The 56,849-nt window shown below is 71.1% G+C and carries 52 protein-coding genes (2 of these 52 running past the window's edge); 32 read left to right on the forward strand and 20 right to left on the reverse strand.

Translation table 11 applies throughout. The features are described 5' to 3' along the window. On the forward strand, window positions 1-321 hold the 3' portion of the coding sequence (locus ACFHW1_RS01365; RefSeq protein WP_416614660.1) for an ABC transporter transmembrane domain-containing protein. It extends 1,425 nt beyond the left edge of the window; 321 of the gene's 1,746 nt are visible here — the last part of the coding sequence; the start codon falls outside the window, past its left edge; it ends in the stop codon at window positions 319-321. After that, window positions 318-2,096 carry an ABC transporter ATP-binding protein gene (locus ACFHW1_RS01370; RefSeq protein ID WP_416551329.1) on the forward strand — a complete coding sequence of 593 codons (1,779 nt, stop codon included), beginning with the start codon at window positions 318-320 and terminating at the stop codon, window positions 2,094-2,096. Before ACFHW1_RS01365 ends, ACFHW1_RS01370 begins: the two co-directional genes overlap by 4 nt. Before the next feature lie 5 nt (window positions 2,097-2,101). Here the strand turns inward: ACFHW1_RS01370 and ACFHW1_RS01375 are convergent, their stop codons facing one another. The 6 genes from ACFHW1_RS01375 to ACFHW1_RS01400 all read right to left on the reverse strand — a co-directional run bounded on the left by ACFHW1_RS01375 (window position 2,102) and on the right by ACFHW1_RS01400 (window position 8,634). Beyond that, window positions 2,102-3,292, reverse strand: a complete 1,191-nt coding sequence (locus ACFHW1_RS01375; RefSeq protein WP_416551330.1) for an ROK family transcriptional regulator — start codon at window positions 3,290-3,292, stop codon at window positions 2,102-2,104. Between the two features lie 19 nt (window positions 3,293-3,311). Beyond that, window positions 3,312-4,568 carry a sugar ABC transporter permease gene (locus tag ACFHW1_RS01380; RefSeq protein WP_416551331.1) on the reverse strand — a complete coding sequence of 419 codons (1,257 nt, stop codon included), beginning with the start codon at window positions 4,566-4,568 and terminating at the stop codon, window positions 3,312-3,314. Further along, window positions 4,565-5,371 carry an ATP-binding cassette domain-containing protein gene (locus tag ACFHW1_RS01385; RefSeq protein WP_416551332.1) on the reverse strand — a complete coding sequence of 269 codons (807 nt, stop codon included), beginning with the start codon at window positions 5,369-5,371 and terminating at the stop codon, window positions 4,565-4,567. Before ACFHW1_RS01385 ends, ACFHW1_RS01380 begins: the two co-directional genes overlap by 4 nt. A gap of 124 nt (window positions 5,372-5,495) precedes the next feature. Then, the gene (locus tag ACFHW1_RS01390; protein ID WP_416551333.1) at window positions 5,496-6,593 is read right to left on the reverse strand and encodes a sugar ABC transporter substrate-binding protein; all 1,098 of its coding nucleotides are present in this window, start codon (window positions 6,591-6,593) and stop codon (window positions 5,496-5,498) included. A 279-nt stretch (window positions 6,594-6,872) separates the two neighbouring features. After that, window positions 6,873-7,352, reverse strand: coding sequence for a Cys-tRNA(Pro) deacylase (gene ybaK, locus ACFHW1_RS01395; RefSeq protein WP_416551334.1), 480 nt, complete (start codon window positions 7,350-7,352; stop codon window positions 6,873-6,875). A 46-nt stretch (window positions 7,353-7,398) separates the two neighbouring features. Further along, the gene (locus tag ACFHW1_RS01400; protein ID WP_416551335.1) at window positions 7,399-8,634 is read right to left on the reverse strand and encodes a THUMP-like domain-containing protein; all 1,236 of its coding nucleotides are present in this window, start codon (window positions 8,632-8,634) and stop codon (window positions 7,399-7,401) included. 210 nt (window positions 8,635-8,844) lie between these two features. On the opposite strand from ACFHW1_RS01400, the gene groES reads away from it, so the two are divergent. The 3 genes from groES to ACFHW1_RS01415 all read left to right on the forward strand — a co-directional run bounded on the left by groES (window position 8,845) and on the right by ACFHW1_RS01415 (window position 12,700). Continuing rightward, window positions 8,845-9,159: a co-chaperone GroES gene (gene groES, locus ACFHW1_RS01405; protein ID WP_123606067.1), complete on the forward strand. Its 315-nt coding sequence runs from the start codon at window positions 8,845-8,847 to the stop codon at window positions 9,157-9,159. 117 nt (window positions 9,160-9,276) lie between these two features. Beyond that, complete coding sequence (groL, locus tag ACFHW1_RS01410) at window positions 9,277-10,914, forward strand: chaperonin GroEL (protein ID WP_416551336.1); 1,638 nt, start codon at window positions 9,277-9,279, stop codon at window positions 10,912-10,914. A gap of 235 nt (window positions 10,915-11,149) precedes the next feature. Further along, a complete protein-coding gene (locus tag ACFHW1_RS01415) occupies window positions 11,150-12,700 on the forward strand; it encodes a molybdopterin-dependent oxidoreductase (protein WP_416551414.1) in 1,551 nt (516 codons plus the stop codon). Between the two features lie 24 nt (window positions 12,701-12,724). Here ACFHW1_RS01415 and ACFHW1_RS01420 read toward each other — a convergent pair whose 3' ends face one another. Continuing rightward, entirely contained in the window at window positions 12,725-13,153 is a 429-nt protein-coding gene (locus tag ACFHW1_RS01420) for a WhiB family transcriptional regulator (protein ID WP_416551337.1), read from the reverse strand. A gap of 280 nt (window positions 13,154-13,433) precedes the next feature. Here ACFHW1_RS01420 and ACFHW1_RS01425 point away from each other — a divergent pair, with 280 nt between their 5' ends. Then, the gene (locus tag ACFHW1_RS01425) at window positions 13,434-14,399 is read left to right on the forward strand and encodes a response regulator transcription factor (protein WP_416567426.1); all 966 of its coding nucleotides are present in this window, start codon (window positions 13,434-13,436) and stop codon (window positions 14,397-14,399) included. 6 nt (window positions 14,400-14,405) lie between these two features. Here ACFHW1_RS01425 and ACFHW1_RS01430 read toward each other — a convergent pair whose 3' ends face one another. Next, a complete protein-coding gene (locus tag ACFHW1_RS01430) occupies window positions 14,406-14,816 on the reverse strand; it encodes a DUF5319 domain-containing protein (protein WP_416551338.1) in 411 nt (136 codons plus the stop codon). 230 nt (window positions 14,817-15,046) lie between these two features. Between ACFHW1_RS01430 and guaB the strand changes: the two genes are divergently transcribed. The 3 genes from guaB to ACFHW1_RS01445 all read left to right on the forward strand — a co-directional run bounded on the left by guaB (window position 15,047) and on the right by ACFHW1_RS01445 (window position 19,275). Next, window positions 15,047-16,636 carry an IMP dehydrogenase gene (guaB, locus tag ACFHW1_RS01435; RefSeq protein ID WP_416551339.1) on the forward strand — a complete coding sequence of 530 codons (1,590 nt, stop codon included), beginning with the start codon at window positions 15,047-15,049 and terminating at the stop codon, window positions 16,634-16,636. A 72-nt stretch (window positions 16,637-16,708) separates the two neighbouring features. Beyond that, window positions 16,709-17,827 (forward strand): GuaB3 family IMP dehydrogenase-related protein, encoded by a 1,119-nt coding sequence (locus tag ACFHW1_RS01440; protein ID WP_416551340.1) that lies wholly within the window; start codon window positions 16,709-16,711, stop codon window positions 17,825-17,827. Further along, window positions 17,824-19,275: a M1 family metallopeptidase gene (locus ACFHW1_RS01445; protein WP_416551341.1), complete on the forward strand. Its 1,452-nt coding sequence runs from the start codon at window positions 17,824-17,826 to the stop codon at window positions 19,273-19,275. Before ACFHW1_RS01440 ends, ACFHW1_RS01445 begins: the two co-directional genes overlap by 4 nt. 521 nt (window positions 19,276-19,796) lie before the next feature. Here the strand turns inward: ACFHW1_RS01445 and ACFHW1_RS01450 are convergent. Next, window positions 19,797-20,714 carry a sulfotransferase domain-containing protein gene (locus ACFHW1_RS01450; protein ID WP_416551416.1) on the reverse strand — a complete coding sequence of 306 codons (918 nt, stop codon included), beginning with the start codon at window positions 20,712-20,714 and terminating at the stop codon, window positions 19,797-19,799. Between the two features lie 338 nt (window positions 20,715-21,052). Between ACFHW1_RS01450 and ACFHW1_RS01455 the strand changes: the two genes are divergently transcribed. Continuing rightward, the gene (locus ACFHW1_RS01455) at window positions 21,053-21,223 is read left to right on the forward strand and encodes a hypothetical protein (protein WP_416551342.1); all 171 of its coding nucleotides are present in this window, start codon (window positions 21,053-21,055) and stop codon (window positions 21,221-21,223) included. A gap of 55 nt (window positions 21,224-21,278) precedes the next feature. Here ACFHW1_RS01455 and ACFHW1_RS01460 read toward each other — a convergent pair whose 3' ends face one another. Beyond that, window positions 21,279-21,596: a type II toxin-antitoxin system PemK/MazF family toxin gene (locus ACFHW1_RS01460; RefSeq protein ID WP_416567429.1), complete on the reverse strand. Its 318-nt coding sequence runs from the start codon at window positions 21,594-21,596 to the stop codon at window positions 21,279-21,281. Then, window positions 21,586-21,825, reverse strand: a complete 240-nt coding sequence (locus ACFHW1_RS01465; protein ID WP_158632395.1) for a hypothetical protein — start codon at window positions 21,823-21,825, stop codon at window positions 21,586-21,588. The genes ACFHW1_RS01460 and ACFHW1_RS01465 overlap by 11 nt, the downstream gene beginning before the upstream one ends. 137 nt (window positions 21,826-21,962) lie before the next feature. Here ACFHW1_RS01465 and ACFHW1_RS01470 point away from each other — a divergent pair, with 137 nt between their 5' ends. Continuing rightward, on the forward strand, window positions 21,963-23,633 hold the full coding sequence (locus ACFHW1_RS01470) for a GMC oxidoreductase (protein ID WP_416551344.1): 1,671 nt from the start codon (window positions 21,963-21,965) through the stop codon (window positions 23,631-23,633). Between the two features lie 57 nt (window positions 23,634-23,690). Next, window positions 23,691-25,244, forward strand: a complete 1,554-nt coding sequence (guaA, locus tag ACFHW1_RS01475) for a glutamine-hydrolyzing GMP synthase (protein WP_416551345.1) — start codon at window positions 23,691-23,693, stop codon at window positions 25,242-25,244. Window positions 25,245-25,253: 9 nt separating this feature from the next. Here guaA and ACFHW1_RS01480 read toward each other — a convergent pair whose 3' ends face one another. Beyond that, the gene (locus ACFHW1_RS01480) at window positions 25,254-25,538 is read right to left on the reverse strand and encodes a PspC domain-containing protein (RefSeq protein WP_416551346.1); all 285 of its coding nucleotides are present in this window, start codon (window positions 25,536-25,538) and stop codon (window positions 25,254-25,256) included. 169 nt (window positions 25,539-25,707) lie between these two features. Between ACFHW1_RS01480 and ACFHW1_RS01485 the strand changes: the two genes are divergently transcribed. Both ACFHW1_RS01485 and ACFHW1_RS01490 read left to right on the forward strand, forming a co-directional pair. After that, a complete protein-coding gene (locus ACFHW1_RS01485) occupies window positions 25,708-26,652 on the forward strand; it encodes an NUDIX hydrolase (RefSeq protein WP_416551347.1) in 945 nt (314 codons plus the stop codon). 249 nt (window positions 26,653-26,901) lie between these two features. Then, the gene (locus ACFHW1_RS01490; RefSeq protein WP_416567430.1) at window positions 26,902-27,960 is read left to right on the forward strand and encodes a CDP-alcohol phosphatidyltransferase family protein; all 1,059 of its coding nucleotides are present in this window, start codon (window positions 26,902-26,904) and stop codon (window positions 27,958-27,960) included. Between the two features lie 7 nt (window positions 27,961-27,967). On the opposite strand, the gene ACFHW1_RS01495 is transcribed toward ACFHW1_RS01490, so the two are convergent. The 3 genes from ACFHW1_RS01495 to ACFHW1_RS01505 all read right to left on the reverse strand — a co-directional run bounded on the left by ACFHW1_RS01495 (window position 27,968) and on the right by ACFHW1_RS01505 (window position 31,243). Beyond that, window positions 27,968-29,221 carry a phosphatidylserine decarboxylase gene (locus ACFHW1_RS01495; protein WP_416551349.1) on the reverse strand — a complete coding sequence of 418 codons (1,254 nt, stop codon included), beginning with the start codon at window positions 29,219-29,221 and terminating at the stop codon, window positions 27,968-27,970. A gap of 76 nt (window positions 29,222-29,297) precedes the next feature. Then, window positions 29,298-29,675 (reverse strand): hypothetical protein, encoded by a 378-nt coding sequence (locus ACFHW1_RS01500; protein ID WP_416614662.1) that lies wholly within the window; start codon window positions 29,673-29,675, stop codon window positions 29,298-29,300. Then, entirely contained in the window at window positions 29,672-31,243 is a 1,572-nt protein-coding gene (locus ACFHW1_RS01505) for a PspC domain-containing protein (RefSeq protein ID WP_416551351.1), read from the reverse strand. Before ACFHW1_RS01505 ends, ACFHW1_RS01500 begins: the two co-directional genes overlap by 4 nt. A 227-nt stretch (window positions 31,244-31,470) precedes the next feature. Between ACFHW1_RS01505 and ACFHW1_RS01510 the strand changes: the two genes are divergently transcribed. The 7 genes from ACFHW1_RS01510 to ACFHW1_RS01540 all read left to right on the forward strand — a co-directional run bounded on the left by ACFHW1_RS01510 (window position 31,471) and on the right by ACFHW1_RS01540 (window position 39,664). Beyond that, the gene (locus ACFHW1_RS01510; RefSeq protein ID WP_416551417.1) at window positions 31,471-32,724 is read left to right on the forward strand and encodes a PspC domain-containing protein; all 1,254 of its coding nucleotides are present in this window, start codon (window positions 31,471-31,473) and stop codon (window positions 32,722-32,724) included. Continuing rightward, complete coding sequence (locus ACFHW1_RS01515) at window positions 32,717-33,424, forward strand: LuxR C-terminal-related transcriptional regulator (protein WP_416551352.1); 708 nt, start codon at window positions 32,717-32,719, stop codon at window positions 33,422-33,424. The genes ACFHW1_RS01510 and ACFHW1_RS01515 overlap by 8 nt, the downstream gene beginning before the upstream one ends. 457 nt (window positions 33,425-33,881) lie before the next feature. Beyond that, on the forward strand, window positions 33,882-35,483 hold the full coding sequence (locus ACFHW1_RS01520; protein WP_416614663.1) for a peptide ABC transporter substrate-binding protein: 1,602 nt from the start codon (window positions 33,882-33,884) through the stop codon (window positions 35,481-35,483). A gap of 105 nt (window positions 35,484-35,588) precedes the next feature. Further along, window positions 35,589-36,599, forward strand: a complete 1,011-nt coding sequence (locus ACFHW1_RS01525) for an ABC transporter permease (protein ID WP_416590374.1) — start codon at window positions 35,589-35,591, stop codon at window positions 36,597-36,599. Between the two features lie 71 nt (window positions 36,600-36,670). Next, a complete protein-coding gene (locus tag ACFHW1_RS01530; RefSeq protein WP_416551355.1) occupies window positions 36,671-37,609 on the forward strand; it encodes an ABC transporter permease in 939 nt (312 codons plus the stop codon). A gap of 8 nt (window positions 37,610-37,617) precedes the next feature. Next, window positions 37,618-38,661, forward strand: a complete 1,044-nt coding sequence (locus tag ACFHW1_RS01535; protein WP_416551356.1) for an ABC transporter ATP-binding protein — start codon at window positions 37,618-37,620, stop codon at window positions 38,659-38,661. Further along, window positions 38,654-39,664: an ABC transporter ATP-binding protein gene (locus ACFHW1_RS01540; protein ID WP_416551357.1), complete on the forward strand. Its 1,011-nt coding sequence runs from the start codon at window positions 38,654-38,656 to the stop codon at window positions 39,662-39,664. The genes ACFHW1_RS01535 and ACFHW1_RS01540 overlap by 8 nt, the downstream gene beginning before the upstream one ends. Before the next feature lie 88 nt (window positions 39,665-39,752). Here the strand turns inward: ACFHW1_RS01540 and ACFHW1_RS01545 are convergent, their stop codons facing one another. Further along, window positions 39,753-40,139, reverse strand: a complete 387-nt coding sequence (locus ACFHW1_RS01545; protein ID WP_278173819.1) for a chorismate mutase — start codon at window positions 40,137-40,139, stop codon at window positions 39,753-39,755. 338 nt (window positions 40,140-40,477) lie between these two features. Here ACFHW1_RS01545 and pcrA point away from each other — a divergent pair, with 338 nt between their 5' ends. Then, entirely contained in the window at window positions 40,478-42,922 is a 2,445-nt protein-coding gene (gene pcrA, locus ACFHW1_RS01550) for a DNA helicase PcrA (protein WP_416551358.1), read from the forward strand. Between the two features lie 20 nt (window positions 42,923-42,942). Here pcrA and ACFHW1_RS01555 read toward each other — a convergent pair whose 3' ends face one another. Both ACFHW1_RS01555 and ACFHW1_RS01560 read right to left on the reverse strand, forming a co-directional pair. Continuing rightward, window positions 42,943-43,875, reverse strand: a complete 933-nt coding sequence (locus ACFHW1_RS01555) for a M23 family metallopeptidase (protein WP_416551359.1) — start codon at window positions 43,873-43,875, stop codon at window positions 42,943-42,945. Between the two features lie 284 nt (window positions 43,876-44,159). Beyond that, complete coding sequence (locus ACFHW1_RS01560; RefSeq protein ID WP_278173823.1) at window positions 44,160-44,924, reverse strand: M23 family metallopeptidase; 765 nt, start codon at window positions 44,922-44,924, stop codon at window positions 44,160-44,162. Between the two features lie 388 nt (window positions 44,925-45,312). Between ACFHW1_RS01560 and ACFHW1_RS01565 the strand changes: the two genes are divergently transcribed. The 3 genes from ACFHW1_RS01565 (at window position 45,313) to sucD (ending at window position 48,201) form a co-directional block, all read left to right on the forward strand. Continuing rightward, window positions 45,313-45,711, forward strand: a complete 399-nt coding sequence (locus tag ACFHW1_RS01565) for a cobalamin B12-binding domain-containing protein (RefSeq protein ID WP_416551360.1) — start codon at window positions 45,313-45,315, stop codon at window positions 45,709-45,711. 400 nt (window positions 45,712-46,111) lie between these two features. Then, entirely contained in the window at window positions 46,112-47,308 is a 1,197-nt protein-coding gene (sucC, locus tag ACFHW1_RS01570; RefSeq protein WP_416551361.1) for an ADP-forming succinate--CoA ligase subunit beta, read from the forward strand. 5 nt (window positions 47,309-47,313) lie between these two features. Next, entirely contained in the window at window positions 47,314-48,201 is an 888-nt protein-coding gene (gene sucD, locus ACFHW1_RS01575) for a succinate--CoA ligase subunit alpha (protein WP_416551362.1), read from the forward strand. An 81-nt stretch (window positions 48,202-48,282) separates the two neighbouring features. Here the strand turns inward: sucD and ACFHW1_RS01580 are convergent, their stop codons facing one another. Next, window positions 48,283-48,531, reverse strand: a complete 249-nt coding sequence (locus tag ACFHW1_RS01580; protein ID WP_416551363.1) for a hypothetical protein — start codon at window positions 48,529-48,531, stop codon at window positions 48,283-48,285. Between the two features lie 164 nt (window positions 48,532-48,695). Here ACFHW1_RS01580 and ACFHW1_RS01585 point away from each other — a divergent pair, with 164 nt between their 5' ends. Next, window positions 48,696-50,090 carry a DUF6350 family protein gene (locus tag ACFHW1_RS01585; protein ID WP_416567433.1) on the forward strand — a complete coding sequence of 465 codons (1,395 nt, stop codon included), beginning with the start codon at window positions 48,696-48,698 and terminating at the stop codon, window positions 50,088-50,090. 24 nt (window positions 50,091-50,114) lie between these two features. On the opposite strand, the gene ACFHW1_RS01590 is transcribed toward ACFHW1_RS01585, so the two are convergent. Next, window positions 50,115-50,675 (reverse strand): DUF4190 domain-containing protein, encoded by a 561-nt coding sequence (locus ACFHW1_RS01590; RefSeq protein WP_416614665.1) that lies wholly within the window; start codon window positions 50,673-50,675, stop codon window positions 50,115-50,117. A 164-nt stretch (window positions 50,676-50,839) separates the two neighbouring features. On the opposite strand from ACFHW1_RS01590, the gene purN reads away from it, so the two are divergent. From purN to ACFHW1_RS01620, 6 genes are all read left to right on the forward strand, one after another. Continuing rightward, window positions 50,840-51,454 (forward strand): phosphoribosylglycinamide formyltransferase, encoded by a 615-nt coding sequence (gene purN, locus ACFHW1_RS01595; RefSeq protein WP_416551366.1) that lies wholly within the window; start codon window positions 50,840-50,842, stop codon window positions 51,452-51,454. Then, complete coding sequence (gene purH, locus ACFHW1_RS01600; protein ID WP_416567435.1) at window positions 51,451-53,031, forward strand: bifunctional phosphoribosylaminoimidazolecarboxamide formyltransferase/IMP cyclohydrolase; 1,581 nt, start codon at window positions 51,451-51,453, stop codon at window positions 53,029-53,031. Before purN ends, purH begins: the two co-directional genes overlap by 4 nt. 16 nt (window positions 53,032-53,047) lie before the next feature. Next, entirely contained in the window at window positions 53,048-53,647 is a 600-nt protein-coding gene (locus ACFHW1_RS01605; protein ID WP_416590377.1) for a pentapeptide repeat-containing protein, read from the forward strand. Window positions 53,648-53,708: 61 nt separating this feature from the next. Then, a complete protein-coding gene (locus ACFHW1_RS01610) occupies window positions 53,709-54,581 on the forward strand; it encodes a bifunctional methylenetetrahydrofolate dehydrogenase/methenyltetrahydrofolate cyclohydrolase (protein ID WP_416551369.1) in 873 nt (290 codons plus the stop codon). Window positions 54,582-54,730: 149 nt separating this feature from the next. Continuing rightward, window positions 54,731-55,681: a malate dehydrogenase gene (mdh, locus tag ACFHW1_RS01615; RefSeq protein ID WP_416551370.1), complete on the forward strand. Its 951-nt coding sequence runs from the start codon at window positions 54,731-54,733 to the stop codon at window positions 55,679-55,681. Between the two features lie 147 nt (window positions 55,682-55,828). After that, window positions 55,829-56,849, forward strand: the 5' portion of a protein-coding gene (locus tag ACFHW1_RS01620; RefSeq protein ID WP_416551371.1) for an NADP-dependent isocitrate dehydrogenase. The gene runs 197 nt beyond the window's last position; only the first 1,021 of its 1,218 coding nucleotides appear in the window; the start codon lies at window positions 55,829-55,831; the stop codon falls past the right edge of the window.

Here is a 56,849-nt window from a genome sequence, read left to right on the forward strand (position 1 = left end):
CGGCTGGCCCGGGCGCTGCTCGCCGACCCGCCGGTCCTGGTGCTGGTCGAGCCGACCAGCGCCGTGGACGCGCACACCGAGGTGCGGATCGCGGCCAGGCTGAGGGCCGCACGGACCGGCCGGACCACCGTCGTCTGCACCACCAGCCCGCTGCTGCTGGAACACGCCGACCGGGTGGTGTTCGTCGACGCCGGCCGGGTGGTGGCCGACGGCAGTCACGCCGAGCTGCTGCGCACCGAACCCGGGTACGCCGCCCTGGTGACCCGCGCCGAGCTGGCGGCATCCACCGAGCCGGCGGCGTTGAGTGAGGTGGCGTCGTGACGGCGTTGCCGGTCGCGGACCGGGCCGAGGTCCGCCGGTACGCCCGTGTCCTGGTCCGCCGGCACCCACGGATGCTGGCCGGTGCCCTCGCGCTGCACGTGGGTGCTGCGGTCGCCGGGCTCGCCGCGCCCCGGCTGCTCGGCGGCCTGGTCGAGACGCTCACCACCGGGACGGCGGCGATCGCCGCCGTCGACCGGACCGCCCTGGCGATCGCCGGGTTCCTGGTCTTACAGGCGGTGCTCGCTCGCTACGCGCACGTGGCGTCCGCCCGGCTCGGCGAGCGGGTGCTGGCCGCGTTGCGCGAAGAGTTCATCGGCCGGGTGCTGTCCATCCCGCTGTCGACGGTGGAGAAGGCCGGCACCGGTGACCTGCTCACCCGGACCTCGCACGACGTCGCCGTGCTGTCCAAGTCGGTGCGGTTCGCGGTGCCCGAGACGCTGATCGCGATCAGCACCGCGACCTTCATCTTCGGGGCGTTGCTGCTGGTCGCCCCGGTGCTGGCGGTGCCCTGCCTGATCGTGGTGCCGCTGCTGTGGGCAGGCACCCGCTGGTATCTGCGCCGGGCACCGGACGGCTACCTGGCCGAGAGCGCCGCGTACTCGCGGATCACCGACGGGCTCAGCGAAACCGTCGACGGTGCCCGGACCGTCGAGGCGCTGCGCCGGCAGGAGCACCGGCGGCGGCGTACCGACACCGACATCGCCCGGCAGTACGCGGCCGAGCGTTACACACTGTGGCTGCGTACCGTCTGGTTCCCGCTGATCGAGATCAGCTACGTGGTGCCGGTCGCGGCGACCCTGGCGGTCGGCGGCTGGTGCTACCTGCGCGGCTGGGTGACGCTCGGCCAGGTCACCGCGGCGGTGCTCTACGTGCAGCTGCTGGCCGCCCCGCTGGACCGGCTGCTGAACTGGCTGGACGAACTGCAGCTCGGTGCCGCGTCGCTGGCCCGGCTGCTCGGCGTCGCCCAGCCGGACCGGCCCGCGACCGCGGTGCCCCGCGCGCCGGCACCCGACGGCGTACGCGCCGCCGACCCGGTCGCGGCGGTCGACGTCCACTTCAACTACGTCGACGGGCGGGAAGTGCTGCGCGGGGTCACCCTGGTGCCCCAGCCGGGGGAGCGGATCGCCATCGTCGGGCCGTCCGGCGCCGGCAAGTCCACCCTGGGCCGGCTGCTGGCCGGGGTGCTGCGGCCGACCGCCGGCTCGGTCACCGCCGGCGGCGTACCGCTGACCGACCTCGCCCCGGACCAGCTACGCGGCCGGGTCGCCCTGGTAACCCAGGAGCATCACGTCTTCATCGGTACGGTGCGCGACAACGTCGCGCTGGTCCGGCCGGACGCCACCGACGCCGAGGTACGCGACGCGTTGGCCGCCGTCGACGCACTGGACTGGGTGTCCGCCCTGCCGGACGGGGCGGCCACGGTGGTCGGTGCCGGCGGCCACCCGGTCGGTCCGGACCAGGCCCAGCAGCTCGCCCTGGCCCGGCTGGTGCTGGCCGATCCGCAGACCCTGGTGCTGGACGAGGCGACGTCGCTGATCGACCCGCGTACCGCCCGGCGCACGGAGCGGTCGCTCGCGGCGGTGCTGCACGGGCGTACGGTGATCGCGATCGCGCACCGGCTGTACTCGGCGCACGACGCCGACCGGATCGCCGTGGTCGAGGACGGGCTGATCACCGAGTTCGGCTCGCACGACGAGCTGGTCGCCGCCGACGGTCCGTACGCCGATCTGTGGCGCACCTGGCAGGGCCTCGGGTCGGCGCAGGCGGTCGGCTGACCGGGTCAGCCGGCCACCGCGTCGAGCGGGTCGGCGAGCAACTGCTCGAAGGCCAGCTCGGCGGCGCCGAGCAACGGGGCGTCGTCGCCGAGTTTCGGGGTACGCAGCCGGACGTGTTCCCGGCAGGCCGGTAGCCCGTTGGAGTTGAGCCGACTGCGCACGTGCGCGGCCGCCGCCAGGTAGACGTCCCGCAGCGTACCGCCGAAGATCACCGTCTCCGGGTTGAAGATGTTGACCAGGTTGGCCACGCCGAAGCCGAGCCAGTTGCCGACCTGGCGGACGGCGGCCTGGGCCTGGCTGTCGCCCCGGTCGGCCGCGTCCACCACGGCGAGCACCGCCTCCCGGCCGACGACTTCCCCGCTGCGGCCGGCTGCCTGGATCAGCGCGTGTTCGCCGATCTCGGTTTCCCAGCAGCCGCGAGATCCGCACAGGCAGGGCCGGCCGCCGGGGTGCACTACCATGTGGCCGACCTCGCCGCCGTACCCGCCGTGTCCGGTGACCCGCCGGCCACCGGCGATGATCCCGGCGCCGACGCCGACGTCGCCGTACAGGTAAATGACGTGTTCGCAGCCGACCGCCGCGCCCCGGGTGTGTTCGGCCAGCGCGCACACGTCGGAGACGTTGCCGACCAGCACGCCCCGGTCGTCGCCGAGCGCCTCGGCCAGGGCCGCGCCGAGCGGCTCGTCGACCCAGCCCATGGTGGGGCCGAGCCGGACCATGCCGTCGTCGCGGCGGACCATGCCGCAGACCGCGACGCCGCTGCCGACGCAGACCGCGCCGGCCGGCACCGCCTGGTGCAGCTCCTTGACGAAGCCGGTGAGTGGGCCGACCGCCTCGGCGGCGAGGGTGCCCCGGGGTCGGTCGCCGGTGCGCGTGTCGAGGATCCGGCCACCAAGTCCGACCCGGGCGGCCCGTAACCGGTCGACCTCGATGCTGAGCGCGTACGCGTACACCCGCTCGGACGCGGGCCGGACGACCAGCGACGGTCGTCCGGCCCGGCCGGTTTCCCGGGCACCGCCCTCGCTGACCAGGCCGGCGGCGGCCAGGTCGGCGGTGAGCGCGCCGATGGTGCTGCGGTTGAGCCCCAGCGTGGTGGTCAGTTCGGCGCGTGAGGTGGCACCGTGCACGTGCACGTGCCGCAGCAACGCGCCGAGGTTGTGCCGGCGGATCTCCTCCTGGCTGGGTCCTGCCCGCATCGGATCGTCGTCTCCGCAGTCATCGTGACCCGGCGGCGGCGCGACGACGGGACAGCGCGTCGACGCTGGCGGCCAGCAGCAGGACCAGACCGGTGAAGACGAACTTCACCCCGGAGCTGACATTCATCAGCCCCATGCCGTTCTCGATGACCGCGACCACGGCGCCGCCGAGGACCGCGTCGAGGACCCGGCCCTTGCCGCCGAACAGGCTGGTGCCGCCGATCACCGCTGCGCCGACGGCGAACAGCAGCACGTTGCTGCCGCCGGTGTTGGCGTCCACCGAGTTGGCCCGGCTGGCGGCCACGATGCCGCCGACGGCGGCCATCGAGGAGCAGATCATGAAGGCGGAGATCCGGATCCGGTCGACGTTGATACCGGCCCGGCGGGCGGCCTCCCGGTTGCCGCCGACGGCGTAGATGTGCCGACCGTACGCGGTGCGCCGCAGCACGAAGGTCCAGAAGATCAGCAGTACCACGATGACCGGTACCACGATCGGCACCCCGCGCAGCGAGGTGATCAGCGGGTTGATGCTGCGCTCCTGGTTGAGGATGTAGACAGCGGCACCGGCGATCGCGATCAGCACGCCGATGCGGGCCAGCACCACCACCATCGGGTCGGTGACCAGGCCCTTGGCGGACCGGGTGCGGTAGCGCAGCAGTTGGATCAGCGCGAACCCGGCCACCCCGACGCCGAAGATGGCCCAACCGACGACCGGCGGGACGTTGCGGTTGACGATCGCGATCAGCACGTCGTCGCGCAGCGAGACGTTCTTGCCGCCTTCGATCAGCAGCAGCACCGTGCCCTGGAAGGCGAGGAACGCGGCCAGGGTGACCACGAACGACGGGATACCGACCTTGGCGACCAGGAATCCGAGGACGGTGCCGATCAGGGTTCCGGTGGCCACCGCTGCCAGCACCGCCACGTACCAGGGCAGTCCCATCTCGGTGGAGACGACCGCCAGGATCGCGGCGCAGACGCCGCTGGCGAAGCCGGCGGACAGGTCGATCTCACCGAGCAGCAGGACGAAGATCAGCCCCATCGCGATCAGGGTGACCGCTCCGCCCTGGATGAACAGGTTGGCGAAGTTGCCGGCGGTGAAGAAGTTGGGCCGCACGATCGAGAAGACCGTGCAGAGCACGATGAGGCCGAGGATCGCGGGCAGTGCGCCGAGGTCGCCGCCGCGCACCCGGGAGAAGTAGTTGCGCAGGTGTTCGCCGACGCCGGGCGAGTCGGCCGAGGCGGCGGGCCGCTGGACTGTTGAGGTGGCGGTGCTCATCGGTCGGCTCCCGGTCCGGTGGTGGCGGCGTACTCGGTGCCGTTGTCGGCCGGCAGGCCGAGGTCACCGCTGCGGCCGGCGGTGATCAGCTCCACGATCTGCGCGTGGGTGATCTCCGTGCTGCGGACCTGGGCGACCATCTGGCCGAGGTACAGCGCGGCGATCCGGTCCGACACCGCGAAGACGTCGTTCATGTTGTGTGAGATCAGTACGACGGCGAGGCCGTTGTCGGCGAGCCGGCGGACCAGTTCGAGCACCTGGGCGGTCTGGGCGACGCCGAGCGCCGCGGTGGGTTCGTCGAGGATGACGACCTTGCTGTTCCACAGCACCGCCTTGGCGATGGCGACGGTCTGGCGCTGGCCGCCGGAGAGGCTGGCGACGAGTTGCCGCAGCGACTTGACGGTCCGGACGGAGAGCCCGGCGAGGGTGTCCGCGGCCATCTGCTCCATGGTGGTCTCGTCCAGGACGATCCCGGTGCGCTTCTCCCGCCCGAGGAACATGTTCTGCACGATGTCGAGGTTGTCGCAGAGCGCGAGGTCCTGGTAGACGACCTCGATGCCGTGCGACGCGGCGTCGCGCGGGTTGTGGATGTGCACCCGGCGGCCGTCGACGACGACCTCGCCGCGGTCGATCGGGTGGATGCCGCTGATGCATTTGACCAAGGTGGACTTGCCGGCACCGTTGTCACCGACGAGCGCGGTCACCTCGCCGGGATAGACGGCGAAGTCGACGTTGCGCAGCACCTGGACGGGGCCGAAGTTCTTGTCGATCCCGCGCAGTTGCAGCAGGGGGGTCGCGGACACGGGTGGTCTCCTTCGTAAGGGTGCCCGGCCGGCGCCGGTTCCGCCGCCGCGGGTGTCACCCGGCGATGGTGCTGCCGGGCGACACCCGCGCGGCGGGGCTACCGGTGGGTCGCCGGTACGCCGGTCAGCTGATGCCGGCCTCGACGCAGAGCTCGGCGAACTCGTCGGTGCAGAGCTCTTCGGCGGTGACGTAGCCGTCGTTGACCACGTCGGCGACGTTCTCCTTGTAGATGGCCTGCGGGGTGAGCAGCACCGACGGCACCTCCCGGTTGGTCTCCGGGTCGGTGACGGTCTGCGCGACCTCCTTGCGCTCACCGTTGGCCAGCGCGACCGCCAGGTCGGCGGCGGCCTGCGCCTCGGCCTTGATTGCCTTGTAGACGGTCATGCACTGATCGCCGGCGAGGATGTTCTGCAGGCCCTGCGGGGTGGCGTCCTGCCCGGTGACCGGCACCTGACCGTTGAGCTCGTTGCGCTTGAGCACCGAGATCGCCGCGTTGCCGAGGCCGTCGTTGGCAGCCAGCACGCCGTCGATCTCGCCGCCGGTCTGGGTCAGCATCTGCTCGAACAGCGTGGCGGCCTGGGTGTTGTCCCAGTCCGGCACCCAGCGGTCCGGGCCCTTGACGTACTCGCCGGACTCGTACAGCGGGTCGAGCACGCCGTCGTAGCCGGCCTTGAACAGGGTGGCGTTGTTGTCGGTCTCGGAGCCGTTTAGGGTGGCGATGGTCGGCTTCTCCACGCCGGCGTCGGTCAGGCACTTGACCAGGCCCTCGCCCTGCAGTTGGCCGACGGCCTCGTTGTCGAAGCTCACGTAGTACTCGGCGGAGCCGCCCAGGGTGAGCCGGTCGTAGTCGATGGTGGCGACGCCCTGCTGCTTCGCCTTGTCCAGCACTGCCTTGCCGGTGCCGGAATCCAGGTTGACGATCATCAGGACGGTGGCCCCGTCGGTGATCATCTGGTCGGCGAGGGTCTGGAACTGGGCCTTGTCGCCCTGGGCGTTCTGGATGGTGGCGTCGACGCCGGCGGCGTCGAACGCCTCCTGCAGGAAGCGCCGGTCGGCGGTCTCCCAGCGGTCGGAGGAGGCGCTGTCCGGCAGGATCACGCCGATCTTCGGAGTCGGCGTGTCGCCGCTGCCGGTGTCGCTGCCGGTGTCGCTGCCACAGGCGGTCAGGCCGCCGGCGAGCAGGACGCCGGCGGCGGCGGTGCTGAGGATCCCTTTGCGCATCGCTCGGGTCCTTTCGAAGGGTGATGTTCCGCGTACAAGGGGTTTGTGCTGGTGCGAGTCGTGCGGTCTCGGGCGTGGGCTCGCGGGGCGCTGGTGGGCTCCGGAGGCCCGGCCGGCGACGGCAACGGCCTGGGGCTGAGCTGGGCCATCGCGGTTTTTGTTGTGTCCGGCAACGTATTAGGACTGTGGTGCCGAGCACAAGACGGTGACGTCACCAGTTTTGTTGCCTGCGATAACAATTCAGCAACGCGGTGGACATCTGCCCGTCGACTGACCGGATCAGTGGGCCGCGATCGGGGCGAACCGGGCGCCAGCCACCGCTGCGAGGTCACCCGGAGTGATACTCAACTGCAACCCGCGACGACCGGCCGATACGTACACCTCGGCGTACCGCTGCGCCGAGGCGTCCAGCACCGTCGGCAGGCGTTTACGCTGCCCGATCGGGCTGATGCCGCCCCGGACGTACCCGGTGGTCCGCTCGGCGAGCACCCGGTCGGCGAGCACCGCGCGCCTGCCGCCGAGCGCCACCGTCAGAGCCTTCAGGTCCAGCTCCCCGGTGACCGGTACGACGCCGACGGCGAGTGCCCCGTCGACCTGCGCCACCAGCGTCTTGAACACCTGCTCGGCGGCGACGCCGAGGGCGGCCGCGACCGCCGCGCCGTAGTCCGGGGTGTCCGGCGAGACCCGGTACGGGTGTAGTTGGAAGGTGATCCGCCGCTTGGTCAGCAGCGTCGTCGCCGGGGTCGCGGTACCTGCCATGCCGCGCGACGTTACCGGCCGGGCGCCCGCCGTCGGCCGCGTGCGGTCACCGGCCGGGTGCCGGCACCGGGTGGGCGAGCAGCGCCGTCGGGGCGCCGGCCACCCGGGTCAGCACCAGACTCGCCGCCACGCCGGCCCCGGAGGCGGTACGCAGCCGCAGATCGCGGCGCAACTGGGCGGGGTCGAGCGGGGAGCCGCGTTTGAGGATCTCCAGCCGGGTGACGCCGCGTTCGCGCAGCAGCGCCCGCAGCCGCTTCAGCGAGAACGGCAGCACGTCGGTGACCTCCAGACATCGGCCGTACGGCGTGTCGGTCGGCGCGTCGGCGTAGACGTAGGCGATCGACTCGTCGGCGAGGGTGCCGTCGACGGTCGCGGCGAACGCGGCGACCAGGTGTGAGCGGACCACCGCCCCGTCCGGGTCGTACAGGAAGCGCCGGACCGGGCCGACGTCGACCGGCTCGTCGCCGTCGCCGACCAGGTCCGTGGCCGGCTGTCCGGTACGCAGCAGGGTGGCCCGGCGCGGGGTGTCGGCCAGCGGGCCGCACCAGAACGCCGCCTCGACCACCTCCCGGTCGACGCTGACCCACTCGGCCTCGGCTCCCGGCGGGATCAGCGCGTGGTCGATGCCCGGTGCCACCTTGAGCACGGTGCAGGGCACCCGGGCGACCAACGACCGGACGAAGTCCCACGGCGGGGAGTAGCTGTCCGGGTCGAAGGTGCGCCGACCGCTGCCGGACCGGCGGGCCGGGTCGCAGAAGACCGCGTCGTAGCCGGAGACGTCGACTCCGGTGGCGTCGGCGCAGACCACGTCGACCAGGTGGGCCAGCCCGGTCGCCGCGACGTTGGCGGCGGCGATCGCGGCGGTGGCCGGGTCGGCCTCCACCGCGTACACCCGGATGCCGGCCCGGGCGGCGGCGAGGGTGTCCGCGCCGAGACCGCAACCCAGGTCGGCGAGGTGGCGCACCCCGGCGGCGCGCAACCGGGCGGCGCGCCGGTCGGCGACCACCGACCGGGTGGCCTGCTCCAGGCCGGCGCGGGTGAAGAACATCCGGGCGGCGGCCGGGCCGAACTTGCCGGCCGCGCGGGCGCGCAGCGCGGCCTGGGTGAGTGCGGCGGTCGCCAGCGGTGCCGGCACCCCGGCGGTACGCAGTGCGGTCGCCGCCGCGAGCGGATCCGCCCCGCCCGGCGCGGCCAGCACCTCGGTCGCGGCAACCAGCGCGGCCGCGCCTTCCGGGGCGCGCAGGGCGGCCAGTTCGTCCGGGTGCACCGCGACATTGTCCATGCTCGGCCATCGGGCTAGCACTCCGCACAGGCGACTGCTAATCTGCGGTTAGCACTCTCGGGTCGAGGGTGCCAGCTCGCCGGCTCCCGCCGGTGAGCGAAACGCCAGGCGGTCCGGCACCCGCGACGACGGATCCGCCCGGTGGACATGAGGCAGATTGACGCCGGTTACCCACGTGGCCGGCACCAAAACCAGATACCCCAGGAGGGTATGCCCGTGACTACCGCGACCAAGGTTGCGATCAAGCCGCTCGAGGACCGGATCCTGGTCCAGGCGAACGAGGCTGAGACCACCACGGCGTCGGGCATCGTGATCCCCGACACCGCCAAGGAGAAGCCGCAGGAGGGCACCGTCCTCGCTGTCGGCCCCGGCCGCGTCGACGACAAGGGCAACCGGATCCCGGTTGACGTCAACGTCGGCGACACGGTCATCTACTCGAAGTACGGCGGCACCGAGGTCAAGTACGCCGGCGAGGAGTACCTGGTGCTCTCCGCCCGCGACGTCCTCGCGGTCATCGAGAAGTGACCTACTGCCAGTGCTGAACGCCCCGAAGCCCCAGCCCGGGGCTTCGGGGCGTCGCCCGTTGGCCGGTGCCCGGCAGCCGCCGGCCGGCCGACGGCTAGTGCCTGTGAAGGGAATGTCATGGCGAAGATCCTGAGTTTCTCGGACGACGCCCGGCACCTCTTGGAGCACGGCGTCAACACGCTCGCGGACACGGTCAAGGTCACCCTCGGCCCGCGCGGGCGCAACGTCGTGCTGGACAAGAAGTTCGGCGCTCCGACGATCACCAACGATGGCGTGACCATCGCCAAGGAGATCGAGCTCACCAACCCGTACGAGAACCTCGGTGCGCAGCTGGTCAAGGAGGTGGCGACGAAGACCAACGACGTCGCCGGCGACGGGACCACCACCGCCACCGTGCTCGCCCAGGCGATGGTCCGTGAAGGTCTGCGCAACGTCGCCGCCGGGGCCAACCCGGCCGGCCTCAAGCGCGGCATCGACGCGGCCGCGCAGAAGGTCTCCGACTCTCTGCTGGCCAAGGCGGCAGAGGTGGCCGACAAGGGCTCGACCGCGCAGGTCGCGACGATCTCGGCCCAGGACGCCACGATCGGCGAGCTGATCGCCGAGGCGATGGAGCGGGTCGGCCGCGACGGCGTCATCACCGTCGAGGAAGGCTCCACCCTGGCCACCGAGCTGGAGGTCACCGAGGGCCTGCAGTTCGACAAGGGCTTCATCTCCCCGCACTTCGTCACCGACGCCGAAGCGCAGGAGGCGGTGCTCGAGGACGCGTACATCCTGATCACCACCCAGAAGATCTCCTCGATCGAGGAGCTGCTGCCGCTGCTGGAGAAGATTGCCCAGGACGGCAAGCCGCTGCTGATCGTCGCCGAGGATGTCGACGGGCAGGCGCTGTCCACCCTGGTGGTCAACGCCGTACGCAAGACCGTGAAGATCTGCGCGGTCAAGGCCCCCGGCTTCGGCGACCGGCGCAAGGCGATGCTGCAGGACATGGCGGTCCTGACCGGCGCCGAGCTGATCGCCCCTGAGCTGGGCTACAAGCTCGACGCGGTCGGGCTGGAGTCGCTGGGCCGGGCCCGGCGGATCGTGGTCGACAAGGACACCACCACGGTGGTCGACGGTGCCGGCAACGACTCCGAGGTCGCCGACCGGGTCACTCAGATCCGCAAGGAGATCGACGCGTCCGACTCGGACTGGGACCGGGAAAAGCTCGCCGAGCGGCTGGCCAAGCTCTCCGGTGGCATCGCGGTGATCAAGGCCGGGGCCGCCACCGAGGTGGAGATGAAGGAGCGCAAGCACCGCATCGAGGACGCCATCGCCGCGACCAAGGCCGCGGTCGAGGAGGGCACCATCCCCGGTGGCGGCGCGGCGCTGAGCCAGATCGCCGCCGTGCTCGACGACGACCTCGGCTTCGACGGCGACGAGAAGGTCGGCGTGTCGGTGGTCCGCAAGGCGCTGCACGAGCCGCTGCGGTGGATCGCCCAGAACGCCGGCTACGACGGGTACGTCGTGGTCGGCAAGGTACTCGAAGGCGACTGGGGCCACGGTCTCAACGCCGCCACCGGTGAGTACGTCGATCTGGCCGGGGCCGGCATCATCGATCCGGTGAAGGTGACCCGCAACGCGGTCAGCAACGCCGCGTCGATCGCCGGGCTGCTGCTCACCACCGAGAGCCTCGTGGTGGAGAAGCCGGAGAAGGCCGAGCCGGCCGCCGGCGGCCACGACCACGGGCACGGCCACCAGCACGGTCCCGGTTTCTGACCGGAAGTTTTACCTGCTCCACCCTGGATCCGCGTGATCAGTACGGCCGAGGGCGCACTCCGCCCGAGGTTTCTGATCACGCGGATTCTGCGTATCGTCGGCGGTACCAATGCGCCGTCGACCCGTACGGTGCCGGACAGATGGGTTGGACGTGATGACGCCGGAGCCGACGGTGCCGGACGCGACAGGGCCGGAGCCGACCGGGCCAGCTGCGCCGACCGAACCGCCGGGCCGCCTGCCCGGGCCGCTCGCGGCGCTCGCCGGGGTGGCCGCCGCCGCGCTCGCCCTGGGCCTGGCCGAGCTGGTCGCCGTCGGCACCGGCGCCCGCTCGGCACCGCTGGTCGCGGTCGGCGGGGTGGTCGTCGACACCGTCCCCGAGCCGCTGAAACAGTTCGCCATCGACGTGTTCGGCGTACACGACAAGACCGCGCTGCTGGTCGGCACCGGCGTACTGCTCGCCGGGTTCGCGGCCGTGATCGGGGTGCTGGCCGCCCGCCGGCTCGCCGTCGGCTTCGCCGGCATCGCGGTCTTCGGCGTGATCGGCGCGGTGGCCGCGCTCACCCGGCCCGGCGCCGGGCCGGCCGCCGTCCTGCCGGCGGTGATCGGCGTGTCCGCCGCCGCGCTGCTGCTCTGGGCGTTGCTCGCCGGCCCGCTGCGGCCGGCCGCAGCCGCGTCGCCCGCCGAACCGGCGTCGGTACCGGTGCGGCCCGGTGCCGGCACCGCCGACCGGCGCCGGTTCCTGTCCAGCGTCGGCGTGTCGGTCGGCGCCGCCCTGATCACCGGTGCCGGCGGTCGCTGGCTGGCGCAACGCCGGGGGGTGGCGACCGCCCGGTCCGCCGTGACGCTGCCCGCCCCGGTCGACGCCGCGCCGCCGCTGCCTTCCGGTGTGGATCCGGCGGCGCCGGGGCTGAGCCGGTACGTCACCACCAACCGTGACTTCTACCGGATCGACACCGCGCTGGCCGTTCCCCAGGTCGACCCGGACGAATGGCAACTGCGGATCCACGGCCGGGTGACCAACCCGATCACCCTGAGCTACGCCGACCTGCTCGGGATGGGCCTGGTGGAGCGGTACGTCACGCTGGCCTGCGTCTCGAACGAGGTGGGCGGGGATCTCATCGGCAACGCCCGTTGGCTCGGCGTACCGGTGCGGGACCTGCTGGTCGAGGCGGGCCCGCTGCCCGGAGCCGACCAGGTCGTCGGCCGGTCCGTCGACGGCTGGACCTGCGGCACCCCGACCGAGGCGCTGCTGGACGGGCGGGACGCGCTGCTCGCGGTCGGGATGAACGGTCAACCGCTGCCGGTCGAGCACGGTTTCCCGGTCCGCATGGTGGTGCCCGGCCTCTACGGCTACGTCTCCGCCTGCAAGTGGGTCACCGAGCTGCAGTTGACCAGCTTCGCCGACTTCGACGCGTACTGGGTGCCGCGTGGCTGGGCGGCGGAGGGTCCGATCAAGACCCAGTCCCGGATCGACACCCCCCGGGTCCGCGCCGAACTGTCCGCCGGCACCGTGCCGGTGGCCGGGGTGGCGTGGGCCCCGCACCGGGGCATCAGCGGCGTCGAGGTACGGGTGGACGACGGCCCCTGGCGGCCGGCCGAGCTGGCCCCGGCGGTCTCCGCGGACACCTGGGTGCAGTGGGTCTGGCAGTGGCCGGCGACCTCGGGTGAGCACCTGCTGCAGGTCCGGGCGACCGACGGGACCGGCGCCACCCAGCCCGAACTACGCCAACCGGTCGCCCCGGACGGGGCGACCGGCTGGCACTCGGTCCGCGTCACAGTCCAGTAGGGATGTTCGAAACCGTGGCCGTGGTCAGGCGGCGGTGGCCGAGTCCGCCGGCTGCGGCCTGACGGCGGTCGATTCCGGCCGGCGCTGAGCCGGTACGGTCGACTTGTGCGGCCGGCCCAGCCGGGCCTCCAGCCGTTGCACGTCGACCCGGCCGCCGCGGCGGTCAGCGAGATCTTCCCAGCCGAGGGCGATCAGCCGGAGCCGTTCCGACTCGCTGAAACCGCCCCACACCCCGTACGGCTCGCGAACCGACAGGGCGTGCGCGGCGCACTCTGCGCGGACCGGGCAGGTCCGGCAGACCGCCTTGGCTCCCGACTCCCGGCGGTTGCGTGACGACCCTCGCTCACCGTCGGGGTGGAAGAACTGGGCGCTGTCCCGGCCACGGCAGGCACCAAGAATCTGCCACTCCCACAGGTCGACGATCGGTCCGGGCAGTCGGCGTACATCCGACATCTGCACCCCTCCTTCCGCGCGGCTCCTGCGGACACTTCGTGGTAGGACCAGGCGGCCGGCCGCGCAAGCGCTCCGGTCCTTCGTGTCACCGGGGTACCCGGGAGTCCCACTGCTCAATCACCCGTGCCGGAACGGGTGGGATCACCCGGGTCGGAACCTGCGCGCGATAGCCGGTCGGCGACGTGGCCACCGGTCCTGAACTTTCATCTTTTTTCGTGGCGAAGCGCATGAGTGAGCGTGCCTCGCGTGATCTGCTGCTGGCGGGAGAGGGGAGTCACAAGTGCGCAAGGTGCTCGTGTGTGTGCGAACAGTAGTTGCAGCTCAGAACATCACCGCCGCTGCCGCCCGGCTCGGTCTCTCCGCCGCAGTACGAACAGCGGTCTCTGAACCGGAGGTGATGCTGCGGCTCGCCGAACGCCCAGCGGAGATCGTACTCGCCGACACCGCCCTGGCCCGTCCGGACAGCGCCAGCTTCACCCGCCGGGTACTGGCCCGCTCGCCGGGCAGCGTGATCGTGCTGTTCGGCGGGGAGGACCCGCAGGTGGCGTCGGCCGCGCTGGCCGCCGGCGCCCGCGGGCTGCTGCGCGGCACCGACGACCTGGTCACCGCCGTGGCGAAGACCCTGCTGCTGCTCGCCGCGCCGGGCCGCCGTACGCCGGCACTGCTGACCGAGCAGTCAGCAGCCGCACCGGCCCCGGCGGTGACCGCCACTGTTGGTGCCGCTGGCGCGGCGACTCATCACCCCGGGGCCGCCGCCGCTGGTACCGACTCCGCCGGACAATCGGTCACCGGCGCCGCCGAGCAGACGGCTGCGGCCGCTGCCGGCGTGGATCCGGCCACCGGCCCGAACGTGGTGCCGAACCAACGCGACGACGCAGCCGCGACGGCACCGGCCGCCGACACCGCCGACGCACCGGCGCCCGTCCCGCACCCCGACGGCGCGTCGACCGACAGCGCACCCAACGGCAGCGCACCCAATGGCGGCGTGGCGCACGGTGCCGGACCGGACGGCGCCCAGCCGTCGGACGGTCGAGTCACCGCACTACGCCGGATCGGGCTCACCGAACGCGAACTCCAGGTGCTACGCGGGATGGCGGAAGGCAAGAGCAACGGCGAGATCGGCCGCGACCTGTTCGTCTCGGAGGACACCGTCAAGACCCACGCGCGACGACTGTTCCGCAAGCTCGGCGCACGGGACCGGGCGCACGCGGTGGCCACCGGATTCCGTACCGGACTGGTCGCCTGACCGACCTTAGCCCGGCCGGCCCTGGACGTCGTCCGCCTCGTCCCGCAGGGTGTCGTGCACGCCGTCGGCGTACCCCCGGGCGTACTCCCAGCTCACGTAGTGGTCCGGGTCGGGGTTGAAGGCCGGCTCGTGCACCCTCGGCCGGCCGGAGTCGAGCAGGTGGCGCAGATTGCCGCGCAGCAGGTCCCAGTCGAAGTAGTGCGGCTCCCGGCAGTCCTCGCAGTCGATCACCAGCCCGCGGATCCCGACCGCGCCGAGCAGCGCCCGGTAGACCTCCAGGTCGGCGAGGTCCTCCAGCACGTCCTGCCGTTCGGCGGGCGTCAACGAATCCGGCTCGCCGGCCTCGGCGGGATCCTCCAGCCCGGCTGCCGGATCGGCGGGGTCGCCGCTGAACGGATCGATCGGCTCTTCGTGCACCCCTCCACCGTAGTCCCACCCGTACCGGCTGCGTGGGCCCCACCCGGTCTGGCTGGCCGCGCAGGTGGCGCGCCCGGCCGGTCCGGCGGTGGGTACGATGAACCATCGCACCGCAAGACGGGGCGAGCCGGTCAACCGCCACCCACGCCGGGCCGCCTGCCGACCCGGCGCCTGGGCATCAGCCGCCGCCGGCCGCAGGCGAACCGTCCGACCAGCTCAGGGGAAAAGTCGTGGAAAACTCGCCCACCCACCAGCCCGTCGTCGACAGCACCGCCAACGGCGGTCACGTGCCCCCGGTCCCCGCCGCGTTCGGCGGCCACGTGCCGGAGATGCCCGCCGGGTCGGCCCGGGCGGTGCCGCTCGGGTTGACCTTCGACGACGTGCTGCTGCAGCCCGCCGAGTCGGACGTCATCCCGAGCCGGGTCAACACAGTGACCTCGATGACCCGCAACGTGCAACTTTCCGTACCGCTGCTGTCCAGCGCAATGGACACGGTGACCGAGGCGCGGATGGCGATCGCGATGGCCCGGCAGGGCGGCATCGGCGTACTGCACCGCAACCTCTCCGCCGACGACCAGGCGATCCAGGTCGACCTGGTGAAGCGCTCCGAGGCCGGCATGATCACCAACCCGGTGACCTGCGGCCCGGACGACACCCTGCGGCACGTCGACACGCTGTGTGGCCGGTACCGCATCTCCGGTGTCCCGGTCGTCGACGAGCAGGGCGCCCTGGTCGGCATCATCACCAACCGCGACATGCGGTTCGAAACCGACCAGAGCCGCCCGGTACGCGACCTGATGACCTCGATGCCGCTGGTCACCGCCCCGGTCGGGGTGGCCAAGGCGGACGCGCTGGCCCTGCTGCGCCAGCACAAGGTGGAGAAGCTGCCCCTGGTCGACGACGCCGGCCGACTGCGCGGGCTGATCACCGTGAAGGACTTCACCAAGAGCGAGCAGTACCCGGACGCGACCAAGGACGACGCCGGCCGGCTGCGGGTGGCCGCTGCGATCGGCGTCGGCGACGACTCGTACAAGCGGGCCCGGACCCTGGTCGACGCGGGCGTCGACGTACTGATCGTGGACACCGCCCACGGCCACCAGCGCGGGGTGCTGGACATGGTGCGGGCCCTGAAGCGGGACACCGAGGTCGACGTGGTCGGCGGCAACGTCGCCACCTACGCCGGTGCCCGCGCGCTGGTCGAGGCCGGCGTGGACGCGGTCAAGGTCGGGGTCGGCCCGGGGGCGATCTGCACCACCCGGGTGGTCGCCGGGGTCGGTGTACCGCAGGTCACCGCGATCATGGAGGCGGTCCGGGCCTGCCACCCGGCCGGCGTTCCGGTGATCGCCGACGGCGGCATCCAGTACTCGGGCGACATCGCCAAGGCGCTGGTCGCGGGTGCGCACACGGTTATGCTGGGCAGCCTGCTCGCCGGCTGCGAGGAGAGCCCCGGCGAGCTGCTGTTCATCAACGGCAAGCAGTTCAAGTCGTACCGGGGTATGGGGTCGCTGGGCGCGATGCAGTCCCGTGGCCAGGCCCGCTCCTACTCCAAGGACCGCTACTTCCAGCACGACGTGCTCAGCGACGAGAAGCTGGTCCCGGAGGGTGTCGAGGGCCAGGTGCCGTACCGTGGACCGCTGGCCACCGTCGTGCACCAGCTGATCGGCGGGGTCCGGCTGGCCATGGGGTACGTCGGCGCCGAAGGCATCGACGACCTGCACCAGCGCGGCCAGCTGATCCGGATCACCGCGGCCGGTCTGAAGGAGAGCCACCCGCACGACATCCAGATGACCGTCGAGGCCCCCAACTACCACACCCGCTGACCTACGCCGTCGACCTGCCCGCGCGGTGGCCGAGCCGCCGGGCGGTCGACCTGTCCATGACGGAGATATGCCATGCGTGACGTGGTCGAGATCGGGCTGGGCAAGACCGCGCAGCGCGGCTACCACCTGGACGACATCGCCATCGTGCCGAGCCGGCGGACCCGGGACGTCGACGACGTCTCCACCGCGTGGCAGCTCGACGCGTACCAGTTCAAGATCCCATGCGTGGCGCACCCGTCGGACGCCACGATGAGCCCGGCCAGCGCCGCCAAGTTGAGCGAGCTCGGCGGGCTCGGTGTACTCAACGTCGAAGGGCTGTGGACCCGCTACGAGGACCCGAGCAAGGTGCTCGGCGAGTTGGCCGCGCTGGACGACGACGACCCGGCGACCCAGCGGCTGCAGGAGGCGTACGCCGAACCGATCCGCCCCGAGCTGATCGCCGAACGGGTCCGGCAGATGCGGGCCGGCGGCGGTACGGTCGCCGCCCGGGTGTCACCGCAGCACACCCTGGCGCTGGCCCCGGTGGTGCTGGACGCCGGCGTGGACATCCTGGTGATTCAGGGCACCCTGGTGTCTGCGGAGCACGTCTCCACCACCGACGAGCCGCTGAACCTCAAGGAGTTCATCGCCGACCTGGACCTGCCGGTGGTGGTCGGCGGCTGCACCGACTACAAGACGGCGCTGCACCTGATGCGTACCGGCGCGGCCGGGGTGATCGTCGGAATCGGCGCGGACGAGTGGTCGACCACCGACTCGGTGCTCGGTATCCGGGTGCCGATGGCCACGGCGATCGCCGACGCGGCCGCCGCCCGCCGCGACTACCTGGACGAGACCGGCGGCCGGTACGTGCACCTGATCGCCGACGGAGACCTGCAGACCTCCGGTGACATCGCCAAGGCGCTGGGCTGCGGTGCCGACGCGGTGATGCTCGGTGAGCCGCTGTCGCTGTGTGCCGAGGCCCCGGCGGCCGGGGCGTGGTGGCATTCGGTGGCCAGCCACCCGAAGCTGCCGCGCGGCGCGCTCGGGGTGGCCGACGAGCCGCTGGGCACCATGGAGCAGTTGCTGTTCGGGCCGGCCGACTCCCCGGACGGCCAGCAGAATCTGTTCGGCGGGCTGCGCCGGGCGATGGCCAAGTGCGGCTACCGCGATCTGAAGGAGTTCCAGCGGGTCGGTCTGGTCCTCGACCGGTGACCAGCCGCCGTCCGTCGTTCGCGCTGCGGCGGCGTACGTCCGGTGTCGCCGCGCTGCTCGCGGTGGCGCTGGCCACCGGTGCTGGCTGCGGCGTACTGCCGGAGCCGGTCGACCGGGGCGACGACAGCTCGACGGGTGGTTTCCAACCCGGCGCGGCCGGCATCGGCGACCCCTACTTCCCGACGTACGGCAACGGTGGCTACGACGTGGCCGGCTACCAGTTGACACTGCGCTACGACCCGGACAGCGAGCGGCTCGACGGCACCGCCACGATCACCGCCACCGCCACCACGGATCTGTCCCGGTTCAACCTTGACCTGGCCGGGCTGGTCGTTGACGCGGTCATCGTCGACGACACCCCGGCCGGGCACAGCCGCGACGGCAACGAGCTGGTCGTCACCCCGGCCACCGGGCTGGCCGACGGTACGCAGTTCACCGTGGTCGTCGACTACGGCGGCCGGCCCGAGCTCCTGACCAGCCCGGACCTGGGCGCGGGCGGCTTTCACGTGACCGACGACGGAGCGATCGCGCTCGGCCAGCCAGAGTCGGCCAGCACCTGGTTTCCGGTCAACGACCACCCGCTGGACAAGGCGACCTTCGACATCGACGTCACCGTTCCGGACGGGCTGGCCGCGCTGAGCATCGGCGTACCGGGGCCGACCAGCAGCGCCGACGGCTGGACCACCTGGACCTGGTCGGAGTCCACCCCGCTGGCCAGCTACCTGACCACCCTGGTGATCGGCGACTACCGGGTGGAGCGTGGCACCCACGCCGGTCGGCCGATGGTGACTGCCGTTTCCGCCGATCTGCCGGAAGGTGGCCCGGCCGAGCAGGCGATGGCCCGCACCGGTGAGATCGCCGACTACCTGGAGTCGGTGTTCGGTCCGTACCCGGTCGACGCGTACGGCGGCGTGGTGGTGAACGACGACCGGATCCGCTACGCCCTGGAGACCCAGTCCCGGCCGGTGTACGGCGATGTGTTCTTCGACTCCGGGCCGGTCACCTGGGTGGTCGCGCACGAGTTGGCCCACCAGTGGTTCGGCAACAGCGTGTCGATCCGGCACTGGCGGGACATGTGGCTGAACGAGGGTTTCGCGACGTACGCGGAGTGGTTGTGGTCCGAGCACGACGGTGCGGCCACCGTCGACGAGATGTTCGACCGCGAGTACGAGCGGATCGACTGGGCCAGCCCGGCCGGTGACCCCGGCCCGGCGGGGATCTTTAGCCAGTCGGTGTACAAGCGGGGCGGGCTGACCGTCCACGCGCTTCGACGGACCATCGGTGACGACGCGTTCTTCCGCCTGCTCCGCACCTGGACGGCCGAGCGCCGCAACGGCAACGCCAGCACCGAGGAGTTCGTTACGGTCGCCGAGCGGGTTTCCGGCCAGCCGCTGCGGGAATTCTTCGATGCCTGGCTGCAGGGCGACACCGCTCCGGCCAAGCCCTGACAGCTGATGGACGGGCGGGCCGGGCGGGCAGCCGGGCTCGCCCGTCATCAGAGTCCTTCCGTGGATACTCCGGCGTTGCGGCCGGGGAGGAAACGGAACCCCCGCGGAGCGGGACAGGGAAAGTCGATCCGCGGCCGAGGCGGATCGGTGTCCACCGCACACCAACCCCACGGTTCACGACCGAATCGCTAGGCTGTCGACTGTGTCCAGGACCGTGAAGCGGGCGTTCAGGTTCCGCTTCTACCCCACCCCGGAGCAGGCGGCCGAGCTCGCCCGGACTGCGGTGTCTCACTGTGCAGCCGCCGGAAGTGGGACGCGAGGCTGTCACGGGCGTCCTGCGGGCGTCGTCCTCGGAAACCGCCGATACCGGGTCGTCCCGATGCTCGATCTTGATCAACAGGTGCTCAGGCACCTGGTTGGCGGCATAGACCATGTGCGCATTGTGATGGCTCGATCGCTGGACCGCAGCCCTGCCCCGCCGGGATCGGCCCGCACGACGGTCGATCCGTCTCGGTGCGGCCCTACTGGCCGTTCGGGTCCAGGCTCTGCTGACCGTTCGGGTCCAGGGCAGCACGCGCCTTGTCGCGGCTGGGGTACCCGCAGAGTTCGACGAGGTTGCCGGTCGTTGCGACGAAGGCCTCGTAGATGTCGTCGTCGAAATGGTTCAGCCAGTCACCGGCCTTGCCCTTGCGGTAGTGCGCCGTCGGCCCGGTCTCCAGGCGATTCTTGCGCATCCGGGAGAACCCGTGCCGGTCGAGCAGCGCCGCCAACTCGGCCGGAGGTAGAGCAATCCCGCAGTGCCGCATCAGCTCCGCCACCTCGTCCGCCTGTCGCTCGCCGGTCAGATTCTCGTATCGGAAGAGACGGAACGTCTCGGCGCTGGGTGCGACCACCCACGACCGCAGCGCGGAGAAGAGGTTTTTCTCCGCGAGGTGGTTGATGACGTACAGCAGGCCTTCCTTGCGGGGCTTCTCTCTGAGAATCTTCCGATGGTGCAGGACGTCACCCATCGGGGTGTGCGAGTTCCGCAGCGAGAAGTAACTGGAGACGACGATGTCGCGCGGGTCCCGCATCACAAAGATGGCCCGGTACCTCTCCGGCTTGGGGATCGCTTCGAAGCGTTTGTAGCCGACGAAGAGCGACGAGGCCACCCGGCCGGGCGGGATGGCGTCAGGGTAACGCCGCCGGTGGACTCGCTGATCGAAGGGCAGCAGACCGGAATACTGATACACGACCGGGTCGCTGAGGATGGCCTTCACCCACTGGCTGCCCGTCTTGCGGACCGTGCAGTGGTAGATGTTGTCGTATTCGCAGCGGGCGACCACCGGGATCGTCAGCCGGCTTCTCACGATCCGCGTCTCGAGCATCGTCCACCGCACCGCCACCCGCACGTTGCTGGGCGTGTGGTGCTTGGCGAAGGTGAAGGTCCGTTTGATCAGTGTCCTAGCCCTGTCTCTGCCCGCAGCCGGTCCCTGCCCGAAGCGGATCCTGCCCGAAGTGGACGACACGCATCAGCGGATGCCGCGCATCTCAGCCTGAGATGATAGTACGCACCCCAGCCTGAGATGATGATGGACGTGGACCGCCCGGTCAACCTCGGAGCTGCCCGTGAATCTCTTCATGCTGAGCGTGTCGACCCGGGAGTGGGCAGCGGAGGCCGATGCCGGACCGGGCACGCGGCGCAGCTCGCTTGTAGCAAGCGGTCACACAAGCGGGCGGCCTGGCCCACCCTGCCTGTACTGCGCACTCGATACGCGAGCTCGAGGTGGCCGGGCTGGTGACCTCCCGGCGTGGCGGCGGCACCCGGGTCGCGGCCGCGCCGCCCGCCAGGCCCGGTCCGGATGAGATGCTGCGTCACCACGCTGCCGCGTTCGTCCACGAGACGCGTCAACCCGGCGGGGACGACAGTCAGATCATCTCGGCGGTCGCCCGAGCGCTGGAGGCTTAGACGCATGACCTCGACGCGCAGGTCCGGTAGTCTGCCGCCCAGGAGTTGGGCCGGCTCAAAGGACGTCGAGAACGGCGCGTAGCAGCCGGTTGACCTCGACCAACTCGGCTGGGCTCAGCCGGCCGACGCGCTCGCCGATCGCCTTCTCGGCGTCAACGGCACGCAGTTGGTCCAGCATGAGTCGGGTTGGCTCGCCGCGCACGGTGACCTCGGGCCGGAACACGTACGGGTGGGCTGAGGTGGAGGTAGGAGCGACGATCGTCGTTGACAGGTTGAGATCGTCGGACTGCACCACCACGGCGTACCGCGCTCCTTTTTGCTCGTGACCGACGGCGTCGCGGGGTGCGCGCAGCCGGTAAACGTCACCACGCACTGAGCTCGTCCATCTCAGCCTGTACCCGGCGAACCTCCGCGAGGTCGTCGATGTTGCCACGAGCGTGCTCCGCGTCGGCCCGCATCTTCGCCCTCAGCGCCTGGTCGGCGTGCTCATCTAGAAGCCGCGTGATGACCTCGTCAATCGGCGCGTCACCGAACTCTTCCGTGCGGGTCCGCATCAGCCGGTCGCGAGTGGCCGTGCTGACCCGGATCGTCGTCGTCGCCATGCAGAGAATTCTACGTATCAGGCTACTTCTCGTCTACACCACAGGTCTACTTCCTCCGGCTGCTTGCCGATCCGCTAGCGGATGGATCGGCGGGTCGGCTGGTGGTGCAGCGGTTACCAGGCGGTAATGATGGCGGGATGCGGTACGACGTAGTCGTGATTGGGTCTGGGTTCGGCGGCAGCGTCGCCGCGCAGCGGCTCGCCGAGAAGGGCTACTCGGTGCTGGTGCTGGAGGCCGGTCAACGCTTCGCCGACCACGAACTGCCGCGCACCTCTTGGCGGGTGCGACGGTTCCTGTGGATGCCGGCGCTCGGCTGCTACGGAATCCAGCGCATCACCCTGCTGCGCCCGGCCGCCCGACGCGGAGCAGCCCGGGTACGCGCAGGAGGAACAGGTACAGGGGAGACACCTACGGAGGAGAGTAGCGGCCGGGCCGGGGTGCTGGTGCTGTCCGGAGCCGGCGTCGGCGGCGGGTCGCTGGTGTACGCCAACACGCTCTACGAGCCGCCGGACGACTTCTACGCCGACCCGCAGTGGTCCGGCATCACCGACTGGCGGGCCGAACTCGCCCCGCACTACGCCCGCGCAAAGCAGATGCTCGGCGTCGTCGACTATCCGCGTACCACCGCCGCCGACGGGGCGATGCGGGCGGTCGCCGACCGGATGGGCGCCGCCGACACGTTCCGGTCCACCCCGGTCGCCGTCTACCTCGGTCGTCCCGGTGAGCGGGTCGCCGACCCGTACTTCGGTGGGGCCGGGCCGGACCGGGTCGGCTGCACCCACTGCGGTTCCTGCTTGACCGGTTGCCGGGTCGGTGCCAAGAACTCGCTGCCGAAGAACTACCTGTGGTTCGCCGAACGGGCCGGAGCGCACATCCGGCCGCTGACCACGGTCGTCGGGCTGCGGCCGGGTCCGGACGGTGCCGGCTACCTGGTCGACGTACGCCGTACCGGTGCCTGGGTCGGCGGCCGGCAGACGATCACCGCCGACCAGGTGGTGCTCGCCGCCGGGGCGCTCGGCACCCAACGGCTGCTGCACGCCGCCCGCGCCACCGGCGCGCTGCCGGCGATCTCCGCCCGGATCGGCACCCTGACCCGGACCAACTCGGAGGCGATCCTCGGCGTGTCTGTCCCCCGCCGGGCCGCCCGCCGCCGCGCCCTCGACTTCACCGACGGGGTGGCGATCACCAGCTCGTTCCACCCGGAGCCGGGCACCCACGTCGAGCCGGTGCGCTACGGCGAAGGGTCCAACCTGATGGGGCTGCTGCAGTCGGCGCTGGTGGCCGGCGGGCCGCGCCGGGTACGCCGCTGGCTGGCCGCGCTGGCCGGCCGGCCCCGGGAGACGGCGCGGCTGCTGTCGGTACGGGACTGGTCGCGGCGGACCATTGTGGCGCTGGTGATGCAGTCGGTGGACAACTCGCTGACCACATACCTCCGACGCGGCCGGCTGGTCGCCGGGCACGGGCACGGCCGACCCAACCCGAGCTGGATCCCGACCGGTCACCGGGCGGTGCGGCTGCTCGCCGACGAGATCGGCGGCATCCCGGGCGGCGCGGTCACCGAGCCCTTCGACGTGCCGATGACCGCCCACATCCTGGGCGGGGCGGTGATCGGGGCCACCCGCGCGGACGGCGTCGTCGACGCGTACCACCGGGTTTTCGGTTGTCCGGGCCTGCATGTGGTCGACGGCGCGGCGGTGCCGGCGAACCTGGGGGTGAACCCGTCGCTGACCATTGTCGCGCTCGCCGAGCGGGCGATGGCCCACTGGCCGGTCAAGGGCGCACCGGACCGCCGCCCGCCGGCGAGCTGAGCCGCGACCCTGAACCATCGTCGGGACGGTTCGGCGACGGTCGGTAGGCTCCGGAGCATGAGCACGCCGCGTCCGGTCCTGGTGGTGGACTTCGGAGCCCAGTACGCCCAGCTGATCGCCCGTCGGGTGCGCGAGGCCAAGGTCTACTCGGAGATCGTCCCGCACGACATGCCGGTGGCCGAGATGATGGCCAAGGAGCCGGCCGCGATCATCCTGTCCGGCGGCCCGGCCAGCGTCTACGCCGACGGTGCCCCGCAGGTCGACCCGAAGCTGTTCGACGGTGGGGTGCCGGTCTTCGGCATCTGCTACGGCTTCCAGGCGATGGCGCTGGCGCTCGGCGGCACGGTCGCGCACACCGGCAACCGGGAGTACGGCGGCACCCCGCTGGCCGCCCGCCCCGAGGCCGCAGTGCTGCTGCGGGAACTGCCGACCGAGATCCCGGTGTGGATGAGTCACGGTGACTGCGTGACCGCCGCGCCGGAAGGGTTCACGGTCACCGCCGGTTCGGCCGGGGCGCCGGTCGCCGCGTTCGAGGATCTCGCCGGCCGGCGGGCCGGCGTGCAGTTCCATCCGGAGGTGGGGCACACCGCGCACGGCCAGCTGATGCTGACCCGCTTCCTGTACGACATCGCCGGCATCGAGCCGACCTGGACGCCGCAGAACATCATCGACGAGCAGGTGGCCCGGATCCGCGAGCAGGTCGGTGCCAAGGAGGTCATCTGCGGGCTGTCCGGCGGGGTCGATTCGGCGGTCGCCGCCGCGTTGGTGCACCGGGCTGTCGGCGACCAGTTGACCTGTGTCTTCGTCGATCACGGGCTGCTGCGGGCGGGGGAGGCCGAGCAGGTCGAGTCGGACTACGTCGCCGCGACCGGGATCAAGTTGAAGGTGGTCGACGCCACCGACCAGTTCCTCGGTGCGTTGGCCGGGGTGACCGACCCGGAGCAGAAGCGTAGGATCATCGGTCGGGAGTTCATCCGGGTCTTCGAGGCGGCGGCCCGCGAGGTGGCCGCCGCCGGTGACGTCGAGTTCCTGGTGCAGGGCACCCTCTACCCGGACGTGGTGGAGTCCGGCGGTGGCACCGGCACCGCCAACATCAAGTCGCACCACAACGTCGGCGGGCTGCCCGACGACCTGCAGTTCGCCCTGGTCGAGCCGCTGCGCACGCTGTTCAAGGACGAGGTGCGGGCGCTCGGCCGGCAACTCGGCCTGCCGGAGGCGATGGTCTGGCGGCACCCGTTCCCCGGCCCGGGTCTGGCGATCCGGATCATCGGCGCGGTCGACCGGCCGCGCCTGGACCTGCTGCGCGCCGCCGATCTGATCGCCCGCGAGGAGCTGACCGCCGCCGGGTTGGACCGTGACGTCTGGCAGTTCCCGGTGGTGCTGCTGGCCGACGTGCGCAGTGTCGGGGTGCAGGGCGACGGGCGCAGCTACGGTCACCCGGTGGTGCTGCGTCCGGTGTCCAGTGAGGATGCGATGACCGCCGACTGGTCCCGGCTGCCGTACGAGGTGATCGGCCGGATCTCCACCCGGATCACCAACGAGGTGCCCGAGGTGAACCGGGTGGTGCTGGACGTGACCAGCAAGCCGCCGGGCACCATCGAGTGGGAGTGAGCTGACTGGTCAGTCGGTGGGACCAGCCCTGTGCGGCCGGGTCGGTTCGGTGCCGGGCCAGGGTGGCGCGGTCGGCGGCTCCTCCGGCATCAGGAACCAGATCACCGGGTAGGTCAGCGCGGCCAAACCGCCGGTCAGTACGGTGGCCACCGCGAAGATCACCCGGACCAGGGTGGGGTCGGTGTCGAAGTAGCGGCCGAGGCCGCTCGCGACACCGGCGATCATGCGGTCCGTGGTGGGTCGCCGAAGCTGCTTGTACGGGGCCTGAGCTGTGGGGTTCTGGGAGGTCGTCATGCTTCAACGGTCCGCGCGGCGGTCCTCGGCGACCTCGGTGACCTCCCGGATCAATACCCTGATCCGTCCCGGAATGCGGCTCTAGGTAGTCAAGCAGTTACCTAGAATACTGTCGCCAATCTGACAGTCGTCCGCGCCGACTGGCCACTTGCGGGCAGAATTCTGACTCGTGACTCCCGCCCTAGAGCCGCTTCGCAGGATCGCGGCATACGCTGTCTGTGCCGATTCGGAGGACCGGGTTCTGCTGGTCCGCGCCTCTCCGCGCTCCGGTACACCCGGGGTGTGGTCGCTGCCGGGAGGAGCAGTGGACCACGGGGAGGATCCCAACCACACCGTCGTCCGGGAGACCGCCGCGGAAACTGGCATTTCGGTCGCGGTCACCGGGTTGCGGGACGTCCTCGCCGACATGCGCTCCCTTCCCCGGCGCGGCATCACCCTGCACACCGACCGGTTGATCTACGACGCGTCGATCCGTGGCGGACAGATCTGCCACCGGATCAACCAGCCCACCGACCTCGCCCGGTGGTGCAGTCTGGACGAGGCGAAACAGTTGCCGCTGCGTCCGTTCACCGCCAGCGCTCTCGGCCTGCCGCCGGAGACGATCGACCTGCGGCCGGACACCGCTCCCGACTTCCCGTCGTTCTACGCCGTACCGGGGCCGGACGGGCTGCACCGGGCGCAACGGTTCGCGGCGTACGCGGTCGCCACCGACCCGGCCCGGCGGGTCCTGCTGACCCGGATCGCGCCCGGCTACCCGGGTGCCGGTCGGTGGCATCTGCCCGGCGGTGGCACCGACTACGGCGAGCAGCCCGGCACGGCGCTGATCCGCGAGCTGGTCGAGGAGACCGGCCAGCGTGGCCGGCTGGTCCGGCTGCTCGGCGTGGCCAGCCACCGGGACGCGGCTTCGCTCGGTCCGGAGGGTTACCCGATCGACTGGCACGGGGTGCGCGCTTTCTACCAGGTTGAGGTGGACCGCCCGTCCCTGCCGATCGTCACTGACATCGGTGGGTCGACCTCGGAGGCCCGCTGGTTCGCCCGGACGGATCTGGCAGCCATCCGACCGGAGCTGACCGAGGTGACCGCCGAGGCGGTCGGAGCCGCCCGGCTGGTCTGACCCTGACCCCGGCGGTGCCTCCGACGCTCGGCGGCGCCGCCGGGAAGGCGTGGTCGTGCTGGCTCCAGCTAGCACTGCTTGCTTGAGCTAGCGTATCGCAGTGAGTAGGTGACCGGTTTGGCCCGGACGAACCGGCATAACTCAGACTGATCTCTCGCCATCCCGCGTCGGCTGTGCAATGGTGTAGGCCGCATAATCGGGCGTCCGGCGCAAGTTGCGCGGGACGACCGACCGATGATGGAGGGATCCGTGGCGAGAGCCCCGTGGCGGCGGCGGCGCACGACTGACAGTCCCCGGCCGGCAGGACGTCGATGGGCGGGCCGGGGATGGACCGGTCCGCTTCGTCGTAGTGGCAGTCTGGCCCGCCAGGTCCTGCTGGTGCGGGTCGGCCGAAGCGGCCGCGACCGGCTCCGGTTCGGCCGGCGGTCGGCGGACTCCGTCGGACGATACCGGGTCGACCCGCTGACGGCGGCCGAGATCGCCACGATCGCTCCGCTCAGCCCGGCGGTCGGTCCGGTCGGTCCGGCACCTGCAACCGGCGTCGAGCACCACCCGATCACCCCCGCCGACCACACCGCCACGGCGGTCAGCCGGCCCAGCGGGCTGCGGCCGGCTCCCGTACCGCTGCTGCCCGGCACCCCGACAGCGGCCCGGCGGGCCGGATTCGTGCTGGTCAACTCGACCACGCTGGCCAGCCTCACGCTCGGCCTCACCGCCATCTTTCTGGCCATGGAAGGCGATGTCCGCACGGCTGCGGCCTGCCTGATCGCCTGCGTGGTCTTCGACGGACTCGACGGGGCGCTGGCCCGCCGGCTTGGGGTGGCGAGCCCGTTCGGCGCGCAGATGGACTCACTCGCCGACATGTGCTCGTTCGGGCTGGCCGCCCCGGTCGTCGTCTACGCCTCGCTGGCCGGCTCGGTGTCCACCACCGCCGCGGCGGTCGCCTGCGCCCTGGTCGCCGGCTGCGCAGCGATCCGGCTGGCCCGGTTCAACGTGTCGCCGTGCGACGGCCGGTTCTTCACCGGCGTACCGACCACACTGGCCGCCGCCGTCCTCGGTCTCGGCGTGCTGATCGACGTCCCGATCCCCGGCGGTGCGCAGTTGGCGGTCGTGGCGCTGCTGGCCTTCGCGATGGTCTCCAGTTTCCCGTACGCGAAGCTGGCCCGGCTGATCAAGCTGCCGCCGTGGCTGTGGGTCGTGCCGGTGGTCGGCGCGTTGATCGACGCGCGGCTGACCTTCGGCCTGACCGTGCTCGCCTACCTGGTGAGCGGGCCGTTGCTCTGGCTGCACCAGCGGCGGGCCACCTGACCCAGGGTCAGCGCCAGCGGGCGATCACCGAGCTGCCACCGGCCACCCGGTCACCCGGCCCGACCAGCGCCTCGGCGGCGTCCGCCGGCAGGTAGACGTCGGTGCGTGAACCGAACCTGATCAGCCCGAACCGCTCACCCTTGGCGAGCAGGCTGCCAACCGGGGCGCGGTGCACGATCCGTCGGGCCACCATCCCAGTACGCTGCGCAACGATCACCCGCCCACGGGGGGTCTCCAGCACCGTGTACGCGGCGACGTTGTGCTCGGCGGCCGGCTGCATCGCGGCGGCGAAACCTCCGTCGGTGACGAAGTGGTCGACCACCCGGCCGGCGACCGGACTGCGGTTGACGTGCACGTCGAGCACCGAGAGGAAGACCGCGATCCGTAGGAACCCGGTGGCACCGAGCCGTTCGTCGTGCACCCGTTCCACCGACAGCACCCGGCCGTCGCTCGCCGCGACCACGGCGGCCGGGTCCTCCGGTACGTCGCGTTGCGGGTCGCGGAAGAACGCGGCGACCGGACCGGCGGCCAACGCCGGCAGCAGCCAGAGCCGGCTCTTCGGCCGGGCCAGCCGGGTCGCGGCGGCCAGCCCGAGGGCGATCCCGGCGGCGGCCACGCCGCTGGAGTCGATGTGCATCCCCCGGGTCAGCGGAACGCTGCTGGTCCGGAACGCCGGCCCCAGCTTGGCGGCCCGGTCGACCGGTGCCGGGGTGAATCGCAGCCGGTGCACCCGCAGCGGCGGGACGTTGCGCAGCACCAGGTCGCTGCCGACGCCGAAGAGCGCCGCCTGCCGATCCAACTCGGCGGCCGCACCGGAGGTGCCGCCCGGCAGCGCCGCGGCGGCCACGGACAGTACGGCGCCTTCGGCGAGGTACTTGCCGTAGCCGTCGATCATCGTGCGGGCCTGTTCACCACTTCCGGTGAGGACGGCTCCGACGATCAGCAGATCGGCCGGGTCGGCGGCCGACACCGTCTCGATCACCCGGACCCGTTCGTCGACCCACGGGCCGTGACCGGCGATCTCCGCCCGCAGTTGTGCCGTCTGGTCGACGCTGCCCGGCACCACGGTCATCGTGTCGCCGGGCAGCAGTGCGTCGATGGCGGCGTCGACCACCCTCGCTCCCGGAACCACCCCGACCAGCAGGACGTGCTTCGCCACGTTGTCCCGGGCGAGTTCGGCGGTCAGCGCCCGGGCGGCGCGCTCGCCGATGTCGAAGCGGGTGCGAAGCACGGAAGCGACTGGTACGGGGGTATCGGACATGGCGGACGGGCTCCTCGCGGCAATGGTGGGACGCGGACCCAGCATAGGTGCACCACCGGTGGGCTGCAGCGGGCCGTCAACCACCCGACCCGCTGGGCCGGGTGGCCGGCTCGGCGGCCGTCGGGGAATCGGACGTCGGCTCGTCGGGCGCGGGCTCGCCGGGCGCGGCGGTGACGGGCGTCCGGGCGTGGGCGTCCGCCGGTCCGGCGCTGTGCTCGTCAACGTCCGCCGGCCCGTTGTCCTGGCCAGCGGTGCCAGCGGGAGGTTCGCGGCGGCCGGACCGCAGAGCACCGACCAACCCGAGTACGCCGATCAGGATCAGCCCGCCGGCGACGATCCAGCCGACTCGAGGCAGCGGTACGTTGACTGACTGGGCGATCAACCACCAGCCGGCGATCAGGAGGAAGATCAGCCCGAAGGTGAGGGAGACGCCGTCGGTGCGATGCCGTTTCATCGGATGACCTCCAAGTCGCCAGCGTTGATTTCGATCCGCAGGGTGAGCCGGCCGCCGCCGGTGCCGTCCGATCCGAGGTCCTCCACGACGCGGCTGCCCTGCTCGAAGCCGTCCCAGCGGTGGCCGAGCACGGACGCGTTGCCGGCGTTCATGTCGGTCTCGGTCCGGACGTCGACCTCGTCCGGCAGGTAGACGCGGAGTTTGCCGAACGACAGCGAGACGGTTAGGTTCTTCTGCCGGTCGGTGAAGTCCACGTTGCGCAGGTCCAGTACGGCGTCGCCGAATGTCGCCGCGTACCGCGAATCCACCTGGCCGTAGGATGCCGGTTTCCACACCACCGGCTCCGACGTGGCCTCCTTGGCCGACTCGACGAGGCTGGAGACACCGACTGCTGCGGCAGCCGTCAGACCCAGCGCGATGAGCCAGCGGGCCCGGCCGATCCAGGCCCCGACCAGCAGCCCGACCGCGATCGTGGCGAGTACCGCCGCGAAGTAGGCCGAGGGTGGCGTAGGCGCCAGGTCGGTCAGGTCGAGCGCGGCGACCAGCCCGAGCACCACGAAGATCATCGAAAAGGTGATGGTGCCCAGCCGGGACCGTTCCTTGCGGGGCCGTGGTGCGGCCGCTGGCGGTGGTGGCACTGGGTACGGCGGAACCGGAGGCGGTGGGGGGAACTGCCCTGGTGGCCCGCTACGACCGGCGTACGGGCCGTAGGGCGCGAACGGGGCCCGGTAGCCCCCGGCCGGTGGTGGCGGACCAACCGGCGGGTACACCGGCAGCGGGCGGGTCGGTGGGTCGTCCGGCCGCGGCTGGGCCAGCTGCCCGGCGGCGACCGGTACGGCTGCTCCAGCTGCTCCCGCTACCGGCGCGGGTGGCGGTGGTGGGCCGTACCCGTGCGGTGGTGGTGGGCCGTATCCCGGCGGTGCCGGCGCCGGGGGTCCGGCCGGTCGCGGGCCGTTCTCCCGGAAGCTGCGGTTGAGCAGCAACGCGCCGCCGATCAGCACCGCCGAGCCGAGCAGGACGGCCCGGAACCCGTCGGTGACGATGAAGCCGAACATGACAGCGGCGAGGATGCCGATCACCAGTACGACGACCGGTGAGGTGCTCGACCGGCCCCGGCCCAGCAGCCCTTCCACCGGCGAGGTGCTGTCCCCCTCACTCGGGGTGGCCAGCCACACCACCAGGTACACCAGGATGCCGATGCCGCCGAAGAAGCCGAGCACCGCCAGCAGCACCCGCCACAGGACCGGGTCGGTGTTCGTGGCCCGGCCGATAGCCCCGCACACCCCGGCCAGGTACCGGCCCTGACGCGGCCTGATCAATCCGTACCGCGAGGCGAGGGCCTCGGCCTGTGGTGGCGGTGGCGGCCAGCTGTACCCGGGGGCGTCCGTCGGCGGGGCCGACGCGGTCCCGTCGGCCGACTCGCCCGCTGTGCCGGGCTGCTGTACCGACTCGTCCGCCGGGCCGGGTTGCTGTGCCGACTCGTCCGCATGGTCGGGCGGCTGAGCCGGTCTGTTCGCTGGGTCGGGGGGCTGAGCCGGTCCACCTGGCTTGGTCGGGTCGTCGGTCATACTTGTGATCCTCCGTGCCCGGCTGTCCGCCCCGCCTCGGGAATCGACCCTGACGCCACCCTGACTTTCCAGACGGTGGTTGTCCGGGACGTCCCCGTGGTCGCGCGGGTCGTCGCCGTGTGACGATCGAATCCACCGGCCGAACTCGCCGGCCGAACTCACCGCCACCGGGCGCCGGCCGGATCGGCCGTCAGATCGTCCACGTCCCATCCGCCGAGGAGGCAGCGATCACTACCGCGATCGAGCCGCCACGTCTGTATCGCAGTCGCGAGCAGCGGGTGGTCGCCGGAGTCGCCGCCGGGATCGCCCACCACCTGCGACTGCCGGTGGTCGGCGTACGGGTGGCGTTCGTCGTACTGATCGGGTTCAGCGGACTCGGCGTGCTGCTCTACGCGGCGTTCTGGGCGGTGGTGCCACCAGCGACCGCCGGACCGCCGAAGCGTCGCGACCTGGGCGAACTACTGCCGTTCGTGGCGATCGGCCTCGGTATCATCCTGATCCAGGTGCTGGTCTTCGAGTCCAGCGGGGTGAGTGCCACCGCCGGCTGGCTGGTGGCGGTCATCGCGGTCGGGACCGGGATTATCTGGCACCAGTCGGCACCGGAACGGCGGCGCGCCTGGCGGGAGACCCTGCCGCAGGTGCCGTGGCTGGGTGCGGTGGTCGACGAGAGTGACCGCCGGGCCTTCCTGCTGCGGTTCATCGGCGGCGGGCTGCTGGTGGCGGTCGGCGTGATCGGGGTGGCCGCGGTGTATTCGCCTCGGGGCGACTTCGCCGCTGTCGTCAACGGCGTCATCTTCGCCCTGGTCGGTCTCGCCGGCGTCGGGGTGGTCACCGCCCCGGTGCTGTGGCGGACGTTCAACCAGTTGCGCGCCGAGCGGGAGGGCCGGGTCCGGGAGCAGGAGCGGGCCGAGCTCGCCGCGATGATCCACGACCAGGTGCTGCACACCCTGGCACTGATCCAGCGCAACGCCGGTGACCCGAAGACCGTGCAGCGGCTGGCCCGGGGCCAGGAGCGGACTCTGCGGAACTGGCTTTACAAGCCGACGGCCTCGCCGACCGAGCGGTTCGCGGCGGCGTTGGAGCAGGTCGCGGCCGAGGTGGAGGACACTTTCGGATTGTCCGTCGAGGCGGTCGTGGTGGGTGACCGGGGCACCGACGAGCGGGTCGGAGCGTTGGTGGCGGCGACCCGGGAGGCGCTGGTCAACGCGGCGCGGCACGCCGGGGTGCAGACCGTGTCGCTGTACGCGGAGGTGGAGCCGGAGCAGCTCAGCGTCTTCGTCCGGGACCGGGGCGCGGGCTTCGACCCGGCCCGGGTGGGGGAGCACCGGCACGGGGTGCGCGGCTCGATCGTCGGCCGGATGCGCCGGCACGGCGGTCGAGCCGAGATCATCAGTACGCCGGGGTCGGGCACCGAGGTCCGGCTGACGCTGCCGGTCGGGCCGGAGAGCCGGCAACCTGGAGAGGATGGCAGACATGAGTGAGCCGACCGGCCAGCCGGCGGCGGGTGGGGCACCGGGGCAGCCGGACGGACGGCGGTTGCGGGTCTTCCTGGTCGACGACCATGCGATGTTTCGCACCGGGGTCCGCGCCGAACTCGGTGCCCACGTGGATGTGGTGGGCGAGGCGAGCACGGTGGCCGAGGCGGTCAGCGGGATCGCCGCGGTCGGCCCGGACGTGGTGCTGCTCGACGTACACATGCCTGATGGTGGGGGACGGGCGGTGCTGGACGCGGTGCTGCGGGGCTCCGGCGTGGCGCGGCCGTCGGTGCGGTTCCTGGCGCTGAGCGTCTCGGATGCGGCGGAGGACGTGATCGGGCTGATCCGGGCGGGCGCCCGTGGGTACGTGACGAAGACGATCTCACCGGACGATCTGGCGGCGGCGATCCAACGGGTGGCCGACGGGGACGCGGTGTTCAGCCCCCGACTGGCCGGGTTCGTGCTGGACGCGTTCGCCTCCCGGTCGGACGCGCCGGTGGTGGATCCGGAGCTGGACCAGCTGACCAACCGGGAGCGGGAGGTGCTGCGGTTGCTCGCCCGGGGCTACGCCTACAAGGAGATCGCCAAGGAGCTGTTCATCTCAATCAAGACGGTCGAGACCCACGTCTCCAACGTGCTGCGCAAGCTGCAGATGTCGAACCGGTACGAACTGTCCAGATGGGCGGCGGACCGGCGGCTCATCTGACCGACCAGCGGACTTGCTCTATCTCCCGGATGGTGGGAACCTGGTTGGCGACCCATTCGGAGTCAATCAAGGCGGGCCTGGTTGTGGCCTCGCGGTGGGTCTGCTGCGGACTGATGGTAATCCTGAGGTTACGAGCCGGCAATTGCCGCCAATCCGGCATCCGGGCACCTCGGACAAGTGGTGGCTAATCGTATTGACTTGACATCCGAACGTGATGGAGGGGTCGCGGGGAAGGTCACACGAGGGCGTTTCTACTCTGCGGTAACAAGGGTTGTACAGTGGTTAGATGCCCAGGTCAGGGCGGTTCCGAGCGACGGTTGAGTGATCTTGACTGGAGTATCGGGGCCGTCCCGTCCGCGTATCACCTTGATAACGGCACCTTCACGCAACGGGCTACCTGGTGTCACAGTGTCAGTCACCTCACACCCCCCCGTGAGCGCCCTGAGGAGGCTCTCCCATGCGTGGGAAAACCCTAAAGATGGCGGTCGCAGCGACCGCCATCGCTCTGTTCGCCACCGCTTGCAGTAGCGACGGCGAAGACACCACGGAGAACAACAACTCCGGCGGTACGCTTCGCATCTATGCCTCGGAGCCGGCGTTCCTGCTGCCGTCCGCTGGTGACGACGAGCCGTCCATCCTGGTCATCCGCCAGCTCTACCGCGGTCTGGTCAAGTACAACGCCGAGACCGGTGAGCCGGAGAACGACCTCGCCGAGTCGATCGAGTCCGAGGACAACAAGACCTGGACCGTCACGCTCAAGGACGGCCACACCTTCGACAACGGTGAGCCGGTCAACGCCGACGCCTTCATCCGGGCGTGGAACTACACGGCGTACGGGCCCAACGCCCAGAACAACGCGTACTTCATGAAGCGCATCGTCGGCATCGACGAGGTCAGCGGCGAGGAGCCGGCGGCCGAGGAGCTCTCCGGCCTGCAGAAGGTCGACGAGCTGACCTTCGCCGTCGAGCTGAAGGAGCCGTTCGCCGGCTTCCCGGCGATCGTCGGCTACTCCGGGTTCTTCCCGATGGCCGAGGCCTGCCTCGCGGACACCGACGCCTGCAACGAGACCCCGATCGGCAACGGTCCGTACCAGATCGAGGGCAGCTGGGAGCACGACCAGCGGATCCAGCTGGCGCGCAGCGAGACCTGGGCCGGTGAGGACAAGGGCGCGGCCGACGTCCTGGACTACAAGATCTACGCCGATGTGGACGCCGGCTACGCCGCCTTCCAGTCCGGTGAGCTGGACGTGATGTACACCATCCCGCCGGCGCGGTACCAGGAGGCCAAGCAGCAGTACGGCGACCGGATGTACGAGGCCCCCGGCGACAGCTTCACCTATGTCGGCTTCCCGACCTACGACGACCGCTTCGCCGACAAGCGGGTCCGGCAGGCCTTCTCGCTCGCCATCGACCGGCAGGGCATCATCGACGCCGTCTTCGACGGCCGGTTCACCCCCGCCGAGGGCGTCGTGGCACCGACCTTCGACGGCTACCGCCCGGGTGTCTGCGAGTACTGCACCCAGGACGTCGACCGGGCCAAGGAGCTGCTGGAAGAGGCCGGCGGATGGGACGGCGAGCCGCTGGTGCTGTGGGCCAACGCCGGTGCCGGTCACGAGCAGTGGCTGCAGGCGGTCGGCGACCAGCTGAAGGCCGCGCTGGGCATCGACTACGAACTGAAGGTCAACCTGCAGTTCCCCGAGTACCTGGCGACCGCCGACGACAAGAAGTTCACCGGCCCGTTCCGGCTCGGCTGGGGCCCGGACTACCCGGTGGTCGAGACCTACCTCTACCCGCTCTACGGCTCCGGTTCGGACAGCAACAGCTCGGGCTACAACAACCCCGACTTCGACGCGCTGATTGCCCAGGGCGACGCCGCGGCGGACCTCGAGGCGGCCATCCCGTTCTACAACCAGGCCGAGGACCTCATCGTCGAGGACATGCCGGTCATCCCGATGTGGTTCAGCAAGATCGCCGCGCTGTACGGCGAGAACGTGGACGAGTTCCACTGGAACAAGATCTCGGACGCTGAGTACGGCAAGATCACTCTGAAGAACTCCTGACCTGCGAGTCTGACTGATCAAGTCGTAACGCGACGTGGCGGCAACGGGAACTCCCACGAGGGGGCCTGTTGCCGCCACGTTTAGCGCCGAGAGGAGACCCCCCAGATGGGGCGCTACGTCATCCGACGGTTGCTCCAGTTCATCCCCACCGTGCTGGGCACCATGTTCCTACTGCACTACGTCACGTCGCTGGGCATCCAGTTCAGCGGCAACCCGGTCCGGGCGATCTTCGGCGACCGCAGGCCGACCGAAGCGCAGCTCGCCGCCATGACCGAGAAGCTCGGCTTCGGCGACCCCTGCCTGGAGCAGCCGGGCAACCCGTGCTTCGGTCTGTTCCTCGACCGCCTGCAGGACATCTTCCTGCGCTTCGACTTCGGCATCAACCTGCAGCAGGAGCCGGTCACCGAACTGGTCTCCCGGGCCCTGCCGCACACCCTCAAGCTGGTGCTCATCGCCATCGTCTTCGAGGCGGTCATCGGCATCTTCGCCGGCGTCCTGGCTGGCCTGCGTAACGGCAGCTTCTGGGACTACCTGGTGAAGATCTCCACAGTCTTCATCATCTCCGTGCCGATCTTCGTCCTCGGCGTCGTGGTCCGCCAGTACGTCGGCGTCGAGTTCGGCAACGTCCTGCGCGGGCAGGACTGGATACCGGAAGTGATCTCCCGTGGCGTCTTCGGCGCCGGGTTCATCGCCGACTACCCGACCGCCAGCCTGGTCATCCCCGGCATGGTGCTCGGCGCGGTCTCCCTGGCCACCACCGCCCGGCTCACCCGGACCAGCATCATGGAGAACATCCGGGCCGACTACGTGCGTACCGCCAAGGCCAAGGGTCTGGCGAACCGGCGGGTCATCGGCGTGCACACGCTGCGCAACTCGCTGATCCCGGTGATCACGTACCTCGGTGTCGACATCGGCTCGCTGATGGGCGGCGCGGTGGTCACCGAGCGGATCTTCAACGTACGCGGTATCGGATCGTTGGTAGCCCAGGCCGCCACCTCCGGTGAAGCCTCGGTGGCGATCGGCGTGGTGACCATGCTGGTCATGGTCTTCCTGCTGGTGAACCTGCTGGTGGACCTGCTTTACGCGGTCCTCGACCCGAGGATCCGCTATGAGTGATCGCAATGGACCGAACATCCGGCCCGGTGCCGTGTTGATCCACGGCGGACCGAGCGTAGCGAGGTGCCACCATGAGTGACCCGACCCATCCCACGGCCCCCGCCGGCGGCACCGAGGTGGCACCACCGCCACCCGACCCAGCTCCGGCTCCGGCCACCACCGAACGCAACGCCAGCCTGTGGGCCGACGCCCGGCGGCAACTGCTGCGTGACCCGGTCTTCATCGCCGCGTCGATCTACGTGCTGCTGGTCGCGTCGATGGCCGCCTTCCCCACCCTGTGGACCCGGCAGGACCCGCGCGCCTGTGACGTCCAGCGGACCCGGATCGCGCCCAGCTGGGAGCACCCGTTCGGGTTCAACAACCTGGGCTGCGACTACTACTCGCACGCCATCCACGGGGCCCGGCCGTCGCTGCAGATCGCGATCTTCGCCACGCTGGGCATCGTCCTTCTCGGCGGCACCGCCGGGCTGCTCGCCGGCTACTTCGGCGGCTGGGTGGACGCGATCATCTCGCGGATCACCGACATCTTCTTCTCGCTGCCGTTCCTGCTCGGTGCGATCGTGTTCCTGACCGTGATCAAGCAGCAGAACGTCTGGACGCTGGCCGCTGTCCTGATCGTGCTCGGCTGGACCACCATCGCCCGGATCATGCGGGGCAGCGTGCTGTCCTCCAAGGGCCTGGACTACGTGCAGGCGGCCAAGGCGATGGGGGCCGGGCACGGCCGGCTGATGTTCCGGCACATCCTGCCGAACGCGATCGCCCCGATGGTCGTCTACGCGACGATCACCCTCGGTGCGTTCGTCTCCGCCGAGGCGACGCTGACCTACCTCGGCGTCGGCCTGCAGCCACCGGAGGAGTCCTGGGGCATCATGATCTCCCAGCACCAGGTCTACTTCCTGGACCACCCGTGGCTGCTGCTCTTCCCGTGCGGGCTGCTGGTCGGCACGGTGCTCTCCTTCATCCTCATGGGCGACGCGCTGCGCGACGCCCTCGACCCGAAGCTGCGGTGAGGTGAGCCATGGCGACAGACAGAGACATCACCGCCACCATCGACGCACTACCCGGGCTCGACGCCAGCGCACCGCCGCTGGAGGTCAACGACCTGCAGGTCGAGTTCCGCACCCGCAACGGCATCGCCCGCGCGGTCAACGGGGTCAGCTTCTCATTGCAGGCCGGCGAGACCCTGGCCATCCTGGGTGAGTCCGGCTGCGGCAAGAGCGTCACCGCTCAGGCGATCATGGGCATCATCGACTCGCCGCCCGGGTTCGTCACCGGCGGCGAGATCAAGTACCGGGGCGTGGACCTGCTCAAGCTGCCCGAGTCGCAGCGGCGCAAGATCCGGGCCAACCGGGTCGCAATGATCTTCCAGGACGCGCTGTCGGCGTTGAACCCGGTGTTCACCGTCGGCTTCCAGCTCTCCGAGCTGTTCCGCAAGCACCGGGGGATGTCCCGGGCCGACGGAAGGGCCCGGGCGGTCGAACTGCTCGACCTGGTGAAGATCCCGGCCGCCAAACAGCGGATCAGCGACTTCCCGCACCAGTTCTCCGGTGGCATGCGCCAGCGGGTGATGATCGCCATGGCGTTGGCTCTCGACCCCGAGGTGCTGATCGCCGACGAGCCCACCACCGCCCTCGACGTCACCGTCCAGGCCCAGGTGATGGCCCTGCTCGCGGAGCTGCAGCGGGAACGCAACATGGGCCTGGTGCTGATCACCCACGACATGGGGGTGGTGGCCGACGTCGCCGACCGGATCTCGGTCATGTACGCCGGTCGGGTCGTCGAGGAGGCGCCGGTGCGGGACATCTACGCCTCGCCGGCCCACCCGTACACCAAGGCGCTGCTGGAATCGATCCCCCGGATCGACCTCAAGGGCCAGGAGCTGAACGTCATCAAGGGCCTGCCGCCCGCGTTGACGAACATCCCGGCCGGCTGCTCGTTCAACCCGCGCTGCCGGTACGCGCAGGATGTCTGCCGGGCCGACCCGGAGCCGCCCCGGTTCGCGCTGGCCCCGAGCCGGACCTCCGCCTGCCACTTCTGGAAGGAGGTCAAGGGCGATGAGTGACGTTGTCCTGGAGACCAAGGACCTGGTCAAGCACTTCCCGCTGACTCAGGGCATCCTGTTCAAGCGGCAGATCGGCGCGGTCCGCGCGGTGGACGGGATCAACCTCCAGCTGCACCGGGGCGAGACGCTCGGCATCGTCGGCGAGTCCGGGTGCGGCAAGTCCACCCTGGCCAAGTTGCTGGTCGGGTTGGAGACCCCGTCGTCCGGCTCGATCATGGTGCACGGTGCGGACATCGCCGGCCGCAGTGGCACCGAGATGCGCCGGGCCCGGCGAAACATCCAGCTGGTGATGCAGGATCCGTACACCTCGCTGAACCCGCGGATGACGGTCGGTGACCTGATCGGTGAGCCGTTCGAGATTCATCCGGACGTGGCGCCGAAGAGCGACCGTAGCCGCCGCGTCCAGGAGCTGTTGGAGCTGGTCGGCCTCAACCCGGACCACATCAACCGCTACCCGCACCAGTTCTCCGGCGGGCAGCGGCAGCGGATCGGCATCGCCCGGGCGCTGGCGCTGCGCCCGGAGATCATCCTCTGCGACGAACCGGTCTCCGCGCTGGACGTGTCGATCCAGGCTCAGGTGATCAACCTGCTGGAGCAGCTGCAGAAGGAGCTGGGGCTGTCGTACATCTTCATCGCCCACGACCTGTCGGTGGTGCGGCACATCGCGCACCGGGTCAGCGTGATGTACCTCGGCAAGATCGCGGAGATCGGCACCGAGGAGGAGATCTACGAGCGGCCGACCCACCCGTACACCCAGGCGTTGCTCTCCGCGGTCCCGCTGCCCGACCCGACGGTACGCGGCCTGCGGGATCAGATCGTGCTGGAAGGCGACGTGCCGTCACCAGCCGACCCGCCGTCGGGCTGCCGGTTCCGGACCCGCTGCTGGAAGGCGCAGGACATCTGCGCCGCCGAGGAACCGACCCTGACGGTACGGGCGACTTCGGCGCACCCCAGTGCCTGCCACTTCGCCGAGGTACGCGACGTCGTGCACGTCACCGAGTAGTCCCGGCGCCGGCCCGCTCGTCGCCTCACGTCACATCGACGCCTGGCAGGAGCGGGCCGGCCGGCCTTCGTGGGTCCCGGCCGGTGTTTCACAGCGGGCCGCGGCCTGCCCGCAGCACCAGCAGCGCCAACTGGGTGCCGTCGGCACCCAGCTCCGACCGGTAGCGGTCGACAATCTCACGTTCCCGGGAGAGCACCAGCCGGGTGCCGCCTGAGGCGATCCGCACCGCGCCCACCTGCTTCGACAGCTCGGCCCGTTCCTGCCAGAGCGCGATCAGAGCGTCGTCGATCTCGTTGATCCTGTTCCGGATGGCCAGGATGCGATCGGCCGCCTCCGGCGCGTCCGTCCCGGTCTGGTGCCGACCGTCGGATCGCCCCGCCGAGCCGGTCGCGCCCGGTTGGCTCGCCTCCTCGGCGGTGCCGGCCGGTGGCGTCGCGCTGCTGTCGGCGGTGTGCGCAACGGCGTTGGTCCCCATGTCCTGCCTCCTGGACTGTCCGGCCCCGGTGGACGCGGAGCCGGAACGCGAAGTGCCCCGGGCTCTCGCGAGAGCCCGGGGCACTTGTAGGTCTGATGATCAGGCGCGACCTACGGCAGCCGGACTCCCGGAACCGTAGCTAACGAAAAATCGTGCCTGGCGGATCACGCTACGAGTATGCCCAGGCCGGTGACGCCAGCGCAAGAATCCGCCATCCTCTGGGAAGACACCCAGCGCGCCGACGGCCTGAGCGTGGCGGGCCTGAGCGTGCGATCCGGGCTGGCGGGCGGCGCGGGCGGCGCAGGGCTGTCGGTCGTGCGGCATAGACTCGCCGTGCGATGCATCCACTCTTCGAAACCCCAGCGGCCCCATCCGCACCTACCCCAGATCGGGACGGTCCGTCGGCCGGACCGCCCCCGGTCGAGCCCGGTGTGGCCGGCCGAGGGCCAGTTGAGCCAAATTTGGCCGGTGCCGCGCTGCTGACCGGGCTCAACGGCCCGCAACGGGAGGCAGTCACCCACGCCGGTGGCCCGCTGCTGATCGTGGCCGGTGCCGGTTCCGGCAAGACCAAGGTGCTCACCCACCGGATCGCCTACCTGCTCGCGGCCCGGCAGACCCACCCCGGTGAGGTCCTGGCGATCACCTTCACCAACAAGGCGGCCGGTGAGCTGAAGGAGCGGGTCGGCAACCTGGTCGGGCCGCGGGCCCGGATGATGTGGGTCTCCACCTTCCACTCCGCCTGCGTGCGGATTCTGCGGGCCGAGCATGGGCACGCCGGGCTGAAGTCGACGTTCTCCATCTACGACGCGGACGACTCGCGGCGGCTGATGCAACTGGTCGCCCGGGAGCTCGACCTCGACCCGAAGCGCTACCCGGCCCGGGGGCTGGCCACCCAGGTGTCGAACCTGAAGAACGAGCTGGTCGACCCGGAGACGTTCACCGACCGGGCGGCCGGCCCCAACGAGCGGGCCCTGGCCGAGGCGTACACGCTCTACCAGCGCCGGCTGCGCGAGGCGCACGCGCTCGACTTCGACGACCTGATCATGACGACGGTGCACCTGCTGCAGGCCCACCCGCACGTGGCCGGCAGCTACCGGCGGCGGTTCCGCCATGTGCTGGTCGACGAGTACCAGGACACGAACCACGCGCAGTATCAGCTGGTCAAGGAGCTGGTGGGGGACGGTTCGGACGACGTACCGCCGGGGGAGCTCTGCGTGGTCGGCGACGCCGACCAGTCCATCTACGCCTTCCGGGGCGCCACCATCCGCAACATCCTGGAGTTCGAGCGGGACTTCGCCCAGGCCCGCACGATCCTGCTGGAGCAGAACTACCGCTCCACCCAGACGATCCTGACCGCCGCCAACGCGGTGATCACCAACAACGCCGGTCGCAAGCCGAAGCGCCTGTGGAGCGACCAGGGCGACGGCGAGCGGATCGTCGGCTACGTCGCCGACACCGAGCACGCCGAGGCGGACTGGGCGGCCCGGCAGATCGACCGGTTGTGCGACGACGGCGCGGCCCGCCCGGGCGACGTGGCGGTCTTCTACCGCACCAACGCCCAGTCCCGGGTCTTCGAGGAGGTGTTCATCCGGGTCGGCCTGCCGTACAAGGTGGTCGGCGGGGTGCGCTTCTACGAGCGCAAGGAGGTCCGCGACGCGCTGGCCTATCTGCGGGCGGTGGTCAACGCCGACGACACGGTGAGTATCCGGCGGGTGCTCAACACGCCGCGTCGGGGCATCGGCGACCGGGCCGAGGCGTGCGTCGAGGCGCTGGCCGCCCGCGAGCGGATCTCGTTCGGTGCCGCGCTGCGGCGGGCGACCGAGGCACCGGGGATCTCGACCCGGGCGGCGAACGCGATCGCCGACTTCGTGGCGCTGCTCGACGGGGTACGGGAGCAACTGGCCACCACCACCCCGGAGGAGGCGTTGGAGTCGGTGCTGCTGCGCTCGGGTTACCTGACCGAGCTGGAGGAGAGCCTGGATCCGCAGGACGCCGGCCGGGTGGAGAACCTGCAGGAGCTGGTCAGCGTGGCCCGCGAGTACACCGAGCGGGTCGAGGCGTCCGACGAGCCGGCGACTGTCGCCGGCTTCCTGGAGCAGGTCGCGCTGGTCGCTGACGCCGACCAGGTGCCCGACGACGACCCGGACCACCAGGGTGTGGTCACCCTGATGACCCTGCACACCGCCAAGGGCCTGGAGTTCCCGGTGGTCTTCCTGACCGGCCTGGAGGACGGCGTCTTCCCGCACCTGCGGGCTCTCGGCGACACCGGGGAGCTGGAGGAGGAGCGGCGGCTGGCGTACGTGGGGATCACCCGGGCCCGGCAGCGCCTGTTCCTGTCCCGGTCGGTGACCCGGGCTGCGTGGGGGCAGCCGGCGTACAACCCGCCGTCGCGGTTCCTCTCCGAGTTGCCGGCCGAGCTGGTCCGCTGGGAGCGGACCGAGGCGGCGTACACCTCCTGGTCGGGCACGGGTGGCGGGGTCGGCGGGCGGTCGGCCGCCGCGGACCGGTCGCCGGTCGCGCGCGGCGGCGGCTTCGCCGGCGGTACGCCGAAGGCCGCCCGCCTCGCTCAGCGACTCGGGGTGGATCCGAGCCGGCTGAGCACCGCCAGCGAGCTGCCCACCGCGCCCAAGGTGACGGTGGGGGAGCGGATCAACCACCAGCGGTACGGGCTGGGCCGGGTGCTGGCGGTGCAGGGGCACGGGCCGGGAGCCAGGGCCCAGGTCGACTTCGGTGACCAGACGATGTGGCTGGTGCTGCGGCACGCGCCGATCGAGAAGATCTGACCCGGCCCGTACCGCAGCGGTCAGCAGCCCAGGTCGACGCCGCGTTCCCGCATCCACGGGGCCGGGTCCACCTGGCTCCACAGCCCGCCGACGTGCACCTCGAAGTGCAGGTGCGGGCCAGTGGAGTCGCCGGTGGAGCCCTCCGCGCCGATAGTGTCCCCGGGGGCCACCTGGTCTCCGACGGCGGCGCTGGTCGCGGAGAGGTGCGCGTAGTGGGTGAGCACACCGCCGCCGTGGTCGATCACCACCGAGATCCCGTACCCGGTGTACGCCCAGCCGGCCACCTGCACCGTTCCGGCGCCAGCGGCGAGCACCGGGGTGCCGGCCGGCAGGGCCAGGTCGATCCCGGCGTGCAGCACGCCCCAGCGCTGGCCGTAGCAGGAAGTGATCTGGGCGCCGGGCATCGGGGTGACCCAGTCGGCCGCGCTGGCCGCTGTACTCGGCTGCGCCGCTGCGGTCGTGGCCGAGTCACTGCCGTCACTGCCGTCGCTGCCGGCGTCGTCGGTCTGCCTCGCGGTCTCGTCATCGGTCCCGGTCGGCGCGGCGCCGTCGGCTGCTTCGGTCGGGTCCGCCGGTTGCTCGGTCTCCTCGGCGCGGCTGGTGCTGCTGTCGGTGGGCGCCGGGCCGAAACCGGTCTCGTCCCCGACGCTTTCCGGGGTGGCCGTCGGCTGACGGGTGCTCCGGTCGGCGCGTCCCGCCGAGTCGGCCCGGTCGGCGAGGATCGAGGTCGTCGCCGGATCGGTCGCGGTGGCGTCGGGGGCGGAGTTGAGTGCGGCGGCCGCGCCGCCGATAGCGAGGGCCACGACGGCCAGCACGGTGAGGGCGGTGGTACGGGTCCGGCGGCCGAACTCCGCCACCTGGGCGTGCTTGCCGGGCGGAACCAGCCGGTGCAGCCCTGGTGACCGACGCTGGGTCGAGGGCTCGCTGCGCTCCGTGGGCTCAGGGTGCGACACGGGGGTGACCTCCGTGGTAAGGGGCACGGACCCGGAAATGGTGGTGTGCCAGGCACAGAGGGTGGGTACCGGGTAGCCGGAGAAGTCGGCGGGGACCGCCCGGAGGCCGGACTTTCGTGACTCTCCGTGGTCGGATGGGCTATTTGCTGGCCCGACCGAAAGTGGTGCGGATCACAAGATCCAGTGTGACGCAGGGCACCTTTTCGCTGATCTGAGTGACCGACTGCACAAAAAACCGCTCAGACCGTACAGTCTGAGCGGTTTTCGTCCAGTCACCTGGAGTGTCAGGGCTCGACGACGCCACCGTAGATCGCCTCGACCTGCAGCTTGAGGTCCACTCCCTTGCCCCGCAGCCAGGTGATCGGGTCCTGCGGCTCCGAGTCCACGTGCACCTCGAGGTGCAGGTGGGCACCGTAGGAGTGGCCGGTGTTGCCGACGTCGCCGAGCAGATCACCGGCTTCCACCCGCTGACCGGCGGTGACCCGCAGCCGGGACGCATGGCCGTAGACGGCCTCGGTCCCGTCGTCGTGCTTGACGATCACGCAGTAGCCGTAGCCGCCGTTCCAGCCGGCGAGGGTGACCGTGCCGGCGTGGATCGAGTGGAACGGGGTGCCCTCGGCGGCGGCCAGGTCGACGCCAGCGTGCAGCTTTCCCCAGCGCATGCCGTACGGGGAGGTGAAGGTGTAGCCGCGCAGTGGCAGCATCCACACGTCCGGAGCGGCCTGGGTCATCGAGGTGGCCGGGGTCCGGTCGGCATCCCGGGAGGCGCGCTCGGCATCCTCGGCCCGCTCGCTGATCTGGCTGTCCAGGTCGAGGGCCTGGTCGTCGATCTCCAGGGCCTGGTCGCTCAGCGCGACGCTGTTCTCCAGGTCGGCCAGGGCCGACGGGCTGAGCGTCTTGGCGTCGGGCATCGCGCTCGCCCCGAGGGCGACGACACCCGCGCCGACGACGGCGGTGGTCATGACCGCCGCGTAGCGGCTACGGGGTGGAGTCGGTACGCGGCGACGACCCCGATATCGATCGGGCTCTGACGACAGGCGCTGGCGCACGCACACCCTCCATTGGCGGGTAGTTCGGCGGCGGTGCGAGCATCCGGGGACCTCACTGCGGAACCTGGGATTAACGCTCGTTGGCCGGGTTGGTTCTGGCCGGAGCCAGAGGACAACCGTGGACACGGTAGCCAACCCCTAGGGTCGCCACAACCCGACTCGCGAAAAATTGTTGACGTCCTGCGACCGTCCGTAGTGTATTGCCCGATTTCGTAACCTTTTATCAGGCCGTTCGTTGGTAACTGCTGGTTACATTGAGCAATGCTTATCGTGCGTTCAGTCAGGGTGGATTCGGGGTTGTGGCTCAGGGTCGGCCGGGCTGCCGGCGATGTGCCGAGGTTGGTTAACCTTCGTTAAGGATCGACCGGTCGGCAGGAGGCGCGCAGCGATGGAGACTCGGATCCGGGTGGTGGTGGCGAAGCCTGGTCTCGACGGCCACGACCGAGGCGTCAAAGTGGTGGCCAGGGCGTTGCGGGACGCCGGCATCGAAGTCATCTACACCGGTCTGCATCAGACACCGGAGCAGATCGTCGAGACCGCCATCCAGGAGGATGCCGACGCCATCGGGCTCTCCGTGCTGTCCGGCGCGCACCTGACGCTGTTCCGCGGAGTGCTCGACCTGCTGCGCGAGCGGGATGCGGAGGACATCGTGGTCTTCGGTGGAGGCATCGTCCCCGACGAGGACATCGCGGCACTCAGTGCGCTCGGCGTGGCCAGGATCTTCACCCCCGGGGCGAGCACCGCCGACATCGTCGACTGGGTCCGCGGCAACGTCCCCGCCCAGTGAAGAGGGTGAGAGGCCGGACGCACCCCTCACACGTCCGGCCTCTCCATGCACGATGCCCCGCCGCCACCCCTCGACCGACAGGGCATCGGCCGCTTCCGTCGGCCCCGCGCTGCGTTTCCGACACCTCACTCAACGACACCTGTCACCGGGGGTTACGTCGCCGGCACACCTTATTTTCGGGGCGTGCCGGTGGTCGCGACCGGGTCGCCGTACGGCTGGGTGGGCGGCACGCCGGATGTGTGCAGTTGCGCACACCGCCCGCCCGCCTACTGGCGTCCCAGGGCCGGGTGGTTAGGCTGCGCCAATGGCCGGTCACCGCTCGTGACCGGGAAATCATTTGATTCTGCACGCTGGCGGCGGCGCGACGGCGCGCCGCGGAGACGGAACGGGACGCGCAAACGTGGACCTGTACGAGTACCAGGGGCGCGAGCTGTTCGAGCGACACGGGTTGCCCGTGCTCGCCGGCGGCGTCGCCACCACCCCGGAAGAGGCCCGCGCGATCGCCGAGCGCCTCGGCGGCCGTGTCGTGGTCAAGGCCCAGGTCAAGGTCGGTGGTCGAGGCAAGGCCGGCGGCGTGAAGCTGGCCGAGGACGCCGACGAGGCGGTCAGCCACGCCACCAACATCCTCGGTATGGACATCAAGGGGCACACCGTCGGCAAGGTGATGCTGACGGTGACCGCCGACATCGCCGACGAGTACTACCTGTCGTACCTGCTGGACCGGGCCAACCGTACCTTCCTCTGCATCGCCAGTGTCGCGGGCGGGATGGACATCGAGCAGGTCGCCGCCGAGACACCGGACCGGGTGGCGAAGATCGCGATCGACGCCAACGTCGGGGTGGACGAGGCCAAGGCCGCCGAGATCGTCACCGCCGCCGGCTTTCCGGCCGAGCTCACCGACCAGATCACCGAGATCGCGGTCCGCCTCTGGCAGGCGTTCATCGCCGAGGACGCCACCCTGGTCGAGGTGAACCCGCTGGCCCGGACCCCCGAGGGTCGGGTGCTCTGCCTCGACGCCAAGGTCACCCTGGATGAGAACGCCGGTTTCCGGCACCCCGACCACGAGGCGATGGTCGACCAGTCCGCGGTCGACCCGCTGGAGCAGCGGGCCAAGGAGAAGGACCTCAACTACGTCAAGCTCGACGGCTCGGTCGGCATCATCGGCAACGGGGCCGGCCTGGTCATGTCCACCCTCGACGTGGTGGCGTACGCCGGCGAGGCGCACGGCGGCGTCAAACCCGCCAATTTCCTCGACATCGGCGGTGGCGCCAGCGCTGCGGTGATGGCCAACGGGCTGGAGATCGTGCTCTCCGACCCGGACGTGCGGACCGTGTTCGTCAACGTCTTCGGCGGGATCACCGCCTGCGACGAGGTGGCCAACGGCGTCGTCCAGGCGCTGGCCCTGCTCGAACAGCGCGGAGAGACGGTGACCAAGCCGCTCGTCGTCCGGCTGGACGGCAACAACGCCGAGGCGGGCCGGGCGATCCTCGACTCGGCCGCCAACCCCCTCGTCGAGCGGGTCGACACCATGGACGGAGCGGCCGAGCGGGCCGCACAGCTCGCCGCAGCGGCGTCCGGCCGCCCGGAAGGACAGTGATCGAGATGGCGATCTGGCTGACCAAGGACTCCAAGGTCATCGTGCAGGGGATGACCGGCTCCGAGGGCTCGAAGCACACCCGGCGGATGCTCGCCGCCGGCACCACCGTCGTCGGCGGGGTCAACCCGCGCAAGGCCGGACAGCAGGTCGAGTTCGGCGACACCCGGCTGCCGGTGTTCGCCAACGTCGGTGAGGCGATGAAGGAGACCGGGGCCGACGTCACGGTCATCTTCGTCCCGCCGGCGTACTGCAAAGCGGCGGTGATCGAGGCGATCGACGCCGAGATCCCGCTAGCCGTGGTGATCACCGAAGGCATCCCGGTGCACGACTCGACCGCCTTCTGGGCACACAACACGGCCAAGGGCGGCAAGACCCGGATCATCGGTCCGAACTGTCCGGGCATCGCCTCCCCAGGGGCCTCGAACGCCGGCATCATTCCGGCGGACATCACCCCGGCCGGCCGGATCGGCCTGGTCAGCAAGAGCGGCACGCTGACCTACCAGCTGATGTACGAGCTGCGTGACATCGGCTTCTCCACCTGCGTCGGTATCGGCGGCGACCCGGTCATCGGCACCACCCACATCGACGCGCTGGCCGCCTTCCAGGACGACCCGGAGACCGACACGATCGTGATGATCGGCGAGATCGGCGGCGACGCCGAGGAGCGGGCCGCTGAGTTCATCAAGGCGAACGTGACCAAACCGGTGGTCGGCTACATCGCCGGATTCACCGCCCCGCCCGGCAAGACGATGGGCCACGCCGGTGCGATCATCTCCGGCTCTGCGGGCACCGCCGACGCCAAGAAGGTCGCGCTGGAGGCGGCCGGAGTCAAGGTCGGCCGTACGCCGAGCGAGACCGCTCGGCTGATGCGTCAGGTGATCACCGGCGGCTGACCGGCCACAGCCGACACTGAGCGATCACAGCCGACACAGGGCCGTCGACCGGGAGACCGGTCGGCGGCCGTCGTCGTCTGGTCAGCCGATCGGGTAGTTCCCGGTCGCCCAGAGACTGGCCCCACCGATGATGTTGAGCACGCTCAGCACGATCGCCACCCAGCCCAGCACCGGGGACTTGCGGAAGCGGTTGGCGTCGCGGATCGACAGTGCGCCGAAGACGATGCCGAGGATGCCGCAGCAGAGCAGGCCGATCACGATACCGAGCACGCCCCACAGGGTGCTGCGGTCGCTGCCGGCCGACGCCGCGGCCGGTGGGTACTGGGTCATCGGCAGGGTCCCCCGTCAACTCGACAACCGCCGTCGTCGACGGCGCGGTCCAGCACCGAGCGTAAGGCCAAATGACCGGAATGTCGGCAGGTTCGGTAGGTGACCGGCCAGGCCACGGCGATATTGCCGCCGGATCAGTGCGCCCACGTGCCAAAGTAGGCACGATGGCAGCCCACCCCCCGGACCCGCCACGACCGCCGGACGGTACCGCGTCGGTCGACGCCGTTCGGCGCTCAGGCCCGGGCCGCGTCCCCGGTGCTGCCCGCCGTGGCCGGGCCCCGCTGGCCGTCGCGGCCTCGGTGACCACCCTGTGGGCCGCGGTCGTGTCCTACCTGCCGGTCGCGGTGGTGATGTGGCTGATCCGGCTCGCCGAAGGCGACTCGTCGATCCTCGGCGCGGCCCGGATCGGTCTGGCCGCCTGGCTGCTCGGACACGGCGTACCGCTGGACACCTCGACCGGCCCGCTCGGGCTGCCGCCGCTGCTGCTCAGCGCGCTCGCCGCCTGGCGGATCTACCGGGCCGGCGTGCACACCACCCGGGCGGTCGGTGCCCGGCAGCGCGGATCCGCCGGCCGGGCGATCGTCGTCGCGTTTGCCGTCGCGACCGCGTACGGCGCGCTCGGTGCCGCCGCCGCGCACGTCGCGAGCAGCGCTACCACGGCGGTCGAACCGCTGCGGGCCGGGGCCACGCTGGCGGCGTTCGGCGTGGTCGGCGCGTTGCTCGGGGCCGGCCAGACCACCGGAACGCTGCGCCGACTGACGGCGCGCTGCCCCGACCTGCTGCGGCACGCGGCGCGGGCCGGGCTGGTCGCCGCGCTGCTGGTGCTCGGCGCCGGCGCCGCCGTGGCCGGGTTGTCCGTGGCGATCAGCGGTGGGGACGCCGCCGACACCATCGGGGTGTACCGGGCCGGGGTGGCCGGGCAGGCCGGGATCACGCTGCTCAGCACCGCCTACGCACCGAACGCCACCATCTGGGCGACCGCCTACCTACTTGGGCCGGGCTTCGCGCTCGGATCCGACACGGCGGTACGGACCACCGAAGTCACCCTCGGCAGCCTGCCAGCGATCCCGTTGTTCGCCGGGCTGCCCAACGGCCCGGCCGGCGGGCTCAGCGCGGCGCTGCTCGCCCTGCCGGTGCTGGCCGGGATGACCACCGGGTGGGTGCTGGCCCGCCGCTGGTCGGCGGGGTCCGACCGGGGTGGTGCCGGGCTGCCCGGCTGGCCGGTGCTGATCGGCGCTGCCCTGCTCAGCGGGCCGGTGGCCGGACTGTTCCTGGGCGGTGCGGCGGCCGCGTCCGGCGGTCCGCTCGGTGCCGGGCGGCTCGCCGACGTCGGGCCGGTCGCCTGGCAGGTGGCGGTGGTGTCGAGCGCGGTACTCGCGGTCGGGGCGGTGGTCGGCGCGGCGGCGGCGCGGGCGGTGGCGGCACCTCCGGCGGACCGGTCCGCGCCCCGCCAGCGGCGGTCCGCCGCTGCTCGGTCCGCTGCCGCCGCCCGGTCCGGTGCCGGGCAGGGACATCTGGGCAACGGCACAGGGCGCCCCGGACGATCCGGGACGCCCTGACCGGGTCGCGTCACAAAGCCTGGCTCAGATGCTGTTGAACCCGCTGCCGACATCCAGCAGAACGCCGAGGATCGAGTTCGCGATGCCGAGCACCACCCCGATCGCGCCGCAGATCAGCCCGGCCATCGCCTGGCTGCGGTTGTCCGCCAGCCCCTGGTCGACCTTGTTCTTGCCGAGGAAGCCGAGCACCGCGCCGGCGATGCCGACCGGGATGCCGAGCAGCGGGCAGCACACGGCCAGCACCAGCGAGGCGATGCCGACGATCATGCCGATCAGGCCCAGGTTGTTGTCCTTCTGCTGGCCCGGCATGCCGTAGCCGCCGGCGGGGTACGGCTGGCCCGGCACCGGCTGCTGCGCGTACGGGTCACCGTAGGGCTGCCCCGGCGGCTGCTGCGGGTACGGCTGCCCCGGTGGTTGCTGGCCGTACGGGTCCGAGTAGGGCTGCCCCGAGGACGGCGGCTGGCTGTAGCCGGGCTGACCGTACGGGTCGGAGGGTGGCGACGAGGTCGGGTCCTGGGGCTGCTGGGGCTGCTGGCCATACGGATCTTGGCCTGGGTAGCCGGGCTGCACAGAGAGCTCCTTCATGGCGACGACGCTCAGGGCGGTCGGAGATCGTGTTCTTGCCCGAGCGTCGGGCAGCGTATCTGGTCAGCGCAAATCCTGCCGCCCGTCGCGCCCGCCCGTTCCGTTGGGCGCGACCTGGGCGGGACCTGGACGGGGCCTCGTCGGCGGCCGGGTAGGGTGCTCGGGTGACCTCGTCTCCGGCCAGACTCGTGGTGCTCGTCTCCGGTTCCGGCACCAATCTGCAGGCGCTGCTCGACGCCACCGAGGACCCCGCGTACGGCGCGGTCGTCGTCGCTGTCGGCGCGGACCGGGACGGGATCGCCGGGCTGGACCGGGCCGAGGCCGCCGGGGTGCCCACCTTCGTGGCCCGGGTCGCCGACCACGCCAGCCGGGCGGACTGGGACGCCACGCTGACCGCCGAGGTCGCCGCGTACCAGCCGGATCTGATCGTCTCCGCCGGCTTCCTGAAGCTGGTCGGCGCCCGGTTCCTGGCTGCCTTCGGGGACCGCTACGTCAACACCCACAACTCGCTGCTGCCCGCGTTCCCCGGCATGAACGGACCGCGTGACGCCCTCGCCTACGGGGTCAAGCTGGCCGGTGCCACGCTCTTCTTTGTCGATGCCGGCGTCGACACCGGACCGATCGTCGCGCAGGTCGCGGTCCCGGTCGAGCCGGACGACGACGAGGCCAGTCTGACCGAGCGGATCAAGGAAGCGGAACGGGCGCAGCTCGTCGAGTACGTCGGCCGGTTGGTCCGGCACGGCTGGACCATCTCGCATCGAAAGGTCACCATCCGATGAACCCGAGCATCGACGGCCGCCGCCCGCTGCACCGGGCGTTGATCAGCGTCTACGACAAGACCGGCCTGGTCGAGCTGGCCACCATGCTGCACGCCGCCGGGGTGGAGATCGTCTCCACCGGGTCGACCGCGACCACCATCGCCGCCGCCGGCGTGCCCGTGGTCCGGGTGGAGGACGTGACCGGCTTCCCGGAGTGCCTTGACGGCCGGGTCAAGACGCTGCACCCGCACGTGCACGCCGGGCTGCTGGCCGACCTGCGCTCTGCCGACCACACCACGCAGCTGGCCGAGCTCGGCGTCGCTCCGTTCGACCTGCTGGTGTCCAACCTGTACCCGTTTCAGCAGACCGTGGCCTCCGGCGCCGACCCGGACGGCTGTGTGGAGCAGATCGACATCGGTGGCCCGGCGATGGTGCGGGCGGCGGCGAAGAACCACGCCAGCGTCGCGGTGGTCACCTCGGTGTCGGCGTACCCGCTGATCGAGCAGGCCCTCGCCGAGGGTGGCTTCACCCTGCGGCAGCGGCGCGCCCTCGCCGCCCGCGCGTTCGCCGACATCGCCGAGTACGACGTCGCGGTCGCCGACTGGTGCGCCCGGACCCTGGTCGGCGCGGACACCGACCAGCCGGTGGACTGGCCGGAGTTCGCCGGTACCGCGCTGCGCCGGGCCGCTGTGCTGCGCTACGGCGAGAACCCGCACCAGCGGGCGGCCCTCTACCTGGACCCGGCGGTACCGGCCGGGCTGGCCCGGGCCGAGCAGTTGCACGGCAAGGAGATGTCGTACAACAACTACGTTGACGCCGATGCCGCCTGGCGGGCGGCGAACGACTTCACCGCCCCGGCCGTGGCGATCATCAAGCACGCCAACCCGTGCGGCATCGCGGTCGGTGTCGACGTCGCCGAGGCACACCGCAAGGCGCACGCCTGCGACCCGGTCTCCGCGTACGGCGGGGTGATCGCGGTCAACCGGCCGGTCACCGTCGAGCTGGCCAACCAGGTCGCGGAGATCTTCACCGAGGTGGTGGTGGCCCCCGGGTTCGACCCGGCCGCGGTCGAGGTGCTGGCCCGGAAGAAGAACCTGCGGCTGCTGCTCGCCCCGGCGTGGCAGCCGGCGGCGGTTGAGTGGCGGCAGGTCACCGGCGGCCGGCTGGCGCAGACCGCCGACCGGATCGACGCCGCCGGCGACGATCCGGCGAGCTGGCGGCTGGCCACCGGTGAGCCGGCCGACGCGGACCTGCTGGCCGACCTGGGCTTTGCCTGGCGGGCGGTACGCGCGGTGAAGAGCAACGCGATCCTGCTGGCCCGCGACGGTGCGACCGTCGGGGTCGGGATGGGCCAGGTCAACCGGGTCGACGCTGCCGAGTTGGCGGTACGCCGGGCCGGTGCCGGCCGGGCCGCCGGTGCGGTGGCCGCCTCCGACGCGTTCTTCCCGTTCCCGGACGGCCTGCAGGTGCTGATCGACGCCGGGGTACGCGCGGTGGTGCAGCCCGGTGGTTCGATCCGGGACGACGAGGCGACCGCGGCGGCGAACGCCGCCGGGGTCGCCATGTACCTGACCGGCACCCGGCACTTCTTCCACTGACCGGCTGGCCGTCGTCGTGTCGCTGCAGCAGCGCGTCGAGGAGCGGATCGTCGGGGCCGACTGGGCGCTCGACGAGTTCGACCGGGTGCACTTCGACCGCTGTGAGCTCGTCGACGTCGACCTGACCGAGGCGGTGCTGACCGGCTGCGTCTTCACCAACTGCGTACTGGCGAACGTGCGGGTCAACGCGGCCCGGCTGACCCACTGCGCGCTGCTGCACTGCGTGATTCGACGGTCGTCGTTCTTCGACGCGACCTTTGCCGACTGCAAGCTGACCGGCACCCAGTTCCTCGACTGCACGCTGCGCCCGCTGCACGTTGACGGCGGGGACTGGGGGTTCGTGCTACTGCGCGGCCAGGACCTGACCGGGACGAAGCTGTCCGGGCTGCGGCTACGGGAGGCCGACCTGACCGAGGCGGACCTGAGCCGGGTGGATCTTTCCGGGGCGGACCTTGGCTATGCCCGGTTGACCAGCGCGAAGCTGCGCGGCACGGATCTGCGTGGGGCGGATCTGGCCGGGGTCGAGCTGCGCGGCCTCGACCTGACCGGGGCGCGGATCGACCTGGCCCAGGCGGTGCAGGTCGCGGCGGCGTACGGCGCCGACGTGCGGCCCTGACCGGCTGGTCCGCGCGAGGTGCCGACCGGGGTGGATCGGGCGACGTGAGACGATCGGTGACGTGACGGCGACAATTCTGGACGGCAAGGCGGCGGCTTCCGCCATCAAGGACAACCTTCGTGCCCGGGTCAAGGCGCTCGCGGAGCAGTCGGTGGTGCCCGGTCTCGGCACCGTGCTGGTCGGTGAGGATCCCGGCTCCCATGCGTACGTCAACGGCAAGCACCGCGACTGCGCCGAGGTCGGGATCGCCTCGATCCGGCGGGACCTGCCCGTCGACGCCAGCCAGGAGCAGGTGGAGGCGGTGGTCGCCGAGTTGAACGCCGACCCGGCCTGCCACGGCTACATAGTCCAGCTGCCGATGCCGAAGCAGATCGACACGCAGCGGGTGCTGGAGCGGGTCGACCCAAACAAGGACGCCGACGGGCTGCACCCGGTCAACCTGGGCCGGCTGGTGCTCGGCTTCGACGCGCCGGTCGCCTGCACTCCCCGGGGCATCGTCGATCTGCTGCGTCGTAACGAGATCCGGCTCCGGGGTGCGGAGGTGGTGGTGATCGGTCGGGGTACCACCGTCGGCCGGCCGCTGGGGCTGCTGCTGACCCGGCGCAGCGAGAACGCCACGGTGACGCTGTGCCACACCGGCACGCTCGATCTGGGCGACCACACCCGGCGGGCGGAGATCGTGATCGCCGCCGCTGGCGTGCCCGGTCTGGTCACCGCTGAGATGATCACGCCGGGGGCGACGGTCATCGACGTCGGCATCACCCGGGTGCTCGGCGAGAACGGCAAGGGCCAGTACACCGGTGACGTGGCACCGGACGTGGCCGAGGTGGCCGGTGCGCTGGCACCGGTGCCCGGCGGGATCGGCCCGATGACCCGGGCGATGCTGTTGACCAACGTCGTCGAGCTGGCGGAACGCGGCCTCGCCGACCGGTGAGCCGGTCGGCCAGTCGACCGGTGTGGCGGGCGGCGACGTCGGCGTGGCGGGCGTGAGGTGGGTCTCCGGGCGCGCCCCTGACCCGCTCCGCCGTTACCTGGCTGATACGGTCCCGACAAATTCGCCCGGTAGCAGGGAGTGAGACGACAATGGGCAAGAAGGTCACCGTCGTCGGGGCCGGCTTCTACGGCTCGACGACCGCGCAGCGCCTGGCCGAGTACGACGTCTTCGACACCGTCGTGCTGACCGACATCATCGAGGGCAAGCCCGAGGGACTGGCCCTCGATCTCAACCAGTCGCGGCCGATCGAGGGCTTCGAGACCAAGGTCGTCGGTGCGACCACCGGGGTGGACGGCTCCGGCTACGAGGTGATCTCCGGCTCGGACGTCGTCATCGTCACCGCCGGCCTGCCGCGCAAGCCGGGGATGAGCCGGATGGACCTGCTGGAGGTCAACGCCAAGATCGTCCGCGGCGTCGCGGAGAAAATCGCCCGGTACGCCCCGGACGCGGTGGTCATCGTGGTGTCCAACCCGCTCGACGAGATGACCGCGCTGGCGCAGATCGCCACCGGGTTCCCGCGCAACCGGGTGCTCGGGCAGGCCGGCATGCTGGACACCGCCCGGTTCTCCCACTTCGTCGCCGAGACGCTCGCGGTACCGGTGGCGACCGTACGCACGCTGACCCTCGGCTCGCACGGTGACACCATGGTGCCGGTGCCGTCACGGTGCACCGTGAACGGCAAGCCGCTGACCGAGCTGCTGCCGGCGGACAAAATCGAGGAACTGGTGGTCCGGACCCGCAACGGTGGTGCCGAGGTTGTCGCCCTGCTCAAGACCGGGTCGGCGTACTACGCGCCGTCGGCGGCGGCGGCCCGGATGGCCAAGGCCGTGGCCGAGGACTCCGGCGCGGTGATGCCAGTGTGCGCCTGGGTCACCGGGGAGTACGGAATCGACGGCGTCTACCTGGGCGTGGAGGCTGAGCTCGGGGCCGAGGGCGTCCGTCGGGTGGTGACCACCGACCTGACCGGTACGGAACTGGCCGCGCTGAAGGAGGCTGCCGAGGCGGTCCGGGCCAAGCAGGCGGACGTGGCCGACCTCTGAGCCGTACGGGCGTGACGATCGGGGCGGGCATCCAGGTGCCCGCCCCGACGTGTGCCGCGCCTCGTTCGTCCCGCCCGCTGCGCACCGGGTTCGGCAATCCAGTACGCTCGTACTGCTAATACGAGTTTCCGAGAGGAGCGCCGGTCGATGGCGAAGATCAAGGTAACCAACCCGGTCGTCGAGCTCGACGGCGACGAGATGACCAGGATCATCTGGAAGCAGATCCGGGAGCAGTTGATCCTGCCCTACCTCGACGTCGACCTGCACTACTACGACCTGTCGATCCAGTACCGCGACGAGACCGACGACCAGGTGACGGTGGACGCCGCGAACGCCATCAAGCAGCACGGCGTCGGCGTCAAGTGCGCGACCATCACCCCGGACGAGGCCCGGGTCGAGGAGTTCGGCCTGAAGAAGATGTGGCGCTCCCCGAACGGCACCATCCGGAACATCCTCGGCGGCGTGGTGTTCCGCGAGCCGATCATCATGTCGAACGTCCCCCGGCTGGTGCCCGGCTGGACCAAGCCGATCATCATCGGCCGGCACGCGCACGGCGACCAGTACAAGGCCTCTGACTTCGTGGTGCCCGGGCCGGGCACAGTGACCATCACCTACACCCCGGCCGACGGCAGCGCCCCGGTCGAGATGGAGGTCGCCAACTTCTCCGGCGGCGGCGTCGCGATGGGGATGTACAACTTCGACGAGTCGATCCGTGACTTCGCCCGCGCCTCGCTGCGCTACGGTCTGGACCGCGGTTACCCGGTCTACCTGTCGACCAAGAACACCATCCTCAAGGCGTACGACGGTCGGTTCAAGGACATCTTCGCCGAGGTGTACGAGGCCGAGTTCGCCACCGAGTTCGCCGCCGCCGGGATCACTTACGAGCACCGGCTGATCGACGACATGGTCGCCGCCGCGCTCAAGTGGGAGGGCGGCTTCGTCTGGGCCTGCAAGAACTACGACGGTGACGTGCAGTCGGACACCGTCGCCCAGGGCTTCGGCTCGCTGGGGCTGATGACGTCGGTGCTGATGACCCCGGACGGTCGTACGGTGGAGGCGGAGGCCGCGCACGGCACGGTCACCCGGCACTACCGGCAGTGGCAGAAGGGCGAGAAGACGTCGACCAACCCGATCGCGTCGATCTTCGCCTGGACCCGGGGCCTGGCCC

This window comes from Micromonospora sp. LOL_014, assembly GCF_048060245.1.
Taxonomy (GTDB): Bacteria; Actinomycetota; Actinomycetes; order Mycobacteriales; family Micromonosporaceae; genus Micromonospora_E.

Excerpts from the sequence above, each read along its gene's own strand:
- ACFHW1_RS01375 (WP_416551330.1), bottom strand. The coding sequence starts at position 3,292 with ATGCGGGCAGGACCCAGCCAGGAGGAGATCCGCCGGCACAACCTCGGC.
- ACFHW1_RS01380 (WP_416551331.1), bottom strand. The coding sequence starts at position 4,568 with ATGAGCACCGCCACCTCAACAGTCCAGCGGCCCGCCGCCTCGGCCGAC.
- ACFHW1_RS01390 (WP_416551333.1), bottom strand. The coding sequence starts at position 6,593 with ATGCGCAAAGGGATCCTCAGCACCGCCGCCGCCGGCGTCCTGCTCGCC.
- ybaK (WP_416551334.1), bottom strand. The coding sequence starts at position 7,352 with ATGGCAGGTACCGCGACCCCGGCGACGACGCTGCTGACCAAGCGGCGG.
- ACFHW1_RS01400 (WP_416551335.1), bottom strand. The coding sequence starts at position 8,634 with ATGGACAATGTCGCGGTGCACCCGGACGAACTGGCCGCCCTGCGCGCC.
- groES (WP_123606067.1), top strand. The coding sequence starts at position 8,845 with ATGCCCGTGACTACCGCGACCAAGGTTGCGATCAAGCCGCTCGAGGAC.
- groL (WP_416551336.1), top strand. The coding sequence starts at position 9,277 with ATGGCGAAGATCCTGAGTTTCTCGGACGACGCCCGGCACCTCTTGGAG.
- ACFHW1_RS01420 (WP_416551337.1), bottom strand. The coding sequence starts at position 13,153 with ATGTCGGATGTACGCCGACTGCCCGGACCGATCGTCGACCTGTGGGAG.
- ACFHW1_RS01440 (WP_416551340.1), top strand. The coding sequence starts at position 16,709 with ATGCGTGACGTGGTCGAGATCGGGCTGGGCAAGACCGCGCAGCGCGGC.
- ACFHW1_RS01465 (WP_158632395.1), bottom strand. The coding sequence starts at position 21,825 with ATGGCGACGACGACGATCCGGGTCAGCACGGCCACTCGCGACCGGCTG.
- ACFHW1_RS01470 (WP_416551344.1), top strand. The coding sequence starts at position 21,963 with ATGCGGTACGACGTAGTCGTGATTGGGTCTGGGTTCGGCGGCAGCGTC.
- guaA (WP_416551345.1), top strand. The coding sequence starts at position 23,691 with ATGAGCACGCCGCGTCCGGTCCTGGTGGTGGACTTCGGAGCCCAGTAC.
- ACFHW1_RS01480 (WP_416551346.1), bottom strand. The coding sequence starts at position 25,538 with ATGACGACCTCCCAGAACCCCACAGCTCAGGCCCCGTACAAGCAGCTT.
- ACFHW1_RS01495 (WP_416551349.1), bottom strand. The coding sequence starts at position 29,221 with ATGTCCGATACCCCCGTACCAGTCGCTTCCGTGCTTCGCACCCGCTTC.
- ACFHW1_RS01500 (WP_416614662.1), bottom strand. The coding sequence starts at position 29,675 with ATGAAACGGCATCGCACCGACGGCGTCTCCCTCACCTTCGGGCTGATC.
- ACFHW1_RS01505 (WP_416551351.1), bottom strand. The coding sequence starts at position 31,243 with ATGACCGACGACCCGACCAAGCCAGGTGGACCGGCTCAGCCCCCCGAC.
- ACFHW1_RS01515 (WP_416551352.1), top strand. The coding sequence starts at position 32,717 with ATGAGTGAGCCGACCGGCCAGCCGGCGGCGGGTGGGGCACCGGGGCAG.
- ACFHW1_RS01520 (WP_416614663.1), top strand. The coding sequence starts at position 33,882 with ATGCGTGGGAAAACCCTAAAGATGGCGGTCGCAGCGACCGCCATCGCT.
- ACFHW1_RS01525 (WP_416590374.1), top strand. The coding sequence starts at position 35,589 with ATGGGGCGCTACGTCATCCGACGGTTGCTCCAGTTCATCCCCACCGTG.
- ACFHW1_RS01530 (WP_416551355.1), top strand. The coding sequence starts at position 36,671 with ATGAGTGACCCGACCCATCCCACGGCCCCCGCCGGCGGCACCGAGGTG.
- ACFHW1_RS01535 (WP_416551356.1), top strand. The coding sequence starts at position 37,618 with ATGGCGACAGACAGAGACATCACCGCCACCATCGACGCACTACCCGGG.
- ACFHW1_RS01540 (WP_416551357.1), top strand. The coding sequence starts at position 38,654 with ATGAGTGACGTTGTCCTGGAGACCAAGGACCTGGTCAAGCACTTCCCG.
- ACFHW1_RS01545 (WP_278173819.1), bottom strand. The coding sequence starts at position 40,139 with ATGGGGACCAACGCCGTTGCGCACACCGCCGACAGCAGCGCGACGCCA.
- pcrA (WP_416551358.1), top strand. The coding sequence starts at position 40,478 with ATGCATCCACTCTTCGAAACCCCAGCGGCCCCATCCGCACCTACCCCA.
- ACFHW1_RS01565 (WP_416551360.1), top strand. The coding sequence starts at position 45,313 with ATGGAGACTCGGATCCGGGTGGTGGTGGCGAAGCCTGGTCTCGACGGC.
- sucD (WP_416551362.1), top strand. The coding sequence starts at position 47,314 with ATGGCGATCTGGCTGACCAAGGACTCCAAGGTCATCGTGCAGGGGATG.
- ACFHW1_RS01580 (WP_416551363.1), bottom strand. The coding sequence starts at position 48,531 with ATGACCCAGTACCCACCGGCCGCGGCGTCGGCCGGCAGCGACCGCAGC.
- ACFHW1_RS01585 (WP_416567433.1), top strand. The coding sequence starts at position 48,696 with ATGGCAGCCCACCCCCCGGACCCGCCACGACCGCCGGACGGTACCGCG.
- ACFHW1_RS01590 (WP_416614665.1), bottom strand. The coding sequence starts at position 50,675 with ATGAAGGAGCTCTCTGTGCAGCCCGGCTACCCAGGCCAAGATCCGTAT.
- purH (WP_416567435.1), top strand. The coding sequence starts at position 51,451 with ATGAACCCGAGCATCGACGGCCGCCGCCCGCTGCACCGGGCGTTGATC.
- mdh (WP_416551370.1), top strand. The coding sequence starts at position 54,731 with ATGGGCAAGAAGGTCACCGTCGTCGGGGCCGGCTTCTACGGCTCGACG.